Raw genomic sequence first — 55918 nt, forward strand, 5'->3', positions numbered from 1 at the left:
AGCACGGTCCCGGTGCGGCGGTGCAGGGTCGGCGCGAACTGGAGGCCCGCCCGGGCGGCGTACTCGCGCGCGACGTCGTCGACCGACGCCTCGGGCGGCACCACGAGGTCGAGGGCACCCGCGGGCCCGTGCACGGTCAGCGCGACGGTGTCGTGCGCCAGCCGCCTGCCGCCCTCCATCGCGCCACCACCTCGTGTCCCGTCACCGAGCCGGACCAGCCCGGCGTGATCCCGGGCCGGTAGCGAGACTAGTTCCCCGATTCGGGGGCACACCTATCATCGGACGGTCCGGCTCGGGGATGACGGGAGTGGTGTGACGACGACGGAGAGGCCGCTGGTGCCACGCACCGCGGCACCGGGCGGTGGCCTCACCCCCGCCCTGTCCGCCACCGGGTCGACGACGCAGACCCCGGGGCCGGGCACGAGCACGCTGCGCGGCGGCCGGGTCGGCGAGCCCGAGCTGCCCCACGGCCAGCTCCAGCTGCAGCCGCCGCCCCAGATCGAGCAGTCCGAGGGCGCCAGCGGCGTGCTGATGAACGCGATCCCGATGCTCGGCTCGCTGGGCTCGATCGTGCTCGTCGCGACGATGAGCGGCGCCAGCACCGGCGGCCGCCAGTACATCGCGGCCGGCATGTTCCTCTTCGCGACCCTCGGGTTCGTCGTCGTGCAGATCGACCGCCAGCGCAAGCAGCGGATCCAGCAGGTCACCGGCACCCGCACCGAGTACCTCCGCTACCTCGCCAACGTCCGCCAGCTCGCCCGCGAGGCCGCCGACCAGCAGCGGCAGGCGCTCACGTGGCACCACCCCGAGCCCGCCGCGCTGCCCGCGCTCGCCGAGGACCGCACCCGCATCTGGGAGCACGGCAGCAGCGACCCGCGGTTCCTGCACGTGCGCTACGGCGTGTGCCACCAGCCGCTCTCGCTCGAGCTGCTGCCGCCCGAGAGCGCACCGATCGACCAGGTCGACCCCGCCGCGGCGTCGGCGCTGCACCGGCTGCTCGTCGTGCACCGGCTCCAGCCCGACCTCCCGGCGTCGGTGGACCTGCGGGCGTTCGACCGGATCGAGGTGTGCGGCCCCGAGGAGCCGGCGCGCTCGCTGGCGCGGGCGATGATCTGCTCCGCGACGGCGTTCCACTCCCCCGAGCACCTCGTCGTCGCCGTGCTCAGCACCGAGCAGAACCTCGCGCACTGGGACTGGATCAAGTGGCTGCCCCACGGCCAGAGCGCGCAGCAGTCCGACGCGGTGGGGCCGCGGCGGATGGTGTCCACCTCGCTCGACGAGCTGGCGTCCCTGCTGCCGGCCGACCTGAGCGAGCGGCCGCGCTTCGGCGCCGAGGAGCGGCCCGCGACCCCGCACATCCTCCTCGTGATCGACGGCGCCGAGCTGCCGCCGGGCAACCACACCGTGCCGCCCGACGGCGTGCACGGCGTCACGGTGCTCGACCTGCCGGTGCGCTGGGACGAGCTCGAGGACCCGACCCGGCTCCGGCTGCAGTTCGAGGCGGCGTCCGAGGCGACGGAGCCCGTCGGCGGCCGCTACCCGGTGCAGGCGCTGCGGCTGCGCGACGAGGTGATCCGCGCCAAGGTCGACCAGTGCTCGCTGGCCACGGCCGAGGCCTTCGCGCGGCGGCTCACGCCGCTGCACACCGTCAGCGGCGTGGTCGAGAGCAGCGGCGCCGAGTCGAGCGGCGACGCCGACTTCATGGAGCTGCTGGCGCTCGGCGACGTGCACCGGTTCGACCCCGACCGGGCCTGGCAGCAGCGGCCGGCCCGCGACCGCCTGCGGGTCCCGATCGGCACCGGCGAGGGCGGCGCGGTGGTGCACCTCGACATCAAGGAGTCCGCCCAGCAGGGCATGGGCCCGCACGGCTTGGTGATCGGTGCGACCGGCTCGGGCAAGTCGGAGTTCCTGCGGACGCTCGTGCTCGGGCTGACCATGACGCACTCCCCCGAGCACCTCAACATGGTGCTGGTCGACTTCAAGGGCGGTGCGACGTTCGCGGGGATGTCGGAGCTGCCGCACGTGTCGGCGGTGATCACCAACCTCGCCCAGGAGCTCACGCTCGTCGACCGCATGCAGGACGCCCTGAGCGGCGAGATGGTGCGCCGGCAGGAGCTGCTGCGCGAGGCCGGCAACTTCGCCTCGATCCGCGACTACGAGAAGGCACGGGCCACTGGCGAGCCGCTCGAGCCGCTGCCGTCGCTCTTCATCGTCGTCGACGAGTTCTCCGAGATGCTCGCGGCCAAGCCGGAGTTCATCGACCTGTTCGTCGCCATCGGCCGGCTCGGCCGCTCGCTGGGCCTGCACCTCCTGCTCGCCTCTCAGCGGCTCGAGGAGGGTCGCCTCCGCGGCCTCGAGTCGCACCTCTCCTACCGCGTCGGCCTGCGCACGTTCTCGGCGCAGGAGTCGCGTGCGGTGCTCGGCGTGCCCGACGCCTACGAGCTGCCGCCCATCCCGGGCCTGGCCTACCTCAAGCCGGACCCGACGACGATGGTGCGGTTCAAGGCGGCCTACGTCTCGGGCCCGCCGTCCGGTCGGGTGCGCGTACGCCGCGACGAGGGCGGCAAGCTCCGCGGCATCCTGCCGTTCACGATCTCGGAGGTGCTCAAGCTCGACGTGCCCGTCGACGAGCCCGAGCCCGAGCCGGCGCCGGTCGAGCCCGGCGACCAGCAGTCGCTGCTCGACATCGCCGTCGGGCACATGGTCGGGCACGGGCCGGCCGCGCACCAGGTCTGGCTGCCGCCGCTCGACGTGCCCGACACCCTCGACGAGCTGATGCCCGACCTCGCGGTCGACCCGCGGCTCGGCCTCGTGTCCCAGGAGTGGCGCGCGCTCGGCGGCCTCGTCGTACCCCTCGGCACCGTGGACCGACCGCGCGAGCAGCGGCGCGACACCCTGTCGGTCGACCTGTCCGGCGGTGCCGGCCACCTCGCCGTGGTCGGTGGCCCGCGCAGCGGCAAGAGCACCACGCTGCGCTCGGTCGTGGCCGGGATGGCGCTGACGACGACACCGCTCGAGTCGCAGTTCTTCGTGCTCGACTTCGGCGGCGGCACCTTCGCGGGCATGGCCGGCCTGCCGCACGTCTCCGGCATCGGCACCCGGTCGGAGCCCGACGTCGTGAGCCGGATCATCGCCGAGGTCACCGGGATCGTCGACCGGCGCGAGCGCTACTTCCGCGCCAACGGCATCGACTCGATCGAGACCTACCGCACGCGGCGCGCGCAGGGTCGGGCGGACGACGGGTACGGCGACGTGTTCCTCGTCATCGACGGCTGGAGCACGCTGCGCGCCGACTTCGACGACCTCGAGCTCGAGATCCAGCAGCTCTCGACCCGCGGCCTGACCTTCGGCCTGCACATCGTCGCCGCGACGGGTCGGTGGGCCGACTTCCGGGCCGCGATGCGCGACATGTTCGGCAGCCGCCTCGAGCTGCGGCTCGGCGACCCGCTCGACTCCGAGATCGACCGCCGGATCGCGGCGCTGGTGCCGCAGAACCGGCCCGGGCGCGGCCTGGTCTCGAGCAAGCTGCACTTCCTCACCGCGCTCCCCCGCGTCGACGGCGACGTGCAGGCGTCGACGCTCGGCGACGGCGTCGACGACCTCGTCCGGCGGGTGGCCGAGGCCTGGACCGGACCGGCCGGCCCGAAGCTGCGGCTGCTCCCCGAGCGGATCTCGCTGGACGACGTGCTCGCCCAGGCCGGGGCGCCGGCGGTGCTCGCCGACGAGGCCAAGGGCGCGCACCCGCTCGTCGTCGGCATCAACGAGAAGGAGCTCGCGCCGGTCTCGCTCGACCCCGACACCGAGCCGCACCTGCTCGTGCTCGGCGACGGCCAGTCCGGCAAGAGCTCGATCCTGCGTGGCCTCGCGCGCGAGGTGATGCGCACCCGCACGCCCCAGCAGGCACAGCTGGTCGTCGTCGACTACCGCCGCGCGCTGCTCGGCGAGGTGCCGGAGGAGTACCTCCTCAACTACCTCACCTCCGCCAACCAGGCCCAGCCGGCGCTGCGCGACCTCGCGACGTACCTCGAGAACCGCATCCCGGGCCCCGACGTCACCCCCGAGCAGCTGCGCAGCCGCTCGTGGTGGAACGGCGCCGAGGTCTTCGTGCTCGTCGACGACTACGACCTGGTCGCCACCCAGCAGAGCTCGCCGGTGGCGGCGCTGCAGCCGCTGCTGGCGCAGGCGCGCGACGTCGGCCTGCACGTCGCCGTCGCGCGGCGTACGGGTGGCGCGTCGCGCGCGCTCTACGAGCCCGTGATCCAGTCGCTGCGCGACCTGGCCATGCCCGGCCTGATGCTCTCCGGCAGCCCCGACGAGGGGCCGCTGCTCGGCAACCTGCGCGCCGTGCCCGCCCCGCCCGGCCGCGGCCGCCTCATCACCCGCGAGCGCGGCGTCGAGGTCGTCCAGATGGCGTGGACCGACCCCACCCTCTGAGCGCTGACCCGGCGCGAACTTCGAGCCGGCTCGACGTCGACCCGGCGTGAAGTTCGAGCCGGGTCGACGTCCGGGTCAGGTGTGGGTGTGGACGCCGGGGCCGTTGAGCTTGAAGCCGGGCAGGTCGCCGAGGTGGTACGTCGCCTCGAAGGTCCGGCGGTAGCCGGTGTGGGCGACCCGCCAGCCGTCCGGGGTGCGCACGTAGCGGTCGCTGTAGAACGCGCCGCCCTCGAGCATGAACTGGAACGCCTCGACGATCACGCGGTCGTAGAGGTACCAGCCACCGGTGGCGGTGTCGCCGTCGACCTGGATCTCGGGGTGGTGGGCCTGGTGGAGGGTGATCAGGCCCTCGCCGAGGTTCTCGCGCATGTAGGCGACGAGGGCGGCGCGGTCGTCGAAGACGAGCCCGTTGTAGTCGCCGGTCGCCTCGGGCACGAAGCACTGCTCGAAGCCGTCCCAGTCCTTGGAGTCGAGGGTGCGCAGGTAGCGGTACTTCAGCTCGCAGATCGCGCGGACGTCGCGCTCCTCGAGGACGAGAGCGGCGAGGTCGGGCAGGTCGTCGGTCACGCTGCGCAAGGTAGTGCACAGGTGACGCGGGGGGCGGACGCGTCCGTAACCGACTGTCAACACGCCGTCAACCTCGGCGCGATCTTCGCCCGGCAGGCTCGGTGCATCCGACAGGAGGCACCGTGGACGACGACGACGAGCAGCAGCCGGGCGCTCCCGAGCGCTCGGACCCCAAGCACCGGCACGCGCAGGCGCTCGCCCGGCTGATGGCCGAGCGCGAGGACCTGCGCGGCGTGCACGCGCTGGCCGACCTCGTCAGCGACGCGCTGCGCTGGTCGGCGTGAGGTCAGGGCGCAGTCAGCGCAGGCTCGCGACCGCGGCGACGGCGTAGCGCCCGCACGTGGCCAGGCGCCGTACGCCGCGATGCCGAGCGCCTCGCCGACGCTTCCACGGCCGTGGAACCGTGGCCGTTGCAGACTAGGGACATGGCCACCAGCCCGTCAGCCGAGCCGTACGTCGAGGCCGGCGGCGACGTCGACATCGCCGCCGCGGCCGCGCTGTTCGCCGACCGCACCCGCGCATCGATCCTGGGTGCCCTGGCCGACGGGCGGGCGCTCGCCGCCAGCGTGCTCGCGGACGAGGCCGGAGTCAGCGCGCAGGCGGCCAGCGCGCAGCTGGCCCGGCTCACGCAGGCGGGCCTCATCGACGTCGAGGTGTCGGGCCGGCACCGCTACTACCACCTCGCCTCGGACCGGGTGGCCACGGTGATCGAGGCGCTCTCCGCGCTCGCACCGCCCAGGCCGGTCCGCTCGCTGCGGGAGGGCACCCGCGCGGCCGCGCTGCGCCGGGCGCGCACGTGCTACGACCACCTCGCCGGCCGCTACGGCTGCGCGGTCACCCAGGCGCTGCTCGACCGAGGCGCCCTGCTGGCGAGCGACGGGATCGACGACACGCGCCGGCGCAGCCACGACCCGCTGTCCTCACAGCTCCACGAGCACCCCTACGAGCTCGGCCCGCACGCCGGACCGGTGCTGGTCGAGCTCGGGGTCGACCTCGACGGCGTACGCCGCGGGGGCGGGCAGCGACCGCTGCTGCGGTTCTGCCTCGACTGGAGCGAGCAGCGCCACCACCTGTCCGGGCGCCTGGGGGCCGCGGTGCTCGACGCCTTCCTCGCCCGCCGCTGGGTGCAGCGACGCCCGGGTCACCGGGCGCTCACGATCACCGAGGCCGGCGAGTCGGCGCTGGCCGGGCTGACCGCGGGGTAGCTCAGCGGCGCCGGCCGGTCCCGAACATCCCGCGCGCGATCTCGGCGGCCGCCGTGCGCATGAACTGCCGGAACGCGCTCGACTTCACGACCTGGGTGACGACGCCCTCCTCGTCTTTCCTGCTGCGGCGGGAGGTCGAGCCCGACTTCTTGGCCGCCTCCTCGGACGCCTTCGACGCCTCGGCCTCGGCCTTCGCCTGCTCGGCGGCGGCCTGCTCCTCGGCTGCCTTCTGCGCACCCTGCTCGAGCTTGGCGGCGAGCATCTCGCGCGCGGACTCGCGGTCGACGGTCGTGGCGTACTTCGCGTTGCGGGGGCTGGCCGCGACCGTCGCCGCCATCGCCGCGGGGTCGGACGGAGCCATCAGCGACTCCGGCGCCCGCAGCCGCGTCCACGCGACCGGCGTCGGGGCGCCGCGCTCGTTCATCACCGTGACGACGGCCTCGCCGATCCCGAGGCCGGTGATCACCTCACCGAGGTCGTCGTACGCCGAGCTGGGGTAGGTGTTGACGGTCGCCTTGAGCGCCTTCGCGTCGTTCGGCGTGTGCGCGCGCAGCTGGTGCTGGACGCGCGAGCCGAGCTGGGCGAGCACGGCGTCGGGGACGTCGGTCGGGCTCTGGGTCACGAAGAAGACGCCGACGCCCTTCGACCGGATCAGCCGCACGGTCTGGGCGATCTGGTCGAGGAACGCCTTCGAGGCGTCGTTGAAGAGCAGGTGGGCCTCGTCGAAGAAGAAGACGAGCTTGGGCTTGTCGACGTCCCCGACCTCGGGCAGGTCGTGGAAGAGGTCGGCGAGCAGCCACATGAGGAACGTCGAGAAGACCGCGGGGCGGTCCTGGAGGTTCGGGAGCTCGACGAGCGAGATCAGCCCCTTGCCGTCGGCGGTGGTCTGCAGGAAGTCGCCGGACTCGAACTCGGGCTCGCCGAAGAACGCGTCGGCGCCCTGGTCGGAGAAGCCGATCAGCTCGCGGAGGATCACCCCGGCCGTGGCCGCGGAGAGCCCGCCGAGGTTCTTGAGGTCGGCCTTGCCCTCGTCGCTGGTCAGGAACTTCACGACCTCGCGCAGGTCGGACAGGTCGAGCAGCGGCAGGCCCGCCTGGTCGGCGTAGTGGAAGACCAGGCCGAGGCTGGACTCCTGGGTGTCGTTGAGCCCGAGCACCTTGCTCAGCAGCGTGGGGCCGAACGCCGACATCGTCACCCGCAGCGGGATGCCCGTGCCCTGCCCGCCCAGCGCGTAGTACTCGACCGGGAACCCGGTGGCCGTCCACTGCTGCCCGACCGACGCCGTCCGCTCGGCGAGCTTGTCGCTCGGCACACCGGGCGTGGCGAGGCCGGAGAGGTCCCCCTTGATGTCGGCGGCGAACACTGGCACGCCCGCCGCGCTCAGCTGCTCGGCCATCAGCTGCAGCGTCTTGGTCTTGCCGGTGCCGGTGGCGCCGGCGACGAGGCCGTGCCGGTTGAGCATCCCGAGCGGGATCCGGATGTGGGTGCTGGTCAGCGTGGTCGCGTCGAGCATCAGGCCCCCGAGCTCGAGCGCCGAACCCTCGAAGGCGTAGCCGGGGGCGACCGCCTGGACGATCGGGTCGTCGTCGTGCGAGGCAGGTCCCGGGGTCGTCGTCTCGGTCACGTGTCCACCCTAGGACGTGGCGGACGTGCCGGGCGCGCCGTCGCCCGGACGCAGGCTCGGCCCCCTCGTGGCGAGGGGGCCGAGGCCGGGGAGGGACGGTCGCTACATGAACACGACCGCCACGATGGTTGCGAGGACGAGCCCCGAGACCACCGGGATGAAGCACCGTCTGGCGAGGTCGAGCACCGGCACCCGCGCGAACCCCGCGACCGCGATCAGCGACGACCAGGCCACCAGCGTGCCGCCTCCGGACCAGATGTTGCCCATCTGGCCGATCGCTGCCAGCGTCTCCGGGTCGACCCCGGTCACGGGACCGAGCGTCCCCGCGAGCGAGCCCGTGAGGGGCAGCCCGGAGAACCCGGAGCCCTCGAGGCCGGCCACCATGCCGATGATCAGCACGCCGAACGCCGTCACGAAGCCGTTGTCCGGGATGTGCTCCTGGCCGTGCAGCACGAGGTCGAACAGGAACGCCGGGGCGGCCGAGCTGCCGTCCTCGTTCGGCGCGATGCTGAGGATCCGACCGGCGAAGTCGCCGTTCCCGATGAAGAAGAACCCCGCGATCGGCAGCACCACCCCCATGGCCTTGAACGCGAAGACCAGTCCGTCCACGACGTGCTCCGCGGAGCGCTCGAGGAAGGTCCGCCGGTTCTCCGTGAACGCCGCCAGGAAGATCGTGATCGCGGCGATGCCGCCGACCAGGGCAGCGGCGTCGCCGCCCTTCAGGCCGTCGTCGGTGCCGCTGCTGCTGATGCTGTAGATCAGGTAGATGATCAGCCCGAGGTAGGCGAGCGGGACCGCGACCGCGAAGGCCGTCGAGGCCCACTTGGGTGCGCGGTTCTCGGGGCCTCCGGCGCTGCCGCCGGGCTCCCCGCGGAGGCTGAGCGGCTCGCCGCTCCCGGACCCGGGTCCCTCCGCGACGGCCACGCCGGCGGCGGCCGCACGGGGCTGCTGGTCGTCCCACTCGCCGCGACCGGCAGCAAGACGGGCGCCCGACTCCCGCAGCGCAGGCCCGTGGCCCACCGTCGGGGCGTCCTCGATCTCGGTCAGCTCCAGGACCCTGGCCTCGACGTCGCCGGCCTCCCACTCGTCGAGCCACTCCTGGGAGGGAGTGCGCATCTTGCGCATCTCCAGCACGTAGCCGATGACGAGCGCGGTGATGCCGGTGACCAGCGAGAGCACCATCGCGCGGTTGGCGACCGAGTCGGCGTCCACTCCCGCCGCCGTGGCGGAGAGACCGGGCGCGACCCGGATGACGTAGTCGCTCGACAGCGCCATGCCCTGGCCGGCGACGGCCACGGTGAAGGCCACGGCCATCGGCCGCAGCCCGGCTGCGATCGCGACCGGGATCAGCACCGCGCCGATGAGGGGCACCGCCGGGGTCGGCCAGAAGAACAGCGAGATCATGTACGTCACGGCCGCGAGGGTCCAGAACGCCAGGTGACCGTTGCGCATCACCCTCCTGAACGGCGCGACCATCTTGGTGTCGGCCCCCAGCGCCTGGAGCGAGCCGAGCATGGCGGTGACCAGCGCGATGATCAGGAAGATGCTGAAGAGCTCCTGTGCGGCCACCAGGCTGGCGTTGAAGACGGCAGCCAGGGCTCCGACCAGGCTCTCCTTGAAGACCAGGGCGGTGAGAAAGGTGAAGAAGACGGCCGGGACCACGATGTTCTTGCGTGCGAGCATCGTGCCGAGAATGACCAGGACGCCGACCAGATAGACCCAGTGGGCCGCGTTCAAGTCGTGCATTGTTCGCCTCCTGCAGGCTAAGGATGCCGGTAGGTTGCTCGCCCGCTCCGGTCCGCTGCTACGTCGAGGTTGCCCAACCCCGACGGCTGTTTCTGTGCATCCTGCCCGTGCCGCCCCTCGGAGGGGCCGGGCAGAATCGTGCTCGGTCATCCTGCCGTCCCCGAGCTGATGGAGGGCTCCTTGGCGTCCCGCCCCCCGCGCGCGGCTGCACGACTGACCCTGCTGGCCGTCACGGTGCTCGGCACGATGAGCAACAACGTCATCAACGTCCCGCTCCGCTCGATCGCCCGGGACTTCGACGAGACGCTGTCGGCCACGGTGCTCTGCGTGAGCGCCTTCGTGCTCGCGCTGGCGATCGCGATGCCGGTGACGGGCTGGATCGGTGACCAGATCGGTCAGAAGCGGACCCTGGTGCTGTCGCTGGTGCTCATGGTGGCTGCCCAGGCGCTGGCCGCGCTCGCACCCAGCCTCCCGCTGCTGGTGGTCCTGCGGGGGGTCCAGGGGCTGGCGTGCTCGGCGATCCCGCCGATGGTGATGGGGCTGCTGGGTGCCTACTACCCCGACCGGCGCCTCGAGGTCATGGGCGCGTGGGCGGCCGCCAACGGCATCGGTCAGGCGATCGGGCCCCCGGTCGGTGGGCTGATCAGCGACGCGATCGGCTGGCGCGGGATCTTCGTGCTCGTCGCCCTCTTCTCCGCGCTGGTCCTCGTCGCGACCGTGCTGCTGGTGCCCGAGGTGCCGCACCGGCGCAGCCCGTTCGACGTGTGGGGAGCGCTGCTGCTCACCGGGGGCGTGGGGCTCGTCCTGGTGGCGGCCACCACGGTGAGCCAGCGCACCTCCACGCGCGTGGCCGTGGTCGAGGTCGTGGCGGGCGTGGTCCTGCTCCTCGGCTACGGGCTGTCGTCGCGCGGCCGTGCGGTGGCGATGATCCCCCTGCCGGTGCTGATCGAGAGCCGGTTCCTCCGCAGCGCGGCCGCGGCGTTCGGTCAGATGTTCAGCCTCGGCGCGGCGCTGGTGGCGCTGCCGCTGTTCTTCACCGGTCCGTTGGGCATGTCGGTCGCGATGGCCGGCATCCTCTTCTTCGCGCTGCCGGCGGTGATGGCGGTGGCTGCCCCGATCGTGAGCCGGCTGAGCCGGGCGCACGGGCCGCGCGTCGTGCTGCGCTCAGGTCTGGTCGTGCTGGTGGTGGCCAACACGGTGACGGGCGTCGTGGCCACCCTGGGCAGCGGCACGCCGACCAGGGTCGGGCTCACCGCCATGCTGCTGGTGCTGGGAGCCGGGATGGCGTGCGTCCAGACGCCGGCCGCGGCCGGCGCGACCAGCTCACCCGCCGGGGCGTACGGCGCGGCGGTCGGCCTGTTCAGCATGGTCCGGTTCTCCGGGTCAGGGACGGCCGCGGCGTGGGTCGCGCTGCTCTACCCGTCCGGGCACCTGTTGCTGCTGTTCTGCGGATGTGCGGTGCTCGCCCTGCTCGCGCTGGGGGCCAGCTTCCTCGGGCCGGACCCCGCTCCGATGGTGACCTCCGAGCTCACCCGGACATCAGGTCTCGGTTGACCCGTCGGGCGGTCTCCTCCAGGTCGGTGAGCCGCACGGCGAGCCAGACCGCGAACTGGTTGTCGGGCAGGCGCACGTCACGCTGCAGCAGCCGCGAGATGCGGTCCAGCTTGTAGAGCATGGTGTTGCGGTGCACGCTCAGCCTCCGCGCGGCCTCGTTGAGGTTTCCGCCGGCCTCGACGTAGGCCCGGGCGACCTCGACGAGGCTGCCGTCGCGCTCGTTGCGCAGCGGGTCGAGCAGCTCGGCGGCGAACTCCCGGCCGGCCTGCTGCTGGGCGAGCTCGAGCAGCACCGAGTCGACGCGCAGGTCGGCGAACCCGCACACCTCGTCGACGCGCAGCCGCTGCCGGAGGTCGAGCGCGACGCGCGCCTCGCGATAGCTCTCGCCGATGGCCTCGGCGCCGGCCACCGGCCGGCCGTAGGCGACGAGCACGTCGCGCTGGGTCCGCTCGCGCAGCCTGCGATCGAGCACGGTGGCGTAGGTGTGCAGCTCGTCGACCGCAGGGTCGGGCTGGCCCCGCCGGCTCGGGGAGACCTGGCGGACCACCGCGATCACGTCGCCGACCACCGCCGCGAGCGTCTGGTGACCCGTGGTCTCGAGCAGGCGCGCGGCCTCGCGCGCCATGTCGGCCAGCCGGGTCGGGCTGTCGCCCTGCGCGATCAGGCCGCCACTGTGCGCGACCACGACGCCGTAGCGTGCCGCGACGTCGAACCCGTAGTGCGAGGCGCGCGCCACGAGGTCGGCGTGGTTTGAGAAGCGGCCGTGGAGGAGCGCGTGCACGAAGTTGCCGCGCGCCCGCTCCTCGGCACGCTCCAGCCCGCGCACCCGGAGCAGCTCGGTGCCGACGATCGTCACCGCCTGCTCGACTGCGACCCTGTGCTCGGCGAGATCGTGGTCGGTGACCTCGGTGGCGTCGTCGAGGAGGAGCACCCACCCGTCGCGCTGCTCGACCAGCTCGATGACCCCGGCGACGCACGTGAGCCGCTGCTCGCGCACGACGAGGTCCAGCGAGGTCACCTGGTGGTGCGAGCCCGCGTCGGGGGTCACGCTCGAGAGCTGCTCGGCGGCGTCCCTGACCGCGCTGGTCACCGCGTGCGGGTCGAGGTGGCGAGGGCCGGGGTCGAAGGCGAGCAGGTGCAGGTCGGTGCCGAGCACGGCCACGCTGCAGCCGCTCAGCCAGGCAAGCCGGCTGCACAGCGCCGTCAGGCCGGCCCCGCGGTGCAGCAGCCCCGCGAGGGTCGAGTGCACGCGCTGCCCGTAGCGCAGCACGTGCGTCTCGTGCGCCAGGCTCAGCGTCGCGACGAGCTCGACCAGCGCCCGGCGGTTCACCGACGTCGGCACGTGCACCACGACCGGGACGCCGTCGGTGTGCGGGATCGACGGCACGCGCGTCTCGGCATCGCCGCGCACGAAGACCGCGGCGCAGCCCGAGCGCAGCAGGCTCGGCCAGCGGTGGGCGTCGAGCTCGGTCTCGTCGGCGAGGGCGACGGTCGCCGCGAGGTCGCCCTCCTCGCGCAGCACGTCGAGCAGCGTGTGGCACCACCGGACCGGACGGTCGAGGTGCTCGGCTCCGGAGACCACCGTGGCGCCGCGCAGGAGGCGCTCCTCCAGGAGGCGCGCGAGCGTGGGTTCTGCCGACCGCGTGACCGGGTCGAGGGTGGCGGTCACTTGTGCACCTTAGCCGAACTTCGTGGATCAGACTCAGCATCCTGCCCGTACCGCACCCCGGCCTCGGTTGGCAGGATGTGTCCCGTGCACCAGGTCTTCCGGATCACCCTCGACGATGCCCTCCCCGTGCTCGCGGCCGCGCGCGCCAAGGCCGAGGAGCTCGGCGTGAAGCAGACGCTGTGCGTCGTCGACGACGGCGGCAACGTCGTGGCGCTCCACCGGCTGCCGGGCGCGCGGCTGACCGGCGTCGACATCGCGATCGCCAAGGCGTTCACCGCCGCGGGCCACGAGCGTGCCACGCACCTGTTCAACGAGCCGCCCAACGGGCCGGCGTTGCCCGGCAACGAGGCGTTCGGGATCTCCCACATGCTCCCGGGCAAGTTCGCGATCTTCGTGGGCGGCTTCCCCATCACGTACGACGGCGCGATCGTCGGCGGCCTCGGCGTCTCGGGCGGCACCGGCGAGCAGGACAAGGCGGTGGGAGCCGCCGGGCTCGAGGCCTTCGCCGACCACGTGGCTGCGAACCCGCCCGCCTGACTCATGCGCCTGCGAGGCCGCACGTGAGCACCACCTCCACGCAGGCGCCACCCGGCAGCGAGGTGACTCCGACCGCCGCCCGGCTCGCCGCCCCGGCGTCGCCGAGCAGCTCGCGGAGCCGCGCCGAGGCGCCGTCCGCGACAGTCGTGTGCTCCTCGAAGCCCGGCGCGGCGTTGACGTAGACCGCGAGGTGCACCACCCGCTCGAGCCGCTCCGCCCCGGCGAGGTCGACGACGGCGGACAGGGCGTTGGCGACCGCCGTGGCGGCGGCCCGCTGTGCCTGCTCGACGGTGACCTCGTCGCCGACCCGGCCCCGGTGGGTGAGCCTGCCGTCGACGCGTGGGGTCATCCCCGCGGAGACCACCAGGTCGCCGTGCCGCACGGCGGGCACGTAGCCACCCTGAGGAGCCGGCGGCGGCGGCAGCTGGTCGGAGAGGTCAGAGCGCAAGGGCCAGCCCGTCCATCCGGGGGTCCGCGGCGGCCTGCAGCACGCCGCGCTCGCTGTCCAGGGACACGACGCATGCCGAGCCGCCGGGGCCGCCGTGCTGCTCGGGAAGCCTGCGCACCCGGTGACCCCAGCTCTCGAGTCGGGCGAGGGTGTGCTCCGGTATCCCCTCCTCGCAGCGCACCTCGGCCGCGTCGCCCAGGGTGTGCGCGTCCGACCCCGGGTGCACCGAGACACGGGGGAGCGAGACCGCACGCTGGGGGTCGTCGCCGTGATCGACGAGGTGGCTGATGACCTGCATGTTCCACTGCACCTGCGCGTCGCCACCCGGGCAGTTGCCGACCGCGACGAGCTCGTCGTCGTCCGACAGCAGCCACGCGTTCAGCGTGTGCAGGGGCTTGCGCCGCGGCCGCACCTCGTTGGGGTGCCCGTCGATGAGGTAGGCGCCGCGGCCGAGACGGTTGTTGAGCAGCACCCCGGTGCCCGGCACCGTGGTGCGGGAGCCGAACGTGAGGGCGAGGGAGTGGATGAAGCTCACGGCCGTGCCCTCGGCATCGACGCACACCATCGAGGTCGTGTCACCGGCACCGATCCCCACCGCCGTGGTCGCGCGGGCCTGCTCCACGCCACGCCGGGCGTGCCGCACCGCGGTCTCCTCGAGGGCCGTGCGCCAGTGCTCGTTGTCGGCGCCGCAGTAGTCGAAGCGGTGCCGGAACGACGCGCGGGCGGCCTCGACGAACCAGTGCACCGACTCCGCGTCGAGCTGCTCGCGGTCGGCGAGCTCCCCGTCGAGGATGCGCGCGGCGTGCAGGACCATCCAGCCCGCCGACGGAGGCGGCGTCTGGTGCAGCGTGCGGCCGGCGTACTCCGTCTGGAGCGCCGGCACGGCCGGGGCGTCGGCGGCCGAGCGCCACTCCTCGCCCGAGAACGGCGCGCCCGCGGCCGCCAGCGCGGAGACGGCGCGGTCGGCGAACCACCCGTCGTAGAAGGCTCCGGGGTCCGCCGCTAGCCGTCGCAGCGTGCCCGCGAGCTCGCGCTGGCGCAGCACGTCGCCGACCCGTGGGAGCCGGCCGCCGGGCAGGAAGACCTGGGCGGCGCCGGGGTCCGCCGCCAGCGCCGCGGCCTGCTCGCCCACGTCGGCGAGGGTCTTGGGCGTGCACATGACGCCGTCCTCCGCAGCGCGCACCGCCGGAGCCCACAGGTCCTCGAGGTCACGGGTCGCGCGGGACCGGAGGGTCTCGATCGCCGCGAGGGCACCGGGCACCGCCACGGACAGGGCGCCGGTCAGCGGGACCTCGTCGAGGCCGGCCGCGCGATAGAAGTCGGGGGTGCCGCCGTCCGGGCCGCAGCCGCTGCCGTTGGTGGTCCACGTGCGGCCGTCCGGCTCGCGGACCAGCACGAAGGCGTCGCCGCCGACGCCGCACTGACCCGGGAGGTGCAGCCAGGACATGGCGGCCATCGCCAGCGTCGCGTCGAAGGCGTTGCCCCCGGCGGCGAGCACGGCGGCGCCGACCTGCGAGACCGCGCGGTGGCTCGACGAGACCGCCCCGCGGGTGCCGAGGGCCGGCTGCGGAGGGTGGCGGAGCGGCCGGACCGTCACGGGCTCAGTCCCGGCGCAGTCGTCGCCGACGCGGCCCGCCGGACTCCACGTCCGCCTCGGTGACGCCGACGAAGATCTCGCCGTCCTCCTCCCGCACCGGGTAGACCTGGATCGGCTCGGTGGCGGGCGGGTAGATGGGCTCGCCCGTGTCGAGGTCGAAGACGCTCCCGTGGCACGAGCACTTGATCCCGTCGTCGATCAGCTTGCCACTGCTGAGCAGGCAGTCGAGGTGCGTGCAGTAGTTGCTGGTGGCGTAGGCCTTGCCGCCGAGCCTCGCCACCGCGCACTCGAGGTCGCCGACGTAGAACCGCCGCACGTAGCCGTCGGGCACCTGGCCCGACCGGGCGACCCGGTGGAAGACGACCTCGTCGGAGGGCGGTGGGACCTCGTCGGAGCCCGAGCCGGAGTCATGCGGTGCCATGCTCATGCGGGGTCCTCCGGAGTGAGGTAGACGGTCTTCTCGCGGGTGTAGAACTGCATCATCGACGGGCCGGCCTGCTCCTTGAACGTCTGCGTGCTCGACCGGCGCCAGCCGCCGAACGGCGCGTTCATGGCCAGCCCCGTCGTGGGCTGGTTGACCTTCACGACGCCGGCCTCGGCGTCGCGAGCGAAGCGGAGCGCGGTGTCGAGGCTGGCGGTCACCACCCCGGCGGAGAGGCCGTAGGACGTGGCGTTCACCGTCTCGATCGCCTCGTCGTAGGACGAGACGGTCAGGAACGCGAGGATCGGCGCGAACACCTCCTCCTGGGCGAGGCGGTGATCGGGACGCACGCCGCTGAACACCGCCGGCCTCGCGAAGTAGCCGCCCTCGGGTGCGCAGCCGTGGGTGGGCGTCTCGAGCCGTCCGCCGTCGGCCGCGCCGACGCGGAGATAGGCGTCGTACTTCTCGTGCTGCGCCAGGTTGGCGAGCGGGCCCATCGTCGCGCCGTCGCGCAGCCCGTCGTCGACGACAGCCGCGCGAGCCCGCTCCATGACGCGGTCGAGGAGGCCGTTCGCGATGCGCTCGTGGGCGACGACCCGCGAGGTCCCGGTGCACGCCTGCCCGGACAGCCCGAACGCCCCCTTCGACACCAGGTCGGCGGCCTTGTCGAGGTCGGCGTCGTCCCAGACCACGAGGGCGTTCTTGCCGCCCATCTCGAGCTGGGTCCGCACCCACGGCGGGACGTTCCCGTGGATGGCCTCGCCCACCGCCGTGGACCCGGTGAAGGTCACCGCCCCGACGCGGGGGTCGGACACCAGTGCCTTGCCGACCTCGGCGTGGCCGTGCACGAGCGCGAGGGCCGACCCCGGCACGCCGGCGTCGAGCAGTGCCTCGACCAGCCGTTGACCGAGCAGCGGGGTCAGCTCGCTCGGCTTGAAGACCACCCCGTTGCCGGCGGCCAGGGCGGGCCCCAGCTTGCGCGACGGGATGTTGAGCGGGAAGTTCCACGGGGTGATCGCGGCGACGACCCCCACCGGGTCGCGCATGGTCAGCACCATCGCGGTGCCGGCGGCCTGGTAGCTCTCGCCCTGCAGACGCAGGCACTCACCGGCGTACATCCGGAGGTTCTGGGGCGTGCGCCGGGTCTCGACGCGTGCCTCGGCCAGGGTCTTGCCCTCCTCGCGGACCAGCTCGACCGCAAGCGCGTCGGCCCGCTCGGCGAGCAGGTCGGCGGCGCGCAGCAGCACGTCGGCACGGTCCTCCGGCGGCGTCGACGCCCACTCGCGGTAGCCCTCGGCGACGTGCGCCACGGCCTGCTCGACGTCGGAGGCGTCGCTGTCGGGGGCGATGACGGCGACCTCGTCGAGATGCGCCGGGTTCTCGCGCTGGTAGGTGCGACCCGAACCGGCGCCGACCCACTCCCCGCCGACGAAGTTGGACGCGCGCACGGTCTCGGACGCGGCGTTCACGCGAGCTCCTCGAGTGCCTCGAAGAGGTCCGCCGACCGGTCGGCCAGCACCTCGTCGGCCACGGCGATCCCGGACGTGATGAGCTCGCGGGCCACGGCGATGTCCTCGCCGGCGTCGACCGCGAACGCCGCGGTCACGCGGTCGCCGGCGAGGAAGAACGCCGTCCACACGTCGTCGTCGAGATCGCCGCGCACGACCATCCGGTCGGTCGGGGCGGCGTGACCCACGTGCTGCAGGTTGTGCCCGAACTGGTCGGACCAGAACCAGTGCGGCTCGTCGTAGACGACCTCCTCGCCGAGCATGTTCCGCGCGGCGACCGCTGCCTGCCGGCTGGCGTTGTCGAAGTGCTCGACGCGCACCCGCCGGCCGAGCCCCGGGTGGCTGTGGCTGGCGACGTCGCCCGCCGCGTAGACCCGGTCGAGGCTGGTGCGGCAGCGCTCGTCCACGACGACGCCGCTGTCCACGTCGAGTCCGGAGTCGACGGCGAGCTCGACGTTCGGCACGGCGCCGACGCCCACCACCACCACGTCTGCCTCGAGGTCGCCCTTCGTGGTGGAGACGACCATCCGCTCGCCCTCCCGGCGCACTCCGGTCACCGCGGTGTCCACGCGGACGTCGACGCCGGCGGCCTGCTGGAGCCGGGCGCAGGCCGCGCCCAGCCTCGGGCCGATGGCCATCGCCAGCGGAACCGGACCGGCCTCGAGCACCGTCACCTCGGCACCGCGGCCCACCGCGGTTGAGGCGACCTCGCCGCCGATGAAGCCACCGCCCACCATGACGACCCGGGTGCCCGGCGTCAGGGCCGCGCGCAGGGCGTCGGCTTCCTCGCGGCCGCGGAGGTGGAACACCCCCGGCCCGTCGATCCCCGGGATCCGCCGGGCGCGGGCACCGGTCCCCAGCAGGACCGCGTCGGCCGCGAGCGAGGAGCCGTCGTCGAGAAGCACCGCGCCGTCGGCCGCACTCACCTTGAGGACCCGGGTGCCGACGCGCACCTCGACGTCCTGGGTGTCGGTCCACTCCTCCGGAAGCAGGTCGAGCGCGCTCTCGTCGCCGGCGGCGAGGTACTCCTTGGACAGCGGGGGGCGCTGGTAGGGCCGGTGCGGCTCCTCGCCGATGACCACGATCTCGCCGTCGTACCCGCGACGACGCAGGGTGCGCGCGGCCACCGCGGCCACCTGCCCACCGCCGACCAGGACGAACCGGCTCATGTCACGACCTCTTCGCGGTCGAAGCTGACCGACACGGTCCCGTCCTCGTCGACCTGCACCGGGAAGGTCGGCTGGCAACGGCCCTGACCCTCGGCCTCACCGGTCTCCGGGTCGAACTTCCACTGATGACCCGGGCAGACCACCTTGCCGAACAGGATCGCGCCCTTGCTCAGCTGTCGCTGCTCGTGGATGCAGGTGTCGGCCAGGGCGTAGACCGTCCCCTTGATCCAGAACAGCGCGATGGTCGTGTCGCCCACGGTGACCGCGACGCGCTTGCGCGCCTCGAGGTCCCGCAGGCGCGCGACCGCGTGCCACTCGGTCATCCCGGTTCCTCTCGTGAACTGGCCGGCTCGTTCGGCCCGGCGGTGGTGCGAGGTTCGCTCACGCGGAGCCGAGCAGCTCCTCCACCATCACGACGCCGTCGCTGCCGGGGTCGGCACCGAGGTCGGGGGCGACGTAGGTGTCGTAGAGGGAGCGGGTGTAGGCGAAGCGCATCTCCGCGCCCCAGCGCACGTACTGCAGGCAGCGCTGCTGGAGCTCGGGGGTGTCGGCGCACTCGAGCACGATCTGGTAGCCACGCTCTCCGTGCACCTCGTCGGAGGTGATGTGCAGGTCGAAGAACTCGATCTCGTCCTCGGTGAAGCCGTAGGACTCCCGCAGCGGCACGATCTGCTTCTTGTAGATCGTGGGCACCTGCGACTCGAGCCCCACGACGAGCGCGGCGGTCGCGACCGCGAAGTGCTCGCGCATCGAGGTCGCGTAGCACCAGCTCTGGAGACCGCGGGTGACCGCGTTCATGTTGTTGGGGTCCTCGATCCGCTCGCGGGTGGTGCCGCAGGCCTCGGCGAACCGGATCAGCAGGTCGGTGTGGCGGATGTCGGCCAGCTCCTCCTCGTACATGTTCTGGAGGAGGAAGTCCTTCGCGTCGGTGAAGCGGTCCGGGGTGTTGCCGTAGATGTAGCCGAGGTAGTCGGCGAACGGCCCCACGTAGTGGTAGTGGTTCTCGGCCCAGCGTGCGAAGTGGTGCCGTTGGAGCCGGCCGTCGGCCCAGGCCTGGGAGAACGACGCGTTGGCCGCCTCCCGACCCTTGATCGCGTCCTTGAGCGCGGCGCGGAAGTCGTCCTGCGAGAGCAGCTCGGGCATCTCGTCATTCCTCTCGTCCTGACTGTGGAGTCTCGAACCTAGGTCTCGGACCGACGCGCGGCCCATGGTCGAAGTGCACACATCGAGGCCCGTTTCTCGTGCAGGTTCACCAAGGCCATCGCGATGGTCCCGCTGGCAGCATCTGCGGGGTGAGCGACCGACGCCGCAACCACCTCGTCGTGCTCCTCGCCCTGGTGAGCGGCGTGACCGACGCGACCGGCTTCCTCGCCCTGGGCGGAGCATTCACCTCGGTGATGACCGGGAACATGGTTCTCCTCGGCGTGGCCGTCGGGTCCGCGGACGCCTCGCTGGTGGGTCTGCTCCTCTCGGCGTTCGGCGGGTACGTCGTGGGCGCCGGCGTGGGCACCCGGCTGGCGGGCACCGCCCGGGCCGACGACGAGATCTGGCCGGCCGCCGTGACGCGGGCGCTGGGCCTGGAGCTCGGCCTCTTCGCGATCTTCGCGGTCGCGTGGTGGCTGCTCGGCAGCGACCCGTCGACAGCCTGGGCCGCCCCGCTGCTCGCCCTGACCGCCATGGCGCTGGGGCTGCAGAGCAGCGCGATCCTCCGCTTCGGCGTCCCCGGCCTGTCGACGACCTACCTCACCGGCACGCTGACGACCGTCGTCGTGAGGCTGGTCAGCAGGCAGCCGCTGCACACCGTGCGCCACTCGACCCTGATCCTCGCCGGCCTCGTGGCCGGCGCGGCCGCGGGCGCCGCGCTGGTCACGCTCCTCCCGGCGGCCGCCCCGCTGCTCCAGCTCGGGCTGCTGGGCACGGTCGTCGCGGTCGCAGGGCGACGTTCGCGGCGACCGGCCCGCGACCACGCCGCGGTGGTCGCGTGAGCAGCGGTGTGCCCACCTGGGTCTGGGCGCTCACCGTGGCCGGCTTCCTCGGCGTGGTGGCGTTCGACCTCGTGGTCATGGCGCGTCGACGTGAGCAGGTCACGACGCGGGCGGCCGTGCTGTCCCTGCTCGGCTACGTCGCGCTCGCCGGGCTGTTCGGCGCGGGGCTGTGGGCGTGGGGGCCGCCGCACAGCGGTCCCGAGTTCGCCGCCGGCTACCTCACGGAGTACAGCCTCAGCGTCGACAACCTCTTCGTGTTCCTCGTCGTCCTCACCCGGATACAGGTCCCGTCCGTCGCCCAGGACCGCGTGCTCTTCATCGGCATCGTGCTCTCGCTGGCCATGCGGGCGGTCTTCATCCTCGCCGGGGCCGCCGCGATCTCCGCCGCCGCGTGGACCTTCTACGTCCTCGGCGGGTTCCTGCTCTACACCGCGCTGGCCCTCGCCCTCGACGGCGCCGAGGAGGACGGGGACGCCGGGCCGGACGAGCACCGCGTTGTCGGGGCCCTGCGTCGAGTGCTGCCCCTGACCGAGGACTACCACGGCTCCCGCTTCGTGGTCCGGGTCGACGGGCGCCGGTTCGCCACTCCTCTGGTGCTCGCGATCGCCGCCATCGCGGTGGCCAATGTCGTGTTCGCGGTGGACTCGATCCCCGCGATCTTCGGGCTCACCACCAACGCCTACGTCGTGCTCGCGGCCAACGGGTTCGCGCTGCTGGGTCTGCGCCAGCTGTACTTCGTCGTCGAGTCGCTGCTCACCCGGCTGCGCTTCCTCAAGGTCGGGCTCGTCGTGATCCTGGGGTTCATCGGCGTCAAGCTCGTGCTCGAGGCGATGTGGGAGACCCACCTGCGGCACGTGGCGTCGTGGGACGTCCCGCAGGTGTCCACGACGTTCTCCCTGGTCACCATCGTCGGCGTGCTGGCCACCGTGACGCTCGCCAGCCTCGCGGCCGACAGCAGGGCCGGGGCGACCGACGCGGTCGTCGCCCGCCCGGACGAGTGAGGGGCGGCGGGCGGCGCACCTCGTAGTATCGCCGCGTGATCTTCAAGCGCGTCGGTGAGGGGAGGCCGTACCCCGACCACGGCCTGTCCTCCAAGGCCTGGGCCGCGCTGCCGCCGCGCCAGGTGCGGCTCGACGAGCTGGTCACCACCAAGGACACCCTCCAGCTCGCCGCACTCCTCGACGAGGACTCGACGTTCTACGGCGACCTGTTCGCCCACGTCGTGGAGTGGCAGGGCGAGTACTACCTCGAGGACGGCCTGCACCGCGCCCTGCGCGCCGCGCTGCAGCAGCGCAACGTCCTGCACGCGCGCGTGCACACGCTGGCGGGCTGACCGCGGTGGAGTGGCAGCTCACGGCGCGGCTGCGCACCGCGATCACGCTGGCCGCGCTCGCCCTGCTCATGCTCGTGGGCGTGACCTGGGGCTGGGGGCAGGTGACCAAGCCGTTCCCCGGCAAGGTCGACGCCCCGGTCTGCGTCGACACGTCCTACCGCGCGGGTGACGAGCTGTTCGTCCAGGACGTCACCGTGAGCGTGCTCAACGCCAGCAGCCGGGAGGGCCTGGCCGGGCGCACGCTCTCCGAGCTGCACACCGAGGGCTTCGCCGAGGGCGACACCGCCAACGCGCCCAAGGGCACCGCGCTCACCACGAACGCCGAGATCTGGGTCGACGACGTCAGCAACCCCGGCGCCAAGCTGCTCCGCGCGCGGCTCGGCAAGGTGCCCGTCGTCGCGCACCCCGAGGTCGACTACGCGGGCATCGTCGTCGTCGTCGGCGACCTCTACGAGAAGCTGCGGCAGGGTCCGCAGTCGATCGTGCTCGGCGACGACGCGGTGGTGTGCAGCCCGCCGGTGGAATGAGCCTCAGCCGAGCCACTGCGCCAGCCGCCCGCGCTGGCTGACCTGGCGCAGCCGCTCCTCGGTGCGCTCGCGCAGCCGGCGCGGGACGACGACGAGCAGCTCGTCGCCCTGCTTGAGCACGGTGCGGCGTTCGGGCACGAGCGCCTCGCCGTCGCGCACGATCATCGAGACCGACGAGCCGGGGGGCAGCCGGAGCTCGCCGACCTCGACGCCGTGCATCTTCGAGGTCGGCGCGATCGTGACCTGGAGCAGGTCGGCCGCGACCCGCTCGAGCGGAGCGGCCTCGATCTCGAGCCCGCGCGGCTGCGAGCGACGGGTCACCCGCAGCACCTTCGCGACCCAGGGCAGCGTCGGGCCGGTGATCAGGGTGTCGATGACGACGAGCACGAACACCAGGTCGAAGAGGCGTTCGGCGTCGTGCGCGCCCTCGGCCAGCGGGATGGTGGCGAGCACGATCGGCACCGCGCCGCGCAGCCCGGCCCACGAGATGAACGCCAGCTCGCGCACGGCCAGGGGCTGGACGACCGCGCTGACGGCGACCGAGAGCGGCCTGGCGAGCACGGTCAGCACCAGCCCGGCGACCAGCGCGTAGAGCACGGTCTCGAGGTCGAGCCGGCTCGGGGAGAGCAGCAGCCCGAGCATGACGAACAGCCCGATCTGGGCCAGCCACGCGAGCCCCTCGGCGAACGACCGGGTCGCCGCCCGGTGCGGCAGCTCGGAGTTGCCGAGCACCAGCGCGGCGACGTAGACCGCCGCGAAGCCCGAGGCGTGCACGGCCGCCGCGCCGCCGTAGGAGAGGAAGCAGAGCGACAGGACGGACAGCGGGTAGAGACCGGACGACGGCAGGGCGGCGCGCCGCATCAGCCACGCGCCGGCGAAGCCCACCAGCAGGCCCAGGCTCAGGCCGGCGAGCAGCTCGAAGGCGATGAGGCCGGCGTTGTAGCCCAGCCCGTGCTCGTCGAGGCCGCCGGTGGAGATGATCGTGACGATCACGATGATCGGGGCGTCGTTGAGACCGGACTCCGCCTCGAGCGCGCCGGTCAGCCGCTTGGGCAGGGGTACGACGCGCAGCACCGAGAACACCGCGGCCGCGTCGGTCGGCGAGAGGATGGCGCCGAGCAGGACCGCGGTCTCCCACGGCAGCCCGAGCAGGTAGTGCGAGCCGACCGCGACGACCAGGACGCTGATCGTGACCCCGACGGTCGCGAGCGAGAGGCCGAGCCGCATCGACGGCCGGACGTCGCTCCAGGGGGTGGTGAGACCACCCTCGGCGAGGATCACGACCAGCGCCGCGAAGCCCAGCGCGTGGGCGAGCTCGGCGTCGTCGAACCCGATGCCGAGACCCGACTCGCCCAGGGCGACCCCCATCGCGAGGTAGAGCAGCAGCGAGGGGAGGCGGGTCCGCGACGAGACGCGGACCGCGAGGATCGCGAGGAAGGTGACGGCCGAGCCCCACAGCACGAACGTGTCGAGCTGGTGGACGTCGATGCTCAATGTCACCTCACTCGACGGGGGTGGCGGGCGATCACCCTATCGGGAGGGCTGAGCGTCAGAACGAGCCGGTGGTCGCCCACACCGGGGCGACCTCCTTGCGGTAGCGCCGCCCGAAGAGGCCGCCGATGATCGCGAGCACGGGGCCCGGCACGCTCTCGCGCAGGGCGGCCCGCTCCTCGGCGGAGGCGCCGTCCTCCATCCACGCGAAGAAGGTGCCGGCCGCGCCGATGCCGGACCTTCGGCTGAACTGCTTGGACATCTGCTTGTAGGCGGGGTGCTCGGGGTTGGCGCCCAGGACCGGCTCGGTCTCCTGCTCCTCGTGGTCGAGGTGGGTGACGGTGGTCGTCTCGAGGGCGGCCATCGCGGCGGCCGCGGCGTCGGCATCGGCCCGGCTGGCGCTGCGGCCGAGCTGCTCCATGGTGGCGCGGGTGGCGGCGAGGTCGGCGGCCATCGCGTGGTGCTCGTCGTCGAACGTCGAGATGGACGTGTCGGCGACCCCCATCGCCTTCAGGGCGGGCCACGCGATCTCGTGCTCGCCCTCGTGGTGCTCGGTGAGCTGGGCGTCGAAGTTCTGCCACGCGCGCAGCAGCGCCGCGGCACGGGCCCGGTCGCCGTCGGCGAACTGGTCGAGCGCCGCCCGGAACCGCGTGAGGTCGCGGCGCACGGCGCAGTGGATCACCTTGTTCATGCTCATGCTCGAGGCAGCCATGGGGGCAGCGTACGTACTTTTCGCCGGGCGCGGACCGGCCCCGGCGGTGGTCGCCCCCCACCTTGCTGATCGATCAGTCACCTCCCCGCGTTGCTGATCGATCAGTCACCTCCCCGCGTTGCTGATCGATCAGTCACCTCCCCGGGTTGCTGATCGATCAGTCACCTCCCAGGGTTGCTGATCGATCAGCCACCTCGCGACCGTGGTCAGGTCGTCGGCGTGTAGCCCGGTCGGCCGGAGGCGTCCCACTCCTCCCAGAACGAGGTGAACTCCTCGCCCAGGAACGGGTCGCCGCCGGTCATCGCGATGCCGCCGCGGCGCACGGTCCAGTCCCACGGCGCGAGGTCCTGGGCCGCCGCGAGGTGCCGCCGAGCGCCCTCGGTGTCGCCGCGGCGCTGGAGGTGCGCCGCGATCCGCCGCTCGGCCAGCGCGAGCTGCTCGGCGTCGGTGCGGTGCTGCGACTCGGCGTTCGCACTGTCGGGGAGCACGCCCTCGCGCGCCCACCGGCGCAGCGCGTCGTGGTGCTGCTCGCTCGAGATCCTGGTGAAGTCCACGAACTGGTCGTCGCCCGGCGCGATCGTCGGCGGCTTCACGATGCGGTCGTCCTCGTCGACCCACACGACCGACGGCACGTTCGTGATGCCGTAGCGCTCCGCGGTCACGTGCGCGGTGTCCACCGCGACGGGGTACGACGGGTTCGCCGCCTCGATCCACGGCCGCGACTCCTCGGGGTCGTTGTCGAGCGCGACCGAGAAGAGCCGGACATTCGCGTCCGCGAGCTCGTCCTGGAGCGCCTGCCACCCGCCGAGCTCATGCCGGCAGCCGCACCAGCTGGCCCAGGTGACGAGCACCCGCTTCTGGCCCGAGTAGTCGTCGAAGGACACGGGGTTGCCGTCGACGTCCTGCAGGTCGAGCGGCGGCGCCTTCCCGGTCGCCGCCTCGCGGTGGTGGGCCTCCGCCGACGGCGCGACCGCGGCCACCCCCGCCTCCTCGTCGACCGCGAGGAGCAGCCCCAGCGCGTCGAGGACCGAGCGCCCGAGCAGCGGCACGCACGTCTTGCCGCGGCAGAGGCCCTCGGGCTTCAGCGCCCAGCCGAGCGCCTCGGCCAGCGCGGACTCGTCGTCGAGCCAGCTCGAAAGGTCGTGCTCGCGCCCGTCGACGTCGATCAGGATCACGCGGGACAGGATTCCACGGAAGCAGTGCCCCGTCTCGGGCACTAGAACTTGTTCTAGTCTTGCGGTCGTGCCCGGCACCGACCTCCCCGACGTCCGCTCGGCTACTGACGTGCCCGCCGACGCGCCGGCGTACGACGTCGTGGTGGTGGGCTTCGGCATCGCGGGCGGGTGCGCGGCCCTCGAGTCGGCGCGGGCCGGTGCGCGGGTGCTGCTGCTCGAGCGAGCGGCCGTGCACGGCGGCACCTCGGCACTGTCGGGCGGACACTTCTACCTCGGCGGCGGCACCGCGGTGCAGGTCGCGACCGGCCACGACGACCCGGTCGAGGAGATGGTCCGCTACCTGACCATCACCTCCAAGGAGCCCGAGCCCGACAAGATCCGCGCCTACTGCGAGGGATCGGTCGAGCACTTCGGGTGGCTCGAGTCGCTGGGGTTCGAGTTCGAGCGCTCCTACTACCCCGAGAAGGCGGTGATCCAGCCCGGCACGGAGGGGCTGATGTTCACCGGCAACGAGAAGGTCTGGCCCTACCTCGACCAGGCGCGGCCCGCGCCGCGTGGCCACAAGGTGCCGGTCCCCGGTGACACCGACGGCACCAAGATGGTCATGGACCTGCTGCGCGACCAGGTCGAGCAGGCGGGCGTCGAGGTCCGCTACGAGACCGGCGCGAGCCACCTGGTCGCCGACGAGTCGGGCCGGGTGGTCGGCGTGGAGTGGAGGTCGTTCGACACCTCCGGCGTGGTGCGCGCGTCGTCGGTGGTGCTGGCCGCGGGCGGCTTCGTGATGAACCCCGACATGGTCAGCGCGTACACACCTGCACTGGGCTCGAAGCTGTTCACCCTCGGCTCGACCTACGACGACGGGCTCGGCATCCGCCTCGGCGCCTCGGTCGGCGGCGAGCTCAAGCACATGGACGAGCCGTTCATCACCGCGCCGTTCTACCCGCCCTCGGTGCTGGTGAAGGGCCTGGTCGTCAACAAGCTGGGGCAGCGGTTCGTCGCCGAGGACAGCTACCACGCGCGGACGTCGTACCACGTGATGCGCCAGCCCGACGCCGCGGCGTACCTCATCGTCGACAGCGCGCACCTCGAGGAGCAGCGGATGTCGCTCTGCCCGCTCATCGACGGCTGGGAGACCGTCGAGGAGATGGAGGCCGGGCTGTCGCTGCCGGCCGGCTCGCTGGTCGCGACGCTGGCGCGCTACAACGACCACGCCGCGCGCGGCGAGGACCCCGACTTCCACAAGCACCCCGACTGGCTCGCGCCCCAGGACCAGGGGCCGTGGGGTGCCTACGACCTCACCCTCGGCAACGCGCTCTACGCCGGCTTCACCCTCGGGGGCCTGCGGGTGACCGTCGACGGCCAGGTGCAGCGCGAGGACGGCTCGGTCGTCGCCGGGCTGTACGCCGCCGGCGCGTGCGCGTCCAACCTCGCCCAGGACGGCGCGGGCTACTGCTCGGGCACCCAGCTCGGCGAGGGGTCGTTCTTCGGGCGGCGTGCGGGTCGGCACGCGGCGGCAGTTTCACCGGGTACCCGGTGAAACTGGCCCTTCCCGTATGGAGTTCCATGCAGGAAGGTGCAGTTTCTTGACGGCAGGAGGGTGCCCATGACGTCGACCGCCGACCGTTGGCAGGTCGCCAGCCGCGCCAACGTGCCGCCGTTCCACGTCATGGACCTCCTCGCGGCGGCGCACACCCGACGGCGCACGCACGGCGACCTGCTCGACCTGCTCGCCGGGCAGCCGAGCACGGGCGCGCCGGCACCGGTGCGCGAGGAGGCGATCCGGCTGCTGCAGGGCACCGACCCGCTCGGCTACACCCCCGCGGTCGGCATCCTCGAGCTGCGCGAGGCGATCGCCGGGCACCACCGTCGCACCTACGGCGTCGAGGTCGATCCCGACGAGGTCGTCGTCACCACCGGGAGCAGCGGCGGGTTCCTGCTCGCGTTCCTGGCGGCGTTCGAGGCCGGCGACAAGGTCGCGATGGCCCGGCCCGGCTATCCCTGCTACCGCAACGTGCTCACGGCCCTCGGCATCGAGGTCGTCGAGGTCCCGACGGGCCCGGAGACGAGGTTCCAGCCGACCGTCGAGCAGGTCGCGGAGCTGCACGCGCGGCACGGCCTCACGGGCCTGGTCGTCGCGAGCCCGGCGAACCCGACCGGCACCATGTTGCTCCCGGGCGAGCTCGCGGCGCTGGCCCGCTGGTGCGAGGCCGAGCGGGTGCAGCTGATCAGCGACGAGATCTACCACGGCATCGAGTACGCCGACCCGGAGAGCCGGCTCGCGCGCAGCGCCTGGGAGACCAGCCGCGAGGCGGTCGTGTTCGCGAGCTTCAGCAAGTACTTCTCCATGACGGGCTGGCGGATCGGCTGGATGCTCGTGCCCGACCGCCTGCGCCGCGCCTGCGACGTGCTGGCCGGCAACTTCACGATCTGCCCGCCGGTCATCGCCCAGCGGGCGTGCCTCGCGGCGTTCGACGACGCGTCGTACGCCGAGCTCGACGGCCACGTGCGGCGCTACGCCGACAACCGCCGGATCCTCCTCGACGGCCTGCCTCGGCTCGGGATCACCGAGCTCGCCCCGGCCGACGGCGCGTTCTACGTCTACGCCGACGTCGGTCACCTGACGCAGGACTCGATGGCGTTCTGCCACGACCTGCTGGCCCGCACCGGCGTGGCGCTCGCCACCGGCGTCGACTTCGACACCGAGGTCGGCGGCCGGTTCGTGCGGCTCAGCTTCCCGGGCGACGCGGCCGTGATCGAGGAGGCGCTCGAGCGGATCTCCACAGTCGTCTGACCGCACGTTTCGCCCACCGGCCGCGGCGGGCAGACCGACCTCATGTACGGCAACACCGAGGTGATCCGCGGGCTGGCCCGCACCATGCGCGGGCAGGCGGCCACGCTCCGCTCCGAGGCGAGCAGCCTGCTGGCACAGGCCGACGCCGTGCCGTGGGAGGGGCTCGCCGCCGACGCGATGCGCGCGCGGGTGCGCGGTCAGGTCGCGGGGCTGCACCGCTCCGCCGAGCTCGCCGACGACGCCGCCGCCGCCCTCGACCGGCACGCCGACGAGGTCGACCGGCTCAAGGACCTCATCGCGGCCGTGGAGCGGAAGGTGATGGCGCTGGTCGCGGGCGCCCGCGACCGGCTGGCAGGCCTGGTGGCGAGCGTGCTGCCCGACCCGCTCGACGAGCTGCTCGACCGCTTCGTGCCGCCACCGCCCGGCCACCGCGACTGGCTCTTCGTCGACCTTCCCGGCCTGTCATGATCACCCCACGGAACTGCTCGGAGGGCGCGCTGCGCGCGGGCGGCCCGCACTTCCGCGGGGACCCCGAAAAAGCGTTGACCGCCGGCCCCGAGATCATCGACGTCCGCGGCGGCTCCGCGGGGGTGGCCGCGTCGTACGCCGCGGCGCGCGGGCTCGCCGACGTCTTCGACGACGCCGGCGACCGGCTCCGCGGGCTGGGCGCGGAGGGGCTGCGGGTGATGCGCGACCCCGATCTGCTGGAGTCGGGGCTGCTCTCGCCGGGCAGCTGCGCGGAGGCCGAGGCCGCCGTGCTCGCCGTGACCGGCGGGCCCGACGGCGTCATGGCGGCGTCGTTCGGGTGGGAGGCGGACGCCCTCGGCGTACGCACCGCGATCGAGTGCCTGGAGGCGGCCGACGAGACCGTGCGGTTCGCGATCGAGGGCCTCGACCGGCAGCTCGTGCTGACCCTCGGGCCGCTCGCCGGGGCCGTGATCGCCGCCGACCCCGACGTCCTCTCCGAGGTCCCCGGGCTCACCGAGCACCTCGTCGACGGCCTCGGAGGTCCGGTCTCGGCCGGCCTCCTCGGCCTGCTCTACGGCGGCCCGGGCCGACCGGTCGTGACGCCGCTGCCCACCGCCCTCGGCACCCGCCGGCCCAGGTCGGTGCGCGACCTGGTCGAGCACCTCCACGAGGTGGCCGCGCTCTCCGGCGACCCCGACTCGCCCGCCAACGGCACCATCGAGGTGCAGACGGTGACCGCTCCCGACGGGTCGGTGCGCCACCTGCTCTACCTCCCCGGCACCGACGACTTCAACGCGCCGTGGGACCAGGACGCCGACGTCCGCGACCTCGAGACCGACCTCGACTCGATCTCCGGTCAGCCCGACGCCTACCAGCAGGGCATCCTCCAGGCGCTCGAGGACGCCGGCGTCGGCAAGGGCGAGCCGCTGCTCGTCGTCGGCCACTCGCTCGGCGGCATGGAGGCGGCGGCGCTCCTCGCCGGCCACGGCGGCTACGAGATCACCGACGTCGTGACCGCCGGGTCGCCGACGGCGCAGGTGCCGTCGTTCCCGGCCGGGTCGCACGTGCTGTCGCTCGAGCAGCGCGGCGACATCGTCCCGGAGCTCGACGGCGCCCCCAACCCCGACTCGGTCGAGCAGACGACGGTGACCTTCGACGCCGACCCCGACGGCGGGATCCTCGCCCACCACTCCTACGCCACCTACGAAGCGGGTGCCGGGCTGGTCGACGCCTCCACCGACCCCTCGGTCGTCGACGCCGTCGCGTCGCTGCACGACCACGGCTTCCTCGGGGCCGACGGCGAGGCGCACAGCCAGGTCTTCCAGATCACCCGGGCGCCGTGAGGTTTCCTGCGGGTCGCGGCGGGTAGGTGGCGGACGAACGAGAGGCGGTCCTGATGTACGGCGACACCGACGTGATGCGCAGGCACGCCGGTCGCCTGCGCGAGCAGGGCGACGCGATCCGGGCGATGGCCGACCAGCTCGTGTCCCAGGCCGAGGCCGTCACGTGGGCCGGTCGGGCCGGCGACGCGATGCGCGAGCGCATCCGCGAGCGCGCCACCCGCCTGCGCGAGGCGGCCGAGCGCCACGACCACGCCGCCGACACCCTCGAGAGCCACAGCCAGCTCGTCGACGAGCTGAAGGACTCCATCGCCGAGACCGAGCGCCGCGCCACGGCGCTGCTCGACGACGGCGCGCTGCCGAGCTTCGAGTCGCCGGCGCCCGGCCACAAGGACTGGCTGGCGGTCACCCTCCCCGGCGTCGGCGACCGGAGCCCGTGACCGATGCCGACCATCGACCTCGGCCCACCCCGGCCGACCCCGCACGACCTCCTCGACGGGCTGCCCCGCCGGGTCGCGCTGACGCTGCCGGAGCTCAGGTTCGCCGCCGAGCGGGCCAACGGCGCTCCCCTCCCCTTCGACGTGCGCGACGGCGGCCTCGACGGCGGGCTCGACGAGCGGCTCGGCAGCAGCCGCGGGTCCGACGAGGCGGCGGCGTACGCCGAGACGCTCGCCCGCCTGCATGACCCCGTGACCACGCTGTCGCGGCGCGGGCTGCTGGTCGGCGGACCCGACGACGGCGTGCTCGAGGACGGCCTCGTCGGCGCCATCGGGCTCCTGGCCACCCCGACGGTCGCCCTCGACCTCGACATCGCCGCCGGCCCCGTGCAGGTGAAGTCGTGGCACCGCCAGCACGGCGGCGCGGTCGCCGCGCTGTCGACGCAGGACGGGCTGGTCTTCGAGCTCGCGTGGTTCCCGACCTGGGCCTGGGCCGCCGAGCTGGCCCGCGCCGCGGTGGTGCCGGAGGACCTGCCGCTCAGCGACTCTGTCGTGCCCGACCGGGTCGTCGTCCCCCACGACCTCGCCGACGCCGCGGTCGAGGCCGCCCGCACCCACCGCACCGACCTCGTCCCGGTGCTCGTGGAGCAGCACCCCGGCGGGGTCACCGACGCGACCGGCACCCGGCTCGGCGACGGCGACGCCGTGCGGGTGCTCACCGGGCTGGCCACCGAGGCCCGCGGCCGGCTGCGCGCGCTCGTCGCCGACGTCTCGGGCGAGGAGACCAGCACCGTCGGCGTCGTGGCCTGGACGCTGGTCGCCGACGGCTGGCGCGCCCTGCGCGCCCACCGCGTCGTCGGTGACCACGGTGACGCCGCCGACGAGACCGGCCTGCTCCTCGAGGTGGCGCGCGTGATCCCCGACGACCTCGCCGCCGAGCTCGCACCCGTCCTCGCGGAGGTGGCGCCGTGAGCGTCCGCGTCGCCGACCGGTCCGACAAGTACGCCCACCTGCTCCAGCTGGCCGACGTCTTCGACCGCTCGGGCGACGACCTCCGGGCCATGTCGGGGCTGGGCGCCGAGATCCTGCGCGACGACGCCGTCGCCGAGTCCGCCGACCTCTCGGCGGCGTCCCACGCCCGCGTCGAGGAGGACGTCCGCGGTGCCACCAGCGGCACGCACGGGCTGCTCTCCCGCTCCATCGAGCTCGACGCCGACGCGCTCGTCGTGCGCGCGACGGTGCTGACCTACCAGTGGATCGACGAGCTCCGCGAGGCGGCGTCGGAGTCGATGGGCGCCATCGCCGGGCGCGCGATCGGCTACCTCGCCCCCAACGTCGCCCTCGGCGGCGCCATCGTCACGGCCGGCCTGATCGAGACCGACGCGCTCGACCGCGACGGCGTCGCGGCGTTCCTCAGCGAGCTGGCCGCCGAGCACCCCGAGCTCCTCGACCAGGTGGTCTCGGGCGGCGGGGGCTTGCTCGACGGCCTCCAGATGCGAGCAGCGCTGACGGCCGGGTTCGTCTCGGGGGAGCCCGGACGCCGCGCCGCCCGCGGGGGCCTGCGCGCGCTCGGGGTCGAGACCCTGCGCCAGGACTCCTCGGCCGCGCTGCGCGACGTGGCCGGGGGGCTGCTGGCCGGTCGGCGGACCCGGCCCGACGAGGTGCCCGCGATCGAGGCGCCGCGGGTGCCGGCGTCGCTGACCGACCTGATGACGACCCTCGAGGCGCAGGACACCCGGCCACTCGTCCACCGCACGGCGCCCCGCCGCTACGTCGCGTACGTCGGCCGCCCGCCACCGCCGCAGCCCGCCGACGAGCCCGGCCCCGTGCTGGTCGCCGGCAACCTCACGCCGTACGCCACCGTCGTGGCGCAGACGATCGCCGCGGCTGTCGCGGGCGACGACGACGCGCACGTCATGCTCGTGGGCTCCGGCTCGGGCGGCGTCGTGGCCGCCGAGCTCGCCGCGCTGCAGCGGCCGCTGCCGTTCGTCGTCGACCAGGTCGTCACCGCCGGGGCGCCGGCGGCCCAGGTGCCGCGACTGCCGGCCCAGACCCGGATGCTCGCGCTCGAGGACCGCGCCGACCCCGTCGCGCTGCTCGGCTCGCTGATGACCGCCGACGACGAGCAGCGCACGACCGTGGTCTTCGACGCCGCCGGCTCGTCGTCCGAGAGCGTCTACGTCGCCGGCGCCCGCGCCGCCGACGCCTCTCCCCAGGTCGCCGCCGAGCTCGACCGGCTGCGTCTGCTGGGCTACCTCGCCTGAGCCGGGACCGTCGAGTGACCCGTTCTGCAGATCTGGGAGCGCTCCCGACCTGCGGATCGGGTCACTCGACGCGCCCCAAGGGTCACTCGACGGCAGACGACCGTCACAGGATGTCGTGCACGAACTCCCCGAGCTGGGTGAGGTTGCGGCACTCGACCATCGGCACCACCTCGGCGTACCTGCCCGCGACCGAGTCGCCGGTGTCCCAGTGCCGGCGGTGCTCGGGGTTGAGCCACCATGCGTGTCGCGAGCCGCGCTCCATCTCCTTGAGCTTGTCGAGAGCCAGGTCGGAGTAGTTGGAGCGCGCGTCGCCGAGGATCAGGAGCGCGGTCTTGGGCCCGAGCGCGTCGGAGTGCTCGTCGACGAACCTGGTCAGCGCGCGCCCGTAGTTGGTGCGCCCCCACAGCGCGGCGTGCGACGTGCTTGCCGCGAGGTCGGCCATCACGTCGACGACGTCGGCGCCCGGCTTGAAGTGGTGGGTGACCTCGTGGACGTGGTCGATGAACGTGAACGCGCGCACCTTCTGGAACTGGTCGCGCAGCGCGAAGACCAGCAGCAACGTGAACTGCGCGAAGCTCGCGACCGAGCCGCTCACGTCGCAGAGCACGACGAGCTCGGTGCGGTGCGGTCGCTTGGGCCGGTGGTGCGTCGTGAGCGGGACGCCGCCGGTGGACATCGAGGCGCGGACCGTACGCCGGAAGTCCAGCGGGCCGCGGCGCCGCGCGTGGTGCTCCTGGGTGAGCCGCGTGGCGAGCCGGCGGGCGAGCGGGTAGATCTCCCGGCGCATCTGCTCGAGGTCGGCCTTGCGCGCCGAGGTGAAGTCGATCCGGTCGATGCTCGGCCGGACGGCGACGTCCGCGACGTGGTCCGGCCCCTTCTCCTCGGCGATCCGCCGGCGCGCGTCGTCCTCGACCTGGCGGGTGAACCCGCCGAGGCGCCGGGCGGCCACCCGCGCGGCCTCCTCCTCGGTCCGTCCCTCGGCGAGCAGGGCCTGCACGATCCGGTCGACGAGCTCGCCGGGCGCGACCCGCTGCAGCGCGGTGTACGCCGACCAGCTCGACAGCCCGGGGCCGCGTCCGGGCATCGCCCCGAACCGGCCGACCATCTCGACCGCGAGCCGGGACAGCGCCTCCTGGTCGCCGTCCGCGAGCGCTCGGGCGAGGCGGTCGCGGAGCTGGGCCAGCGCCTGGCCGTTGTCGCGGACCTGGCCGTCGGTCTCGTCGCCCGCCCCGTCGCCGGCCTCGTCGGTCTCGCCGCCCCGGGCACCCTCGCCCACCAGCCGGGGGAAGTAGACGTCGAAGAGCGCGTCGAACGTCGGCCGCAGGCTCTGCCGCTTGACCAGCGTGGCGGCGTACGCCGCGTGCACGGTGTCGCGCTGGTCCCACGGCAGCGCGCTGAGCGCCGCCACTGCGTCGAGCCCCTCGGCGAGCGAGACGGACAGCCCGGCGCCGCGCAGCGCCTCGAGGAACGCGATGTGCCGCTCGACCAGGCCGCTGCTCATCGCCGCCGCGACCTCACTTGCGCAGCCGCAGCTCGCGGATCGCGCGCTCGTGGTCGGAGGCGTGCTTGAGGACCACGCCGAGCGTGTCGTCGACGGCCTTGTCGTCGAGGTCGCGGATCTCGAGCGCGATCAGCGTGCGCGCCCAGTCGACGGACTCCGCGATCGACGGCGGCTTCTTGAGCTCCAGGTCGCGCAGCCGCGCGACGGTCGCGACCACCTGGCCGGCGACCCGCTCCTCGAGGTCGGGCACCTGCGAGAGCACGATCTCGCGCTCGCGCTCCTCGTCGGGGTAGTCGAGGTGCAGGTAGAGGCAGCGCCGCTTGAGCGCCTCGGACAGCTCGCGGCTGGCGTTGGAGGTCAGCACGACGTACGGGCGGCGTACGGCGCTCAGCGTGCCGAGCTCGGGGATGGTGACCTGGAAGTCGGAGAGCACCTCGAGCAGCAGCCCCTCGACCTCGACATCGGTCTTGTCGACCTCGTCGATGAGCAGGACAGTCGGCTCGTCGCGGCGGATCGCGGTGAGCAGCGGCCGGGTCAGCAGGAACTCGTCGGTGAAGATGTCGTCGTGGGTCTCGGCCCACGACGCCGCGTCGCCCTGGGTCGCTTGGATCCGCAGCAGCTGCTTCTTGTAGTTCCACTCGTAGAGCGCGCGCGCCTCGTCGAGTCCCTCGTAGCACTGCAGGCGCACCAGGTCGGCACCCGTGGCCCGCGAGACCGCCTTGGCCAGCTCGGTCTTGCCGACCCCGGCGGGGCCTTCGACCAGCAGCGGTTTCTCGAGCGCGCCAGCGAGGTAGGCGGTGGTCGACGTGGCCGGATCGGCGAGGTAGCCGGTCGCGGCGAGCCGCTCGGTGACCTCGCCAGGCGAGGTGAACCAGGACATAACGACATCCTCCCGTACCCGGGTTACGCACCCGGTGCGGGTGGTCCACACCGGTCGGAACGCCGTTCGCGGGACCTCGTTGTCGTCACGTGACCAGGCCCCGGCACCGACGGACGCCCCGACGCGCGCTGCGTGTCGCGCTGGCGACCCTCAAGGGTGCCGCGCTGGGCGGGTTGCTCACACTCGTGGTGGTCGGTGGACTGCGCGCGACGGCCCCGTCGGCACACCCGGGCGCCGCGGAGCCGGACGGCGTGGTCCCACGTGTCATCCAGCGCGCGGTCGCCGACCACCACTGCTCCTACTCGGGCTTCGGCGACGCGACGGTCCCCGCGTCGGCCCTCATCCGCACCTCCCGCGGCGTGCTGCGACAGGTCAGCTTCGAGGTCGGCTGGGACGTCTACAACGGCAAGCGGCCGGGCACGCTGGTCGCGGTCTGCCTCGACCACGACGCCGGACTCGTGCGGGTGCACGACTGATCTCAGGCCGGCGCCCCGTGCCGGCCCTCGCCGGAGGCGAACCGCTGCGCGCCCTCCAGGGCGCCGGACCCGAGGCTGACCAGCCCGTGGCGCAGCTCGTTGGCGAGTGCGTCACCCTCGGGCATTCCCTCCTGCTCGAGCACCGAGAGCCGGTCCTGGCGCAGGCACACCTGCGGGAGCAGGGCGAGCTCGTGGGCGAGCTGCTCCGCCGCGCCGCGCGCGTGACCGGGAGGTACGACGCGGTCGACCAGGCCGATGCGCTCGGCCTCCTCCGAGCCGACCTCGCGCCCGGTGAGGACCAGGTCGAGCGCCCGGCCGGTGCCGACCAGGCGGGGCAGCCGGACAGTGCCACCGTCGATGAGCGGCACGCCCCACCGCCGGCAGAACACGCCGAACGTCGCGTCGTCCGCCGCCACCCGGAGGTCGCACCACAGCGCGAGCTCGAGGCCACCGGCGACGGCGTACCCCTCCACCGCCGCGATCACCGGCTTGCCGAGCCGCATCCGGGTCGGCCCCATCGGACCGTCGCCGGACTCCGCCACCTGGTTGCCGCGCTCGGTGCCGATCGCCTTGAGGTCGGCGCCCGCGCAGAACGTGCCGCCCTCGCCGTACAGCACCGCGACCCTGGCCTCCTCGTCGGCGTCGAAGGCCCGGAACGCGTCGGCCAGCGCCCGCGCCGTCGGTCCGTCGACCGCGTTGCGCGCGTGGGGTCGGTGCAGGACCACGGTCGTGACCGGGCCGTCGCGCTCCACGCGCACGGGCTCCGTGACGTCGCTGGACATGCTCGCGAGGCTAGCGCCGGCCGGTCCCCCGACCAGCGGACTGACCGAAAGGACGATTTGTCCGAAAGACCGGCCCCTCCGCCCGACCGCTGTCACACACTTGCGTCATGGGGAACTGGGCTCGGGACCTGCGTGACCGGGTCGTTCGCGCCCTGGCCATGGTCGGCCTCGTCTGGGCGATCGCCCTCCTCGCCGCCGTCTTCATGTCGCAGAGCGCCCAGGGCCAGCACGACGACCGCGGTCCCGAGTCGTCCGCGACCACCAGCCAGGACGCCCCTCGCCCGGCCGGCCTCGCCCTCGCCCTGGTGGTCCTCGCCGGCGGCGTCGTCGTGCTCGCCGTCGGCGCGACCGGCGTGAAGCGCGAGCCGCTGCCGGAGGTCGAGGTCGAGAACGACCCCGACCTCGGCTCCGACCTGCCGCTCGCCCTTGGCCTCGGCCTCCTGGCCTGAGCCCTCATCTCAGGGCGGGTCACCAGCGGTGCTGGGTGCCGTGCTCGATGTTGTAGTACATCCCGATGTGCGTGTAGTAGTTCATCGCGCCGAAGAGCAGGAGCACGACGCCTCCGACGACCCACGCCCGGACCGCCCACCGCAGCAGCGTCGGTCGCTCGGTCAGCAGGGAGATCGCGAAGAGCAGCGCGCCGAGGGCGATGATGCCCCAGAGCCCGCCCAGGAAGAGCGCCTCGATCACCGGCAGGTGGCCGAAGCGACCACTGATCGGCTCCTCCGGCGGCGCGGCACCGAGCTGGAACCGGACGAACGTGATGGCCAGGACGACCATGGCCAGGCCGAGAGCGCCTACGAAGACGGACGCCGGCTTCAGGGCGGAGAGCGCAGCAACGGTGGCGGTCCGGGCGTCGGTCGCGAACGCGGCGCGGTGCCGCCACAGGTAGACGGCAGCGAAGAGCAGCAGTGCGCCGAAGCCGGCGGCGGGCTGCCCGAACGCGATGTTGGCGTACTCGAAGCCGCCACCCCCGAAGGGCCAGGTGACCGTGGTGTGGAGTCCCGTCACCAGCAGGAGCAGGCCGGTCACTCCGAAGAACCCGGCCCAACCCTCGCTCTCGATGGGCTTGTTCTTGCTCAGCTGCGCGACGAACCACGCGAATCCCAGCAGACCGGCGCCCGCCGTGAGGGCGACCAGCTCGTTGTAGACGACCATCGTCGTCCCACCTCCGTCATCTCGTCAGGGTCCTTGCCCTGTAGCTGTGTCTCAGCTAATTACGAAACGCGGCGCGTATCGTACTTATTCCGTAGTGACGAAACGCCCGGGTCAGACCGTGACCGGTGCCGACCCGACCAGGAGGGTCGGACGACGTCGGTCACCACGGCGACTGGCGCGGTCGCGCGGGACGCCACCGCGGAGGAGACCGATCCGAGCAGCGCCCGGGCAAGGCGCCCGTGACCGCGACTGCCGACGACGACGAGGGAGGCGTCCCTGCTGGCGTCGGTGAGAGCGCGGACGGCCGAGGTGACCTCGGTCGCGCCGACCGCGTCGAGGCCGGGTCGCGCCGCGACGGCCTCGATGACGCCCAGGCCCGTCACCTCCTCGGCCGCGTCAAGGGCACCCGGGTCGCGGTGGAGAAGGCCCGGCCCGGGCGGCCCCGTCATGCCGGGGTAGTTGGCGGCGTGGAGGACCACCAGGGGGCGGTCCCGGCGGACGGCTTCGCGCGCCGCCCACACCACGGCGACGCGGCTGTGCTCCTTGCCGTTGTACCCCACCACCACCGCGTCAGGCGGGTAGGCGCGACCTGACCAGCCCCCGACCTCGGCGTGCATCGCTCCTCCTTCACAGCTTGTGCGTGGGTCACTCGGCGGGTCACCGAGCCGGCCGCTCCCGAGGCCCTCCTGCGTGGGTGTGCCGGGCCGCGCCCGCGTCCGCTCCGCCCGTCTGTCGGCGCGCGCCAGCGCGACGGCCAGCGAGGCGTGCAGCAGGAGGGAGATCGCCACGAGCGCCGCAACGGCCCCCGCCGTGCTCATGACCGCTCCCCGCCAGCGCTCCGATCGCCCTGCCCCGGGAGCATCCGGGCGGCACCCAGTGTCCCGACAGTGAGGATCGTGGTGACCACGACGGCCCCGACCAGGAGCCCGATCAGGTAGGTGAGGTCGGACATCTGCTTCTCCTCTCGTTGGAATCCAAAACGCTACGCACTGCGTTTCTATTTCTCAAGTTTGGATGGAATAGATACGCTACGTATGCCGTTTCTGATAGCGAACGCTGACGACGAGAGGGCAGCACGCATGAGCGAGTTCTTGCGCATGGCGGTCCTCATCGCCGTGACCTCGACCGTGACGGGCTTGCTCATCGCGTGCGTCGTCCACCTGGCCCTGGCCACCGACCCGCTCCACGACCAGCGCCACCGACCACTCCGGCGACGGGCCGGAAGAAGGACGAGGACTGATGACCGACCTGCACGCCTCAACGGACCTGCCCGCGAGCCCCGAGCCACGGCCCACCTTGGTGGCGCAGGCGTCGGCCGCGCGGCGGTTCCTCTCCACGGAGGCGGGCAGCGCCGGTCTGCTGCTGGCAGCGACGCTGGCGGCCCTGGTCTGGGCGAACTCCGCGTGGTCGGGCGCCTACGACGCGCTGTGGCGGATCGAGGCGGGCATCTCGGTGGCGGGCTCGGCGCTGTCGATGGATCTCGGTCACTGGGTCAACGACGGCGCAATGGCGCTGTTCTTCTTCGTGATCGGCCTCGAGGTCCGGCGTGAGTTCTCCGTCGGAGAGCTCACGACACCGCGTCGGGCCGCCATCCCCCTCATCGCCGCCGTGGGCGGCCTGGTCGTGCCCGCGCTGCTCTTCCTGGCGCTGGCGCCGGGAGGCGAGGCGTCCCGCGCCTGGGGCCTGGTCATCGGGACCGACACGGCGTTCCTGCTCGGCGCGCTCGCCGTGGTTGGCCCAGCGCTGGCCACTCGCCTGCGGATCTTCCTGCTGACCCTCACGGTGATCGACGACATCGTTGCGGTCACCGTCATCGGTGTCGTCTACAGCGACGCCCTCGACCCGGCCGCCCTCATCGTCATGACCGGCCTGGGGTCCGTCATGGGGATCATGAGTCGCTACGGCGTCTCCGCAGCCACGCCGTACCTCCTGGTCGGTCTCGGGTTGTGGCTGGCGACCCTGCACGCGGGGCTGCACGCGTCGATCGCCGGCATGTTCGGCGGCCTGCTCGTGGCCGCCCACGAGCCCCGCCGCGATGCGATCGACCGGGCGGCGGCGCGGTTCCTGGCGTTCCGGCAGAGGCCGGGGGTCGAGTCGGGACGCTCGGCCCACCGCGAGCTGGTGCGGGCGGTCTCGGTCAACGAGCGCCTCCAGGTCAGGCTGCAGCCGGTGGCGAGCTACGTCATTGTGCCCGTGTTCGCCCTCGCCAACGCCGGCATCGACCTGCGCCACGGCGTGCTGGCCGACGCGCTGACGGCCCGGCTCACGTGGGCGGTGGTCGCCGGCCTCGTGATCGGCAAGGCGCTCGGCATCGGCCTTGCCTCCTGGGCCGGCGTGCGGGCCGGTGCGGGCCGGTTGCCGACGGGCGTCGGCCTCGGTCAGGTCCTTGGCGGTGCCGCGCTCTCTGGTATCGGCTTCACGGTCTCGCTCCTCATCGCCGGCCTCGCCTTCGACGACGGTCCCCTCCACGACCAGGCCGTGGTCGGCGTCCTGCTCGCAGCGGTCATCTCGATCGTGCTCGGGTGGGCCGTCTTCAGGGTGGATCAGGCGCGCGGCCCGTCCTCGTGCGACCGCACGCCGATGGACACCGAGCCCGACTGCCTGCTCTGCGAGCTCGAGGGGCACGGCGACGCGCACGCCGAGCACGAGGCGCCGACCGGTTCGGCCCGCTAGGAACCGCTCGCGCGGGTCAGGGCTGCGCCATCACCAGCCAGATCATCTCCATGCTGCGGTCCAGCCAGCCTCGACCGACCTTCCCGCGACGGACGAGCTCGCCGAGGTAGGCGCCGATCATCAGGCTCACGACGCCGTCGGCGTCGAGCCCTGGCCGGAGCCGGCCCTCGCGCGAGTCCTGGCGGATCCGCTTGACCAGCGCGTCGGCGTACGGGCGGAGCTCGGCGCGGAACAGGTCGGTGAACTCCGGGTCGGAGTTGCCCACGATGGCGGCCAACCCGCCCGGGCCGAGCACGTCGTCCATCTGGCGCCAGGCCTGCTCGAGCACGGCGCGGATCTTGTCTCGCACCTCGCCCTCGTCCGGCACCTGCGGCACGCCGATGGCGTTGGACAGCACCGTGGTCAAGAGTTCGGCGCGGTTGCCGTGACGGCGGTATATCGACGTCTTGGCGACGCCCGACCGCGCGGCGACACCCTCCATCGTCACCGCGGACGGCCCGCTCTCACGCAGCAGCTCGAGGACCGCGACCTCCAGCCGGTGGTCCAGGTCCGGCTGCCGTGGCCGGCCCGCGCGAGCAGGATCGGAGGAGTCGGGTGGCACGTCTCACACCTCCCTCGAGATATGCGACCGCTACGTGTCGCGTTTCGCGGACCGACGCTACACCTCAGCCGCAGCGCGGCGGCGGAGCCTGCCGTGAGCTCGCACGAGCGAAGCGGCCCCCGACCCGGGGAGTCCGCAGGTGGAGGGCCGCTCGCGTGGCTGGCGGTGGCGGTGGGATTTGAACCCACGGTGGGCTTGCACCCACACACGCTTTCGAGGCGTGCTCCTTAGGCCGCTCGGACACGCCACCGCCGGAGAGGTTACCCGAGCGGGAGCGGGCTCTTGAAATCGCTCAGCGCACGACCGGCGGGCGCCACGCGGGGTCGCGGCCGGTGGCGCCGATGAGCAGGTCGAGGTCCGAGGCGTCCGGGGGTACGGCGACCGGCGGGCCGAAGAGGCCGCCGTCGTCCGCGGCGCCTCCGCGCGGCGGCTCGAACGCCGCGACGAACTCCCGGCACGCGGCGACCGCCGCCGGGTCGGCCGGGTAGGCCTGGCCGGTCGCCGCCGCGAGGTCCCAGGCGTGGACCGTGACCTCGTCGAGCGCGACGAGCGCGGCCTGGTCGCCCGGCAGCTCGACCGGGCCGGCCATGGTGACGCCGTCGTAGGCGGCCGGGTCCTGCCACGCGTCGCCGAGCTCGGCGAGCGCCGTCGCGATGAGGTCGCGGAAGCCGTCCTCGAGTCGCGAGCCGTCGACGTCCGGTGCGGTGCCGCCGGGCGGGCCGTCCTTGCTCGCGGCCCAGGTGAAGGCCAGCGCCAGCCCGCCGATGTGGTCGAGGAGGTCCGCGACGGAGTAGTCGGGGCAGGGCGTGGGGCCGGTCAGCTGGTCGTCGCGCACGCCGCGGACGAGGTCGGCGAGGGCGGTGGTCGTCGGTCGGAGGTCAACGAAGGCCATGCGAGGTGGACTCGCCGGCAGACGCGGACTCATCGGGCAGGTCGCCGGGCAGGTCGCCGGGCAGCTCGTCGGGCAGGTCGTCGGGGAGGTCGGACGGCGTGAGGTCCGGTGTGGCCGGGAGCAGGGTCGCGCTGGGCACCGGGGCCGGCGTCGAGGTCAGCGTCGAGGTCGGCGTCGCGGACGGCGGCGAGACGGTCGGGTGGCTGACGGACGGACCGTCGGACGGCGACGGCGACTCGGACGGGGGCGTGGACACGAGCTCGAGCAGCAGCGCCGCGGAGGCGTTGCCCTCGGCCAGCGGCCGCTCCACGAACCGCCAGCGGTAGAACGCCCGCTCGTCTCCCGGCACGGTGGCGCGCACGCCGCCGTCCTCCACCTGCGCGACGAGCACGGGCTTCCACTGGCGGCTGTCCGGCGTACGCCGCTCGAGCAGCATCGTCGCGTGCGGGATCGGGTCGTCGGTCAGCGTGCGGAGCCGGCCGGTGATCGTGACCTCGCCGTCGCGGCCACGCTCGCTGTCGATGCCGACCGTCGTGCGCAGCGCCTCGACGTCGTACGTCGTGACGTTGCCGGGAGTCCCGACCTGCAGCCGGTCCATGGAGAACGGCGTGCCGTCGCAGCCGAAGCCGATCGTGTAGACACCCGGCCCGTCACCGCCGTGCGCGGCGACGAAGTCGGCGACCGTGGCGGAGTCGGCGACCCCGAGGTCGAACCTGGCGCCGGTGGTCATGTCGTACTTCGACCACGAGTAGGTCCGCGTGGTCGCGTCGATCGTCTGCCACGCCCCGCCGGGGCTCACCAGCGCAGACCGGCCGAGCCACATCAGCGCGGTGCCGGCGTCGGCCGGGTCCTGGTAGCCGGCATAGGCCACGCCCGCCGCGCGGGCGGAGGAGTTGACCGCCAGGCTCACCGTCGTCGTGCGCGCCATCGAGCCGACCGGGAAGAGCGCACCGACGGCGTTGCCCCCGGCCAGGTCCCAGCCGAGGCTGCGGGTGCCGGCCGGCGCCCTCCCGGGCCCGACGCCGATCGTGGGCGCGAGCGGCTCCGCGGTGCGCTGGTAGAGGTCGGCGCAGCCGACGAACGACAGGGCCGCCGTCGCCGGGTCGGGGAACGCCGTGCCCTGGACGGTCACCGTCTCGTCGGCGTGCGCCGGCGTCACGAGCCCGGCGACGCTCCCGGCGACGCCGAGTGCGGTCGTCGCGGCCACGCCGGCCCAACCGGCCCGGGACCCTCCCACGAGCGCATTCTCACCCCGGGCACCGCCTGATCGGCACACCCGGAATGACCATGTTCAGGACTACCGGCGATGGTGTGCGAAGAAGTCGTCGAGCAGCGCCGTCGACTCCGCGGCGAGGACACCGCTCACGACCTCGGGCCGGTGGTTGAGCCGACGGTCGCGCACGACGTCCCACAGGCTGCCGACCGCTCCCGCCTTCGGGTCGAAGGCGCCGAACACCACGCGCTCGACCCGGGCGAGCACGGCGGCGCCCGCGCACATCGTGCAGGGCTCCAGGGTGACCACGAGCGTGCAGCCCTCCAGGCGCCAGGCGCCCAGTGCTGCCGCCGCGGACCGCAGCGCCACCACCTCGGCGTGGCCGGTCGGGTCGGTCGCGGCCTCGCGTACGTTGCGTCCGGTGGCCACGACCTGGTGGGCGGGCGAGACGACGACCGCACCGATCGGCACGTCGTCGGTCGCGAGCGCCGCGCGCGCCTCGTCGAGGGCGGCACCCATCGCCGCCTCCCAGGGGGAGGTCATCAGCGCATCAGGCCGACGTCAGGCCGACGGCGTCGTCGAACTGGTCGCCGAAGCCGATCCGCCGTGCGACGTCGGACAGGATCTCGTCGGGGTAGAGGTCGACGTCGTCGAGCAGCAGGCCCATCTCCATGGCCTGCATGCCGAGATCGCCAAGGAGGTCGAGGTCGCCGGCCGGCACCTGGTCGTCCTCGTCCTCGAGCCCGAGGTCGGGGAGGCCGAGGAACTCGACCGCCGACTCCGCGAGCTCCCAGTCCTCCGCGGCGGTGACGTCGGACAGGAGCACCCGGGTGGTCGAACCGGCGACGCGGACGATCACGAAGAAGTCCTCGTCGACGGCGACCATCGCCACCGCCCCGCCGTCACCCGGGAGGCGTCGCAGCGCGTCGGCGATCGTCTCGATGTCGCCGAGGTGGTCGTGGGTGAGGTCCTGCACGGTCCAGTCACCGTCCGCGCGGTAGGCCGCGAGGGCGAAGTCGATCCTGTCGTCGTGCTCGACCACCCGCCCAGCGTGACAGACCTGCCGACGCCCGACCAGCCCTTTGGGCCCGGACTGCTGCGGGCTCGCGCCGCGGCGTACGCCGTCTCACCGACCGACGGTATGGCCGCCGACGTGACCCTGCCGGCCGACTTCGGTAGGTTCGATGCCCATGTTCGACCGGACTCCCATCCGCCCGCGCCGCGCGCTCGCCGCCGGCACCGCCGCACTCCTGGCGCTCTCGCTCGGCCCGCTGGGCGGCGAGGCAGCCCAGGCCAGCCGTTCCGACGCCGTCGGCACGACCGCGTCGCGCCAGGCGCCGGGCCCGATCCACGCAGGCAACACCTTCGGCTGGTACGGCCACAACGGCCTGGTCTACGACGAGACGTTCGTCGGGCCGCTCAACCACAAGCGCTGGCGCGTGGAGGGGCCGGGTGCGGTGCGGACCCAGCACGGCATGCTGACCCTCAACACCGCCACCAAGGGCAGCGTCTCCGCGCAGATGACGATCCCGGGCCGCGCCTACGGCCGTTGGGAGACCCGTCTCCGGCAGCGTCAGTACGGGCACAAGCACACGCCGTACCGCGTGCTGACCGAGCTGGTCCCCGTGACCAAGGAGGGCGAGGGCTGCGGCGAGCAGAACATCGCGCTCAACAAGTTCACGATGGGCGATGACAAGGTCAACTTCTACATCCGCACCCGTCCCGACAACCTCTACCAGGCGTCGATGAAGCGCGGCTTCGGCCAGGACCAGTGGCACACGTTCGCGGTCGAGGTGACCAAGAAGCACATCTCGTGGTTCGTCGACTCGCGCGTCATCCGCACCGAGACCCGGCCCGAGGCGCTGTCCGGGCGCAAGTTCCAGGTCCGGTTCACGATGGAGGCCGAGAAGGGCAAGCGGATGAACAAGGCCCGCATGCAGATGGACTGGCTGCGCTACTGGAACCTCAACGACAAGGCCAAGAAGTCCGTCAAGGCGCCGCTCACCAAGCTGACCCGCTACACGAAGTCCTGCTTGGGCGACCACGCCGCCGACTGAGCGGCAGACCGAGCCGACGCTCTAGGCTGCGCTCGTGCGCACCCACGTCGTCGACCACCCGCTAGTCGCTCACAAGCTCACCGCGCTGAGGGACGAGGGCACCGACTCACCGACGTTCCGCAGCCTGACCGACGAGCTGGTGACGCTGCTGGCCTACGAGGCCACCCGCGAGGTGCGCGTCGACCCGCACGACATCGTGACTCCTGTCGCGCCGACGACCGGCGTACGGCTCGCGGCGCCGAAGCCGCTCGTCGTGCCGATCCTCCGCGCCGGTCTGGGCATGCTCGACGGCATGATGCGGCTGCTGCCCACCGCGGAGGTCGGCTTCCTCGGGATGATGCGCAACGAGGAGACGCTGCAGGCGACGACGTACGCCGAGCGGCTGCCCGAGGACCTCGCTGGCCGGCAGTGCTACGTGCTCGACCCGATGCTCGCGACCGGCGGTACGCTCGCGGCCGCGATCACCTTCCTGACCGACCGCGGCGCCAACGACATCACGGCGATCTGCCTACTGGCCGCGCCCGAGGGGTGCGCCCGCCTGGAGGCCGACCTCGAGGGGCTCGACGTGCCGGTGACGGTCGTGACCGCGGCCATGGACGAGAAGCTCAACGACAAGGGCTACATCGTCCCCGGCCTCGGCGACGCGGGTGACCGCCTCTACGGCGTGGTCGGCTGAGCGCGGCCGTCAAGACCAAATCAGCGCAATCGCGCCCATCTGGTACGTGTTTCACGCGTGAAACAAGACCGATCCAGCGCAAAGGCGCCGAACTGGTTCGGCGCGGGCGAGCCAGGACCCGCTCGCAACCGGGGCGGTAACACCGGCCGGCGGCCGGACACTACCCAGGCATGAGCCCCTCCCCCGAGACAGAGTTCCGTGAGGCCTGGGAGCGCGACGGGCCGCGGGTCGCGGCGTACGTGCGCAGGCACGTGCCTGCCGACGACGTCGCGGACCTCGTCGCCGAGACGTTCCTGCAGGCCTGGCGTCGCTGGGACGACGTGCCGCACCCGCCGATCGCGTGGCTGATCGGCATCGCGCGCAAGGTGATCGGCAACAGCCGCCGCGCCGTACGACGCCGCGGCGCCCTGCACGACCGGCTGGTGCTGCTGGGCTCGGCGGCGCGCCCGAGCGAGGACGCCGGCGTCCTGGCCACCGAGCGCATGGATGCGCTCGAGGCCCTCGCGGCGCTGCCCGACCATCAGCGCGAGGCGCTCCTGCTCGTCGCGTGGGACGGGTTGACCTCCGAGGAGGCCGCGCAGGCCCTCGGCATCAGGCACGGCACCTTCCGCGTGCGTGCCCACCGGGCCCGCGCCGCGCTCGACCGCGGCGGCGCCACCACCCGGGTCGCGTCGGCGACCACCCGACCCCTGACCGAAGGCAGCCTGAGATGACCGAGCACAGCACCATCACCGCACTCGCGCCGGCGCCCGAGCCGCTTGAGCCCGCGTGGTCGGAGGCGACGCTCGCCGGCATCCTCCGCGAGGGCCGGCCCGCCGCACCCCGCAAGCGCAAGGCTCCCCGGCGCGTCCTGGTCGGCGCCGTCGCCGCCGCGCTGAGCGTCGGCACCGCGGCCGCCGTCGCCGGCGGAGGCGCCAGCGACGTGGTCAGGAAGACGCTCACGGAGTTCGGCGAGCAGCCGAACACCTCCGGCAACGACATCGGGGAACTCCACGACCCGACGCAGGTCGCGCAGTTCCGCACCGAGGGCGGCATCTTCGCGGTCTGGATCGCGACGTCGTCGAAGGGCGCGGTCTGCTACGCGATGAGCGACGGCACCTGGGACGGCGAGGGCGTTCCGACCCAGGACGAGCTGAGCGACTACGGCTGCGGCGGTCAGATCTGGGCCGGACCCCACCGCCCGCCCGAGGAGCTCACCCGCCCCGACCAGCTCGGCGGGTTCTTCAAGGACTTCGACGGGCCGATGGTCTACGGCGTCTCGCCCTATCCCGAGGCCGTCGCGGTCCAGGTGACGGGCCTCGGCGTCGACCGCACGCTGCCGGTCCGCCCCGACTCGCACGGGTACGGCGCCGCCCTGCCCGAGGCCGAGCGGGCCACCGCGGTCACGCTCACCTTCACCGCCGCCGACGGCACCGTGCTCGGCAGCAGGCGCGTTGTCGCCCCGGTCAGCTGAGGTGCCTCCGCCAAGGCCGGATCAGCGGAATCGCGGCCGTTTGGTCATGTTTCACGCGTGAAACAAGACCAATCCAGCGCAAAGGCGCAGAACTGGTTCGGCGCGGGCCGGCCGGCACCGTGGCCGGCTCGCGCCCTCAGCGCGGGAAGATCGGCACCGTTCCGGTGGCGATGAGCACGAGCAGCACGAGGACGAGCAGGCCGAGGGCGGCGTACGCGTAGTTCTTGCCGCTCTGGGTCTCCTCGGAGTCGGGCGCCTCGTAGCGGTGCCCGTCGGGCCGCATCAGCTGCAGCTCGTGCTCGTCGGTGTTCATGCGGTGCTTGGCCATGGCCGGCCTCCTTCGTCGACCCTCCCCGTGGGTCTCCCCGTGGGTCTCGCCGTGGAGGTACCCCGTCAGAGCGCCTTCACCGCGGTCAGCACCTTGCCGAGGGTGTCCTTGGCGTCGCCGAAGAGCAGCGTGGTCTCGGGCTCGAAGAGCAGCTCGTTCTCGATGCCCGCGAAGCCCGGCCGCATCGAGCGCTTGAGGAACACCACCTGCTTGGCCTCGTCGGCGTTGAGGATCGGCATGCCGTAGATCGGGGCCGAGGGCGTGTTGCGGGCCGCGGGGTTGACGACGTCGTTGGCGCCGACGACGAGCACGACGTCGGCCTCCTTGAACTCGTCGTTGATCTCGTCCATCTCGATGAGCTGCTCGTAGGGCACCTGGGCCTCGGCGAGCAGGACGTTCATGTGCCCGGGCATCCGGCCGGCGACCGGGTGGATCGCGTAGTCGACCTCCGCGCCGCGCGCGATGAGCAGGTCGACGAGCTCGCGGAGCGTGTGCTGCGCCTGCGCGACGGCCAGGCCGTAGCCGGGGACGATGATCACGCGCTCGGCGTAGTTGAGCATGATCGCGACGTCCTCGGGGCCGGCCGACTTCACCGGCCGGTCGGAGACCTCGCCGCCGCCGAGCGTGGACCCGCCGCGGAGCGCGCCGAAGAGGATGTTGGCGACCGAGCGTCCCATCGCGTTGGCCATCAGCAGCGTCAGGAACGTGCCGGACGCACCGACGAGCGTGCCGGCGACGAGCAGCAGCGTGTTGGAGAGCACGTAGCCGCCGGCGGCGACGGTGAGGCCGGTGAAGGCGTTGAGCAGGGAGATCACGATCGGTACGTCGGCGCCGCCGACCGGCAGCACCAGCAGGACGCCGAGCAGCAGCCCCACCAACGCCAGCACGATGCCCAGGGCGAGGTTCGCCTCGCGGACCTGGAGCACGGCGAGCACGATCGCGCCGAGGATGCCCGCCCCGAAGACGACCGGGAGCCCCGGGAAGACCACCGGCCGGGAGGTCATCAGGTCCTGGAGCTTGGCGAAGGTGATGATCGAGCCCGCGAACGACACAGAGCCGACGAGGATCGTGAACGCCGTGGCGACCAGCGTGAACTTCTGGACGTCGAAGCCCGCGTCGGCGGCCCCGACGATCTCGTCCAGCTCGAGCAGCGCGACCAGGGCCGCTGCGCCGCCGCCGACGCCGTTGAACAGCGCCACCATCTGCGGCATCTGCGTCATCTGGACGGTGCGCGCGCCGTAGACGCCGCCGACCGTGCCGACCGCGATCGCCGCGACGATCAGCGGGACGTGGTCGAGGTCGCCGTAGAAGAACGGGATCGTGCAGGCCAGCACTGCCGCGAAGGCGCCGATCAGGTTGCCGTTGCGCGCGGTCTTGGGCCCGGAGAGGCCCTTGAGCGCGAGGATGAAGCAGACCGCGCCGAAGAGGTAGAGCAGCTGCGCCCAGGTGGGGATCACTTCTCGGCTCCACCCTCGCTCGAGGCGACCGGCTTGGCGCCGGGCTTCTTGCGCACGAACATCTGCAGCATCCGGTCGGTGACCACGAAGCCGCCGACCATGTTGACCGCGGCGAGCACGATCGCGACGAGACCGACCACCAGCGCGACGTTGCTGTCGGTGCTGCCGGTGACGATGATCGCGCCGAGCAGGATCACGCCGTGGATGGCGTTGGCGCCCGACATCAGCGGGGTGTGCAGCGTCGACGACACCTTCGAGATGACCTCGATGCCGACGAAGACGCTGAGGATGAAGATCGTCAGCCAGACGACCGCCTCGTTCATGCTCGCTCTCCTTCGGTCGGGCCCTCGAGAGCCTCGCGCGTGGGCTGATGCCGGATCGCGCCGTCGTGCGTGACGCAGGCGCCGGCCACGATCTCGTCGTCGAAGTCGGGTGCGAACATGCCGCCGTCCTCGCCCTCACCGGGCTTGGCGGTCAGCAGAGTGAGCAGGTTGACGACGTTCTGTGCGTAGAGCCTCGACGCGGGGCCGGGCATCGACGACGGCACGTTCTTGCCGCCCCACACCGACGCGTTGCCGATGCGGGTCACCTCGCCCGCGACCGAGCCCTCGACGTTGCCGCCGGTCTCGGCGGCCAGGTCGACCACGACCGAGCCCGGCTTCATCGCCTCGACCATCGCCGCGGTGACCAGCAGCGGTGCCTGCCGACCGGGCACGGCCGCGGTCGTGATCAGCGCGTCCGCGTCGGCGATGTACGGCGCGAGCCGCTCCATCTGCAGGCGGGCGCGCTCCTCGGTCATCTCCCGCGCGTAGCCGCCGGCGCCCTCGAGGGTGTCGAGCTCGAGGTCGATCGCCTTCGCGCCCATCGAGCGGATCTCCTCGGCGGCCGCGGCCCGCACGTCGTAGGCCTTGACCACGGCGCCCAGCCGCTTGCAGGTGGCGATCGCCTGGAGCCCGGCCACGCCGGCGCCGAGCACGACGATCTCCGCGGGCTGGACGGTGCCGGCGGCGGTCATGTTGAGGGGGAAGAAGCGGCGCAGCATCCCGGCAGCCACGATCGCGCAGCGGTAGCCCGAGACCAGCGCCTGCGACGACAGCGCGTCCATCGACTGCGCCCGCGAGATGCGCGGCACGAGCTCCATCGCGAACGACGTCGCGCCGACGTCGCGCAGGTCGGCCACCAGCCCGAGCTCCTGGTTGACCGGCAGGAACGACACGGTCGCCGCCCCCCGCTTCAGACGGCGCACGGCATCGGGGGCGAGCGGCTGCACCGAGACGACGACGTCGGCCGCGGTGAGCGCCTCGGCGTCGAGCCCGGCCCCCGCCTCGGCGTACTCCTCGTCGGCGATCAGCGCGTGCCGACCCGCGCCGGGCACCACCGCCACGTCGTAGCCGAGCCCGGTCAGCTTGCCGACCAGCTCGGGCACCATCGCGACACGCGACTCGCCCTCGCGGGTCTCCTTGGCCACGGCGATCAGCATTTTCCGGGGTCCCCACGGCGTTGTGCGACGGAGGAGCGGAGCGGAGGAGGAGCAGAACGTCGTGGGGTGGTGCTCACTTGCGGGACCCTACCGATCCGCGCCGGTCGTCAACGGAAAGGTGTCCAGCGCCACGTGTCGCGGCCGGCCCCGCGGCCCCTCGCCGAGGAAGGACTGCACGAGGGTCAGCTCGGTCGCGCGCCACCGGGGGCCCTCGTAGGCGTCGAGCAGCCGCACCCACCTGCTCACATCGTGCGGGTGCCGGGTCCGCGCCACGGTGAGGTGCGGCCGGAAGCGCGCACCGTCGACCGCGATCCCGGCCCGGTTGGCGGCGGCTCGGCAGCCGGTCGCCAGCCGGTCGAGCTCGGTGCGGCCGGGCTCGTCGAGGTCGAGGCCCGCCCAGACCACCTTCGCGCGAGCGGCGTTCGGGAACGCGCCGCCGCCGGCGAGCGCGGTCTCGAACGACGAACGCCGCGCGGCCGCGCGGCCGAGCCGCTCCACCAGGTCGTCGAGCGTGCGGTCGGGCACCTGCTCGAAAAAGGCCAGGGTGACGTGCACCTGGTCGGCCTGCACCCACCGGAGCTCCCCGGCGTCGCGGCGTACGTCGAGGAACTCGTCGAGGTGCTCGAGGGCCTCCGGGGGTGGCACCAGCGCTGCGAAGAGCCGCATGCCTCAGACGTGCGTCCCGAGCAGCGAGCCGATGGCGTAGGTGACCGCCATCGCGAACAGGCCGCCGAGCACGTTGCGCACCACCGCCCGCCGCGAGGCGCCGTAGCCGAACCGGGCGCTGGCCCACCCGGTGATCGCGAGCGCCAGCAGCACGGACAGCACGGTCACGGCCACCCGCGCACCCGGCGCGACCAGCGTGATCGTCAGCAGCGGCAGCAGCGCCCCGATCGTGAACGCGATCATCGAGGCGAACGCGGCGTTCCAGGGGCTGGAGATGTCGTCGGGGTCGATGCCGAGCTCGGCCTCCGCGTGCGCGCCCAGCGCGTCGTGCGCGGTCAGCTCGCGGGCCACCTGCAGCGCGAGCTCCTCGCTGAGGCCCTTCTCGACGTACAGCCCGGCGAGCTCCTCGAGCTCGTCCTCCGGCTCCTCGGCGAGCTCGCGGCGCTCCTTGTCGAGCAGCGCGAGCTCGGAGTCCTTCTGGGTGCTGACCGAGACGTACTCCCCCGCTCCCATGCTGAGCGCACCCGCCGCCAGCCCGGCCACGCCCGCCAGCACGATCGTGCCGCGCTCGCTGGTCGCGCCCGCGACGCCCATGACGATGCCCGCGGTCGACACGATGCCGTCGTTGGCGCCGAGCACGCCCGCGCGCAGCCAGTTCAGCCGGTTGTTGATGCCGGTGTCGTGCGGCTCGTCCTCGTGCGGACCTGCGACGAACGGCGCCTCGGTCGTCATGACTCGATCGTCCCGTCCTGTCGGGGCCTGGGCAAGGAAGGCAAGGCTCGGCTCCTACCGCTGGCGCTCCAGCTCCTCGACCTTGCGCGGCATGAGGGCGCTCACCAGCACCAGCGCCACGGCGACCACCGCGGAGCACACGAACGTCGTGTGGATCGCGGGCTCGAGGACCGCCGGTGAGAGGTGCTCGAGGTCGGGGCGGGCGTGGCCGATCCGGTCGGTGACCTCGCCGTTGACCAGGGCGCCGAAGACCGCGACCCCGACCGCGCTGCCGACGGTGCGGGCGAACATCGTCGCGCCCGTCGTCACCCCTCGCGACTCCCAGGGCACGGCCGACTGGGCGGCGATCACCGACGGCGCCACCGCGAACCCGAAGCCGACACCCATCACGAAGCACGGCACCGAGAGGTGCAGCAGCGAGGAGTCGCCGTCGATCGTGAGCAGCAGCAGGGCGCCCGCCAGCCCGAAGACCGCGCCGATCACCATCGTCGCCCGGTAGCCGATGGAGAGGTAGAGCCGCCCGGCGTTGGCCGCGGACAGCGGCCAGCCCAGCGTCAGCGCCGCGAGCGCGAAGCCGGCCATCACCGCGCCGTGGCCGAGCACCCCCTGCGCGAAGAGCGGGACGTACGACGTCAGCCCGATCAGGAGGACGCCCACCACGAGCGAGGTCAGGATCGCCGGCACGATCACGCGGTGCCGGAAGACCCAGAGCGGGAGCACGGGCTCGGCGGCACGCCTCTCGACGAGCACGAACGCGACGAGCAGCACGGCGGCGGTCGCGAAGATCGTGATGCTGGTCGGCGAGGACCACGACCACCGGAGGCCGCCCTCGAGCAGGCCGAGCAGGAGGAGCACGCCGCCACCACTGAGGAGCAGCGAGCCGAGGACGTCGATCCGGTGCGGAGCCCTGTCGACCCGCTCCTCGAAGCGGCGCACGAACATCCAGAGGACCGCCGCGCCCAGGGGCAGGTTGACGAAGAAGATCCAGCGCCACGACAGGTAGTCGGCGAAGACCCCGCCGAGGGTCGGGCCGACCACTGAGGCCAGGGCCCAGACGCTGGCGACGTAGCCCTGCACCTTGGCACGCTCGGCGACCGAGTAGATGTCGCCGATGATCGTCAGCCCGATGGGCTGCACGGCGCCGGCGCCGAGACCCTGGACCGCGCGGAAGGCGATCAGGCTGACCATGTTCCAGGCGAGGCCGCACAGCAGCGAGCCGAGGAGGAAGAGCCCGACCCCGAGCAGCATCATCGGCTTGCGGCCGTACTGGTCGGCGAGCTTGGAGTAGAGCGGCACCGAGACCGCCTGGCTGAGCAGGTAGATCGAGAAGAGCCACGGGAACTGCGTGAAGCCACCCAGGTCGTCGACGACCGCGGGCACCGCGGTCGCGAGGATCGTCGCGTCGATCGCCACCAGCCCGACGCTGAGCATCACGGCGAGGAGGATCGGCCCCCGCTCGCTCCGCAGGCCCACGTCGGCGCGGCTGATCGACGGGGAGGCGTTCACGTGGGGCGGCAACGACGACGCACTCCCTTCTGTTCCCGTGACGACGGCCACCTCCCGAGGGCGGGACAACCGCGCGGATCCGGGTACCGGGGGTCGCTCGGGACAGCCCGCGCGGGCGCCGTACGCCCCGGCTCCGCGCAGATCACGAACCAGGAAGGAACCTGTGCTTTGATCGTTCCAATGGAGATCTGGCCAGGACGCGCCTACCCACTCGGGGCCACGTTCGACGGGAGCGGCACCAACTTCGCGCTGTTCAGCGAGGTGGCCGAGCGGGTCGAGCTGTGCCTCTTCGACGCCGACGGCGAGGAGACTCGCGTCGAGCTGACCGAGGTCGACGCCTACGTCTGGCACGGCTACCTGCCGCAGGTCCAGCCGGGTCAGCGCTACGGCTACCGCGTGCACGGCCCGTGGGAGCCCGAGCGGGGCCTGCGGTGCAACCCCGCGAAGCTGCTGCTCGACCCCTACGCCAAGGCGACCGCCGGCGACATCGAGTGGAACCAGAGCCTGTTCGGCTACGACTTCGGCGACGAGGGCTCGCGCAACGACGAGGACTCCGGGCCGCACATGACCAAGGGCGTGGTCATCAACCCGTTCTTCGACTGGGAGGGCGACCGCCGGCTCGACGTCCCCTACAACGAGTCGGTCATCTACGAGGCGCACGTCAAGGGCATGACCCAGCTGCACGAGGGCGTCCCGGAGGAGCTCCGCGGCACCTACGCCGGCCTCGCGCACCCCGCGACGACCGCGCACCTCAAGCGGCTCGGCGTCACGGCGATCGAGTTGATGCCGGTGCACCAGTTCATCCAGGACAGCTCGCTGCTCGACCGCGGGCTGCGCAACTACTGGGGCTACAACACCCTCGGGTTCTTCGCGCCCCACGCGTCGTACGCCGCGGGGGCCGGCACCACCGCGCAGGGGCAGCCCGGCCAGCAGGTGCAGGAGTTCAAGACCCTGGTCAAGACGATGCACCAGGCGGGCATCGAGGTGATCCTCGACGTGGTCTACAACCACACCGCGGAGGGCAACCACCTCGGGCCGACGCTGTCGATGAAGGGCATCGACAACCCGGCGTACTACCGCCTTGTCGAGGACGACCAGCGCTACTACATGGACTACACGGGCACGGGCAACTCCCTCAACGTGCGGCACCCGCACTCGCTGCAGCTGATCATGGACTCGCTGCGCTACTGGGTGACCGAGATGCACGTCGACGGCTTCCGGTTCGACCTCGCCTCCACCCTGGCGCGCGAGTTCTACGACGTCGACCGGCTGGCGACGTTCTTCGAGCTCGTGCAGCAGGACCCGGTCGTGAGCCAGGTGAAGCTGATCGCCGAGCCGTGGGACATCGGGCCGGGCGGCTACCAGGTCGGCGGCTTCCCGCCGCAGTGGACCGAGTGGAACGGCGCCTACCGCGACACCGTCCGCGACTTCTGGCGCGGCGAGCCCTCGCTCGGCGAGTTCGCCTCGCGGGTGGCGGGGTCGGCCGACCTCTACGAGCACACCGGACGACGCCCGGTCGCCTCCATCAACTTCGTGACCGCGCACGACGGGTTCACGCTGCGCGACCTCGTGTCCTACAACGAGAAGCACAACGAGGCCAACGGCGAGGACAACAACGACGGTGAGAGCCACAACCGCTCCAACAACCACGGCGCGGAGGGCCCGACCGACGACCCCGAGATCCTCGCGCTGCGCTCGCGCGCCCAGCGCAACTTCCTCGCGACGCTCCTGCTGAGCCAGGGCACGCCGATGCTGCTGCACGGCGACGAGCTCGGCCGCACCCAGCAGGGCAACAACAACACCTACGCCCAGGACAGCGAGCTGAGCTGGGTGCACTGGGACCAGGCCGACGAGCCGCTCATCGAGTTCACCGCGGCGCTGATCGAGCTGCGCCGCCAGCACCCGACGTTCCGACGCCGCCGGTTCTTCACCGGCCGCACGGTCCGCACCGGCCCGGCCGGCGCGGAGCGGCTCAACGACATCGTGTGGCTGCACCTCGACGGGCGTCCGATGGAGGACGACGACTGGACGAGCGGCGCGCAGGCGATCGGCATGTACCTCAACGGCCACGGCATCGCCGGTGCCGACGAGCGCGGCGGCACGATCACCGACGACCACTTCCTGCTCTACTTCAACGCCGACGGCGAGGCCACGGTCACGCTGCCGCCGGCGGAGTACGCCGAGTCGTGGGACGTCTACATCGACACCGGTGGCACGCCCGACGAGGTCGAGTCGCTGCCGGCCGGGTCGCAGCTGCCGATGAAGGCCAACAGCGTGCTGGTGCTGCGCGAGTACGCACCGCCCGCGACCGAGCCCGACCACTCGGTGGCCGCGTCGGTGGCGGCGGCGGCCGCCCGGTAGCAGCCCGCCCGGTCGCTACTGAAG

At 72.9% G+C, this 55918-nt stretch carries 58 protein-coding genes and 1 tRNA gene (2 of these 59 running past the window's edge); 24 read left to right on the plus strand and 35 right to left on the minus strand.

Annotation, left to right across the window (positions count from 1 at the left end):
* Nucleotides 1-179, minus strand: partial view of a ubiquitin family protein gene (locus G514_RS0119680; RefSeq protein ID WP_028653141.1) — the 5' end (the start) only. 1189 nt of this gene lie to the left of the window's left edge; the window shows 179 of its 1368 coding nt (coding positions 1-179); the start codon lies at nt 177-179; its stop codon lies off the left edge, out of view.
* Between the two features lie 157 nt (nt 180-336).
* Here G514_RS0119680 and eccCa point away from each other — a divergent pair, with 157 nt between their 5' ends.
* Nucleotides 337-4434: a type VII secretion protein EccCa gene (gene eccCa, locus G514_RS0119685; RefSeq protein ID WP_245582279.1), complete on the plus strand. Its 4098-nt coding sequence runs from the start codon at nt 337-339 to the stop codon at nt 4432-4434.
* A 75-nt stretch (nt 4435-4509) separates the two neighbouring features.
* Here eccCa and G514_RS0119690 read toward each other — a convergent pair whose 3' ends face one another.
* Entirely contained in the window at nt 4510-5001 is a 492-nt protein-coding gene (locus G514_RS0119690; RefSeq protein ID WP_211222191.1) for a nuclear transport factor 2 family protein, read from the minus strand.
* 122 nt (nt 5002-5123) lie between these two features.
* Here G514_RS0119690 and G514_RS30765 point away from each other — a divergent pair, with 122 nt between their 5' ends.
* Together G514_RS30765 and G514_RS0119700 are read left to right on the plus strand one after the other, a co-directional pair.
* Nucleotides 5124-5285, plus strand: a complete 162-nt coding sequence (locus G514_RS30765) for a hypothetical protein (RefSeq protein ID WP_169576513.1) — start codon at nt 5124-5126, stop codon at nt 5283-5285.
* Nucleotides 5286-5426: 141 nt separating this feature from the next.
* Nucleotides 5427-6206: an ArsR/SmtB family transcription factor gene (locus G514_RS0119700; protein ID WP_051247826.1), complete on the plus strand. Its 780-nt coding sequence runs from the start codon at nt 5427-5429 to the stop codon at nt 6204-6206.
* 1 nt (nt 6207) lies between these two features.
* On the opposite strand, the gene G514_RS0119705 is transcribed toward G514_RS0119700, so the two are convergent.
* The gene (locus G514_RS0119705; RefSeq protein ID WP_051247828.1) at nt 6208-7830 is read right to left on the minus strand and encodes a helicase HerA-like domain-containing protein; all 1623 of its coding nucleotides are present in this window, start codon (nt 7828-7830) and stop codon (nt 6208-6210) included.
* A 102-nt stretch (nt 7831-7932) separates the two neighbouring features.
* Nucleotides 7933-9576, minus strand: coding sequence for a hypothetical protein (locus G514_RS0119710; protein ID WP_028653146.1), 1644 nt, complete (start codon nt 9574-9576; stop codon nt 7933-7935).
* 180 nt (nt 9577-9756) lie between these two features.
* Between G514_RS0119710 and G514_RS27935 the strand changes: the two genes are divergently transcribed.
* Nucleotides 9757-11130: an MFS transporter gene (locus G514_RS27935; protein ID WP_169576515.1), complete on the plus strand. Its 1374-nt coding sequence runs from the start codon at nt 9757-9759 to the stop codon at nt 11128-11130.
* Here G514_RS27935 and G514_RS0119720 read toward each other — a convergent pair.
* The gene (locus G514_RS0119720) at nt 11105-12799 is read right to left on the minus strand and encodes a helix-turn-helix domain-containing protein (protein WP_028653147.1); all 1695 of its coding nucleotides are present in this window, start codon (nt 12797-12799) and stop codon (nt 11105-11107) included. The two genes, G514_RS27935 and G514_RS0119720, sit on opposite strands and share 26 nt — an antisense overlap.
* Before the next feature lie 84 nt (nt 12800-12883).
* On the opposite strand from G514_RS0119720, the gene G514_RS0119725 reads away from it, so the two are divergent.
* Nucleotides 12884-13336 carry a GlcG/HbpS family heme-binding protein gene (locus tag G514_RS0119725; RefSeq protein WP_028653148.1) on the plus strand — a complete coding sequence of 151 codons (453 nt, stop codon included), beginning with the start codon at nt 12884-12886 and terminating at the stop codon, nt 13334-13336.
* 1 nt (nt 13337) lies between these two features.
* Here the strand turns inward: G514_RS0119725 and G514_RS0119730 are convergent, their stop codons facing one another.
* Genes G514_RS0119730 through G514_RS0119760 form a run of 7 tightly spaced genes read right to left on the minus strand, consistent with a single transcriptional unit; the run spans nt 13338 to nt 19622 of the window.
* The gene (locus tag G514_RS0119730) at nt 13338-13784 is read right to left on the minus strand and encodes a RidA family protein (protein ID WP_028653149.1); all 447 of its coding nucleotides are present in this window, start codon (nt 13782-13784) and stop codon (nt 13338-13340) included.
* Entirely contained in the window at nt 13774-15381 is a 1608-nt protein-coding gene (locus G514_RS0119735; RefSeq protein WP_028653150.1) for a gamma-glutamyltransferase family protein, read from the minus strand. Before G514_RS0119735 ends, G514_RS0119730 begins: the two co-directional genes overlap by 11 nt.
* Before the next feature lie 4 nt (nt 15382-15385).
* Entirely contained in the window at nt 15386-15808 is a 423-nt protein-coding gene (locus G514_RS0119740) for a Rieske (2Fe-2S) protein (protein WP_245582280.1), read from the minus strand.
* Nucleotides 15805-17271, minus strand: coding sequence for an aldehyde dehydrogenase family protein (locus tag G514_RS0119745; RefSeq protein ID WP_028653152.1), 1467 nt, complete (start codon nt 17269-17271; stop codon nt 15805-15807). Before G514_RS0119745 ends, G514_RS0119740 begins: the two co-directional genes overlap by 4 nt.
* Nucleotides 17268-18479, minus strand: coding sequence for an NAD(P)/FAD-dependent oxidoreductase (locus tag G514_RS0119750; RefSeq protein WP_028653153.1), 1212 nt, complete (start codon nt 18477-18479; stop codon nt 17268-17270). The genes G514_RS0119745 and G514_RS0119750 overlap by 4 nt, the downstream gene beginning before the upstream one ends.
* A complete protein-coding gene (locus G514_RS0119755; protein ID WP_028653154.1) occupies nt 18476-18802 on the minus strand; it encodes a Rieske (2Fe-2S) protein in 327 nt (108 codons plus the stop codon). Before G514_RS0119755 ends, G514_RS0119750 begins: the two co-directional genes overlap by 4 nt.
* A 58-nt stretch (nt 18803-18860) precedes the next feature.
* Nucleotides 18861-19622 (minus strand): iron-containing redox enzyme family protein, encoded by a 762-nt coding sequence (locus G514_RS0119760; protein WP_028653155.1) that lies wholly within the window; start codon nt 19620-19622, stop codon nt 18861-18863.
* 149 nt (nt 19623-19771) lie between these two features.
* On the opposite strand from G514_RS0119760, the gene G514_RS27940 reads away from it, so the two are divergent.
* Genes G514_RS27940 through G514_RS0119780 form a run of 4 tightly spaced genes read left to right on the plus strand, consistent with a single transcriptional unit; the run spans nt 19772 to nt 22324 of the window.
* Nucleotides 19772-20464: a DUF1275 family protein gene (locus G514_RS27940; protein ID WP_051247834.1), complete on the plus strand. Its 693-nt coding sequence runs from the start codon at nt 19772-19774 to the stop codon at nt 20462-20464.
* On the plus strand, nt 20461-21465 hold the full coding sequence (locus G514_RS0119770) for a TerC/Alx family metal homeostasis membrane protein (RefSeq protein WP_028653156.1): 1005 nt from the start codon (nt 20461-20463) through the stop codon (nt 21463-21465). Before G514_RS27940 ends, G514_RS0119770 begins: the two co-directional genes overlap by 4 nt.
* Nucleotides 21466-21500: 35 nt before the next feature.
* Nucleotides 21501-21797 (plus strand): type II toxin-antitoxin system VapB family antitoxin, encoded by a 297-nt coding sequence (locus G514_RS0119775; protein WP_028653157.1) that lies wholly within the window; start codon nt 21501-21503, stop codon nt 21795-21797.
* A 5-nt stretch (nt 21798-21802) separates the two neighbouring features.
* Entirely contained in the window at nt 21803-22324 is a 522-nt protein-coding gene (locus tag G514_RS0119780; RefSeq protein WP_028653158.1) for a LytR C-terminal domain-containing protein, read from the plus strand.
* Nucleotides 22325-22327: 3 nt separating this feature from the next.
* On the opposite strand, the gene G514_RS0119785 is transcribed toward G514_RS0119780, so the two are convergent.
* From G514_RS0119785 to G514_RS29515, 3 genes are all read right to left on the minus strand, one after another.
* A complete protein-coding gene (locus tag G514_RS0119785) occupies nt 22328-23818 on the minus strand; it encodes a potassium/proton antiporter (RefSeq protein WP_342662597.1) in 1491 nt (496 codons plus the stop codon).
* A gap of 55 nt (nt 23819-23873) precedes the next feature.
* Nucleotides 23874-24527: a hemerythrin domain-containing protein gene (locus G514_RS0119790; protein ID WP_084152247.1), complete on the minus strand. Its 654-nt coding sequence runs from the start codon at nt 24525-24527 to the stop codon at nt 23874-23876.
* Between the two features lie 206 nt (nt 24528-24733).
* Nucleotides 24734-25711, minus strand: a complete 978-nt coding sequence (locus G514_RS29515; RefSeq protein WP_281167640.1) for a TlpA disulfide reductase family protein — start codon at nt 25709-25711, stop codon at nt 24734-24736.
* Between the two features lie 58 nt (nt 25712-25769).
* Between G514_RS29515 and G514_RS0119800 the strand changes: the two genes are divergently transcribed.
* From G514_RS0119800 to G514_RS0119830, 7 genes are all read left to right on the plus strand, one after another.
* Nucleotides 25770-27239 (plus strand): FAD-binding protein, encoded by a 1470-nt coding sequence (locus G514_RS0119800; RefSeq protein WP_028653161.1) that lies wholly within the window; start codon nt 25770-25772, stop codon nt 27237-27239.
* 66 nt (nt 27240-27305) lie between these two features.
* On the plus strand, nt 27306-28493 hold the full coding sequence (locus tag G514_RS0119805; RefSeq protein ID WP_028653162.1) for an aminotransferase class I/II-fold pyridoxal phosphate-dependent enzyme: 1188 nt from the start codon (nt 27306-27308) through the stop codon (nt 28491-28493).
* A 42-nt stretch (nt 28494-28535) separates the two neighbouring features.
* A complete protein-coding gene (locus G514_RS27950; protein ID WP_051247838.1) occupies nt 28536-28961 on the plus strand; it encodes a WXG100 family type VII secretion target in 426 nt (141 codons plus the stop codon).
* Nucleotides 28958-30304, plus strand: coding sequence for a hypothetical protein (locus G514_RS0119815; protein WP_157545050.1), 1347 nt, complete (start codon nt 28958-28960; stop codon nt 30302-30304). Before G514_RS27950 ends, G514_RS0119815 begins: the two co-directional genes overlap by 4 nt.
* A 26-nt stretch (nt 30305-30330) precedes the next feature.
* Nucleotides 30331-30741, plus strand: coding sequence for a WXG100 family type VII secretion target (locus G514_RS0119820; RefSeq protein ID WP_245582281.1), 411 nt, complete (start codon nt 30331-30333; stop codon nt 30739-30741).
* A gap of 3 nt (nt 30742-30744) precedes the next feature.
* Nucleotides 30745-31710 (plus strand): hypothetical protein, encoded by a 966-nt coding sequence (locus G514_RS0119825; RefSeq protein WP_028653165.1) that lies wholly within the window; start codon nt 30745-30747, stop codon nt 31708-31710.
* Complete coding sequence (locus G514_RS0119830) at nt 31707-33002, plus strand: hypothetical protein (RefSeq protein ID WP_028653166.1); 1296 nt, start codon at nt 31707-31709, stop codon at nt 33000-33002. The genes G514_RS0119825 and G514_RS0119830 overlap by 4 nt, the downstream gene beginning before the upstream one ends.
* 103 nt (nt 33003-33105) lie before the next feature.
* On the opposite strand, the gene G514_RS0119835 is transcribed toward G514_RS0119830, so the two are convergent.
* Nucleotides 33106-34503 carry a vWA domain-containing protein gene (locus G514_RS0119835; protein WP_028653167.1) on the minus strand — a complete coding sequence of 466 codons (1398 nt, stop codon included), beginning with the start codon at nt 34501-34503 and terminating at the stop codon, nt 33106-33108.
* A 13-nt stretch (nt 34504-34516) separates the two neighbouring features.
* On the minus strand, nt 34517-35383 hold the full coding sequence (locus tag G514_RS0119840) for an AAA family ATPase (RefSeq protein ID WP_028653168.1): 867 nt from the start codon (nt 35381-35383) through the stop codon (nt 34517-34519).
* Nucleotides 35384-35472: 89 nt separating this feature from the next.
* On the opposite strand from G514_RS0119840, the gene G514_RS0119845 reads away from it, so the two are divergent.
* The gene (locus G514_RS0119845; protein WP_028653169.1) at nt 35473-35859 is read left to right on the plus strand and encodes a hypothetical protein; all 387 of its coding nucleotides are present in this window, start codon (nt 35473-35475) and stop codon (nt 35857-35859) included.
* 2 nt (nt 35860-35861) lie between these two features.
* Here the strand turns inward: G514_RS0119845 and G514_RS0119850 are convergent, their stop codons facing one another.
* A complete protein-coding gene (locus G514_RS0119850) occupies nt 35862-36641 on the minus strand; it encodes a crotonase/enoyl-CoA hydratase family protein (protein WP_028653170.1) in 780 nt (259 codons plus the stop codon).
* Between the two features lie 107 nt (nt 36642-36748).
* Here G514_RS0119850 and G514_RS0119855 point away from each other — a divergent pair, with 107 nt between their 5' ends.
* Nucleotides 36749-37090 carry a hypothetical protein gene (locus G514_RS0119855; RefSeq protein WP_157545052.1) on the plus strand — a complete coding sequence of 114 codons (342 nt, stop codon included), beginning with the start codon at nt 36749-36751 and terminating at the stop codon, nt 37088-37090.
* Nucleotides 37091-37109: 19 nt separating this feature from the next.
* On the opposite strand, the gene G514_RS0119860 is transcribed toward G514_RS0119855, so the two are convergent.
* From G514_RS0119860 to G514_RS30500, 3 genes are all read right to left on the minus strand, one after another.
* The gene (locus tag G514_RS0119860; protein ID WP_028653172.1) at nt 37110-37799 is read right to left on the minus strand and encodes a DUF981 family protein; all 690 of its coding nucleotides are present in this window, start codon (nt 37797-37799) and stop codon (nt 37110-37112) included.
* Between the two features lie 59 nt (nt 37800-37858).
* The gene (locus G514_RS29520) at nt 37859-38416 is read right to left on the minus strand and encodes a universal stress protein (protein WP_169576517.1); all 558 of its coding nucleotides are present in this window, start codon (nt 38414-38416) and stop codon (nt 37859-37861) included.
* 197 nt (nt 38417-38613) lie between these two features.
* Nucleotides 38614-38751, minus strand: coding sequence for a hypothetical protein (locus G514_RS30500; protein ID WP_157545054.1), 138 nt, complete (start codon nt 38749-38751; stop codon nt 38614-38616).
* 287 nt (nt 38752-39038) lie between these two features.
* On the opposite strand from G514_RS30500, the gene nhaA reads away from it, so the two are divergent.
* The gene (gene nhaA / locus G514_RS27960) at nt 39039-40472 is read left to right on the plus strand and encodes a Na+/H+ antiporter NhaA (protein WP_051247842.1); all 1434 of its coding nucleotides are present in this window, start codon (nt 39039-39041) and stop codon (nt 40470-40472) included.
* 16 nt (nt 40473-40488) lie between these two features.
* Here nhaA and G514_RS27965 read toward each other — a convergent pair whose 3' ends face one another.
* The 6 genes from G514_RS27965 to G514_RS0119905 form a co-directional block, all read right to left on the minus strand.
* Complete coding sequence (locus G514_RS27965; protein ID WP_051247845.1) at nt 40489-41073, minus strand: TetR/AcrR family transcriptional regulator; 585 nt, start codon at nt 41071-41073, stop codon at nt 40489-40491.
* A 160-nt stretch (nt 41074-41233) separates the two neighbouring features.
* Nucleotides 41234-41323: transfer RNA gene (locus G514_RS0119885), tRNA-Ser, on the minus strand.
* A gap of 42 nt (nt 41324-41365) precedes the next feature.
* Nucleotides 41366-41965: a TIGR03086 family metal-binding protein gene (locus G514_RS0119890; protein WP_028653173.1), complete on the minus strand. Its 600-nt coding sequence runs from the start codon at nt 41963-41965 to the stop codon at nt 41366-41368.
* The gene (locus tag G514_RS0119895; RefSeq protein WP_157545056.1) at nt 41952-43202 is read right to left on the minus strand and encodes a hypothetical protein; all 1251 of its coding nucleotides are present in this window, start codon (nt 43200-43202) and stop codon (nt 41952-41954) included. The genes G514_RS0119890 and G514_RS0119895 overlap by 14 nt, the downstream gene beginning before the upstream one ends.
* A gap of 60 nt (nt 43203-43262) precedes the next feature.
* Nucleotides 43263-43721, minus strand: a complete 459-nt coding sequence (locus G514_RS0119900) for a nucleoside deaminase (RefSeq protein WP_036565574.1) — start codon at nt 43719-43721, stop codon at nt 43263-43265.
* Nucleotides 43722-43728: 7 nt separating this feature from the next.
* Nucleotides 43729-44220 carry a tRNA adenosine deaminase-associated protein gene (locus tag G514_RS0119905; protein WP_028653176.1) on the minus strand — a complete coding sequence of 164 codons (492 nt, stop codon included), beginning with the start codon at nt 44218-44220 and terminating at the stop codon, nt 43729-43731.
* A gap of 148 nt (nt 44221-44368) precedes the next feature.
* Here G514_RS0119905 and G514_RS0119910 point away from each other — a divergent pair, with 148 nt between their 5' ends.
* The 4 genes from G514_RS0119910 to G514_RS0119925 all read left to right on the plus strand — a co-directional run bounded on the left by G514_RS0119910 (nt 44369) and on the right by G514_RS0119925 (nt 47364).
* Nucleotides 44369-45235 carry a family 16 glycosylhydrolase gene (locus G514_RS0119910; protein ID WP_028653177.1) on the plus strand — a complete coding sequence of 289 codons (867 nt, stop codon included), beginning with the start codon at nt 44369-44371 and terminating at the stop codon, nt 45233-45235.
* A 34-nt stretch (nt 45236-45269) separates the two neighbouring features.
* Nucleotides 45270-45911 carry a uracil phosphoribosyltransferase gene (upp, locus tag G514_RS0119915; protein ID WP_028653178.1) on the plus strand — a complete coding sequence of 214 codons (642 nt, stop codon included), beginning with the start codon at nt 45270-45272 and terminating at the stop codon, nt 45909-45911.
* A 170-nt stretch (nt 45912-46081) separates the two neighbouring features.
* Entirely contained in the window at nt 46082-46624 is a 543-nt protein-coding gene (locus G514_RS27970) for an RNA polymerase sigma factor (RefSeq protein WP_051247846.1), read from the plus strand.
* Nucleotides 46621-47364, plus strand: a complete 744-nt coding sequence (locus G514_RS0119925) for a hypothetical protein (RefSeq protein ID WP_028653179.1) — start codon at nt 46621-46623, stop codon at nt 47362-47364. Before G514_RS27970 ends, G514_RS0119925 begins: the two co-directional genes overlap by 4 nt.
* Before the next feature lie 136 nt (nt 47365-47500).
* On the opposite strand, the gene G514_RS0119930 is transcribed toward G514_RS0119925, so the two are convergent.
* The 7 genes from G514_RS0119930 to G514_RS0119960 form a co-directional block, all read right to left on the minus strand.
* Nucleotides 47501-47692, minus strand: coding sequence for a hypothetical protein (locus tag G514_RS0119930; RefSeq protein WP_028653180.1), 192 nt, complete (start codon nt 47690-47692; stop codon nt 47501-47503).
* 65 nt (nt 47693-47757) lie between these two features.
* On the minus strand, nt 47758-49149 hold the full coding sequence (locus tag G514_RS0119935; protein ID WP_028653181.1) for an NAD(P)(+) transhydrogenase (Re/Si-specific) subunit beta: 1392 nt from the start codon (nt 49147-49149) through the stop codon (nt 47758-47760).
* On the minus strand, nt 49146-49472 hold the full coding sequence (locus G514_RS0119940) for an NAD(P) transhydrogenase subunit alpha part 2 (RefSeq protein ID WP_028653182.1): 327 nt from the start codon (nt 49470-49472) through the stop codon (nt 49146-49148). The genes G514_RS0119935 and G514_RS0119940 overlap by 4 nt, the downstream gene beginning before the upstream one ends.
* Nucleotides 49469-50617, minus strand: coding sequence for an NAD(P) transhydrogenase subunit alpha (locus tag G514_RS27975; protein ID WP_245582282.1), 1149 nt, complete (start codon nt 50615-50617; stop codon nt 49469-49471). The genes G514_RS0119940 and G514_RS27975 overlap by 4 nt, the downstream gene beginning before the upstream one ends.
* 99 nt (nt 50618-50716) lie before the next feature.
* The gene (gene thpR / locus G514_RS0119950) at nt 50717-51295 is read right to left on the minus strand and encodes an RNA 2',3'-cyclic phosphodiesterase (protein WP_028653183.1); all 579 of its coding nucleotides are present in this window, start codon (nt 51293-51295) and stop codon (nt 50717-50719) included.
* Nucleotides 51296-51298: 3 nt separating this feature from the next.
* On the minus strand, nt 51299-52027 hold the full coding sequence (locus G514_RS0119955; RefSeq protein ID WP_028653184.1) for a VIT1/CCC1 transporter family protein: 729 nt from the start codon (nt 52025-52027) through the stop codon (nt 51299-51301).
* A 54-nt stretch (nt 52028-52081) separates the two neighbouring features.
* Nucleotides 52082-53533 carry an MDR family MFS transporter gene (locus G514_RS0119960; protein ID WP_028653185.1) on the minus strand — a complete coding sequence of 484 codons (1452 nt, stop codon included), beginning with the start codon at nt 53531-53533 and terminating at the stop codon, nt 52082-52084.
* Between the two features lie 180 nt (nt 53534-53713).
* Between G514_RS0119960 and glgX the strand changes: the two genes are divergently transcribed.
* Nucleotides 53714-55894, plus strand: a complete 2181-nt coding sequence (glgX, locus tag G514_RS0119965; RefSeq protein WP_028653186.1) for a glycogen debranching protein GlgX — start codon at nt 53714-53716, stop codon at nt 55892-55894.
* A 15-nt stretch (nt 55895-55909) separates the two neighbouring features.
* Here glgX and G514_RS0119970 read toward each other — a convergent pair whose 3' ends face one another.
* Nucleotides 55910-55918, minus strand: the end of a protein-coding gene (locus tag G514_RS0119970) for a LolA family protein (RefSeq protein ID WP_028653187.1). It continues 699 nt past the right edge of the window; only the last 9 of its 708 coding nucleotides appear in the window; the start codon falls outside the window, past its right edge; its stop codon occupies nt 55910-55912.

This window comes from Nocardioides halotolerans DSM 19273 (assembly GCF_000422805.1).
Taxonomy (GTDB): Bacteria; Actinomycetota; Actinomycetes; order Propionibacteriales; family Nocardioidaceae; genus Nocardioides; species Nocardioides halotolerans.

Bases quoted from the DNA above. Each gene is read 5' to 3' on its own strand.
- G514_RS0119710 (WP_028653146.1), bottom strand. From the start codon at position 9,576: ATGCACGACTTGAACGCGGCCCACTGGGTCTATCTGGTCGGCGTCCTG.
- G514_RS0119700 (WP_051247826.1), top strand. From the start codon at position 5,427: ATGGCCACCAGCCCGTCAGCCGAGCCGTACGTCGAGGCCGGCGGCGAC.
- G514_RS30500 (WP_157545054.1), bottom strand. From the start codon at position 38,751: ATGTCCGACCTCACCTACCTGATCGGGCTCCTGGTCGGGGCCGTCGTG.
- G514_RS0119850 (WP_028653170.1), bottom strand. From the start codon at position 36,641: ATGTCCAGCGACGTCACGGAGCCCGTGCGCGTGGAGCGCGACGGCCCG.
- G514_RS0119815 (WP_157545050.1), top strand. From the start codon at position 28,958: ATGATCACCCCACGGAACTGCTCGGAGGGCGCGCTGCGCGCGGGCGGC.
- G514_RS0119930 (WP_028653180.1), bottom strand. From the start codon at position 47,692: ATGGCCAAGCACCGCATGAACACCGACGAGCACGAGCTGCAGCTGATG.
- G514_RS0119860 (WP_028653172.1), bottom strand. From the start codon at position 37,799: ATGGTCGTCTACAACGAGCTGGTCGCCCTCACGGCGGGCGCCGGTCTG.
- glgX (WP_028653186.1), top strand. From the start codon at position 53,714: ATGGAGATCTGGCCAGGACGCGCCTACCCACTCGGGGCCACGTTCGAC.
- G514_RS0119760 (WP_028653155.1), bottom strand. From the start codon at position 19,622: ATGCCCGAGCTGCTCTCGCAGGACGACTTCCGCGCCGCGCTCAAGGAC.
- G514_RS0119840 (WP_028653168.1), bottom strand. From the start codon at position 35,383: ATGTCCTGGTTCACCTCGCCTGGCGAGGTCACCGAGCGGCTCGCCGCG.
- G514_RS27970 (WP_051247846.1), top strand. From the start codon at position 46,082: ATGAGCCCCTCCCCCGAGACAGAGTTCCGTGAGGCCTGGGAGCGCGAC.
- G514_RS0119740 (WP_245582280.1), bottom strand. From the start codon at position 15,808: ATGAGCATGGCACCGCATGACTCCGGCTCGGGCTCCGACGAGGTCCCA.
- nhaA (WP_051247842.1), top strand. From the start codon at position 39,039: ATGACCGACCTGCACGCCTCAACGGACCTGCCCGCGAGCCCCGAGCCA.
- G514_RS0119910 (WP_028653177.1), top strand. From the start codon at position 44,369: ATGTTCGACCGGACTCCCATCCGCCCGCGCCGCGCGCTCGCCGCCGGC.
- G514_RS0119790 (WP_084152247.1), bottom strand. From the start codon at position 24,527: ATGGCTGCCTCGAGCATGAGCATGAACAAGGTGATCCACTGCGCCGTG.
- G514_RS0119955 (WP_028653184.1), bottom strand. From the start codon at position 52,027: ATGACGACCGAGGCGCCGTTCGTCGCAGGTCCGCACGAGGACGAGCCG.
- thpR (WP_028653183.1), bottom strand. From the start codon at position 51,295: ATGCGGCTCTTCGCAGCGCTGGTGCCACCCCCGGAGGCCCTCGAGCAC.
- G514_RS0119855 (WP_157545052.1), top strand. From the start codon at position 36,749: ATGGGGAACTGGGCTCGGGACCTGCGTGACCGGGTCGTTCGCGCCCTG.
- G514_RS0119825 (WP_028653165.1), top strand. From the start codon at position 30,745: ATGCCGACCATCGACCTCGGCCCACCCCGGCCGACCCCGCACGACCTC.
- G514_RS0119900 (WP_036565574.1), bottom strand. From the start codon at position 43,721: ATGACCTCCCCCTGGGAGGCGGCGATGGGTGCCGCCCTCGACGAGGCG.
- G514_RS29520 (WP_169576517.1), bottom strand. From the start codon at position 38,416: ATGCACGCCGAGGTCGGGGGCTGGTCAGGTCGCGCCTACCCGCCTGAC.
- G514_RS0119750 (WP_028653153.1), bottom strand. From the start codon at position 18,479: ATGAGCCGGTTCGTCCTGGTCGGCGGTGGGCAGGTGGCCGCGGTGGCC.
- G514_RS0119925 (WP_028653179.1), top strand. From the start codon at position 46,621: ATGACCGAGCACAGCACCATCACCGCACTCGCGCCGGCGCCCGAGCCG.
- G514_RS0119805 (WP_028653162.1), top strand. From the start codon at position 27,306: ATGACGTCGACCGCCGACCGTTGGCAGGTCGCCAGCCGCGCCAACGTG.
- G514_RS27950 (WP_051247838.1), top strand. From the start codon at position 28,536: ATGTACGGCAACACCGAGGTGATCCGCGGGCTGGCCCGCACCATGCGC.
- G514_RS0119755 (WP_028653154.1), bottom strand. From the start codon at position 18,802: ATGACCGAGTGGCACGCGGTCGCGCGCCTGCGGGACCTCGAGGCGCGC.
- G514_RS0119835 (WP_028653167.1), bottom strand. From the start codon at position 34,503: ATGAGCAGCGGCCTGGTCGAGCGGCACATCGCGTTCCTCGAGGCGCTG.
- G514_RS0119890 (WP_028653173.1), bottom strand. From the start codon at position 41,965: ATGGCCTTCGTTGACCTCCGACCGACGACCACCGCCCTCGCCGACCTC.
- G514_RS0119940 (WP_028653182.1), bottom strand. From the start codon at position 49,472: ATGAACGAGGCGGTCGTCTGGCTGACGATCTTCATCCTCAGCGTCTTC.